General features: G+C 29.3%; 60 protein-coding genes, 1 tRNA gene and 3 pseudogenes (2 of these 64 cut by a window edge). 39 read left to right on the top strand and 25 right to left on the bottom strand.

Features of this window, described 5'->3' with window-relative positions; all coding sequences use genetic code 11:
• Together CAMP5060_RS03025 and putP are read left to right on the top strand one after the other, a co-directional pair.
• Positions 1-1,937: the 3' portion of a bifunctional proline dehydrogenase/L-glutamate gamma-semialdehyde dehydrogenase gene (locus tag CAMP5060_RS03025; RefSeq protein WP_337217883.1), read on the top strand. 1,561 nt of this gene lie to the left of the window's left edge; the window shows 1,937 of its 3,498 coding nt (coding positions 1,562-3,498); the start codon falls outside the window, past its left edge; it ends in the stop codon at positions 1,935-1,937.
• Positions 1,938-1,954: 17 nt separating this feature from the next.
• Positions 1,955-3,436, top strand: a complete 1,482-nt coding sequence (gene putP / locus CAMP5060_RS03030) for a sodium/proline symporter PutP (RefSeq protein WP_039617615.1) — start codon at positions 1,955-1,957, stop codon at positions 3,434-3,436.
• 17 nt (positions 3,437-3,453) lie between these two features.
• Here the strand turns inward: putP and yedF are convergent, their stop codons facing one another.
• Both yedF and yedE read right to left on the bottom strand, forming a co-directional pair.
• Complete coding sequence (gene yedF / locus CAMP5060_RS03035; protein WP_087700396.1) at positions 3,454-3,681, bottom strand: sulfurtransferase-like selenium metabolism protein YedF; 228 nt, start codon at positions 3,679-3,681, stop codon at positions 3,454-3,456.
• Positions 3,678-4,892: a selenium metabolism membrane protein YedE/FdhT gene (gene yedE / locus CAMP5060_RS03040; RefSeq protein ID WP_337217884.1), complete on the bottom strand. Its 1,215-nt coding sequence runs from the start codon at positions 4,890-4,892 to the stop codon at positions 3,678-3,680. Before yedE ends, yedF begins: the two co-directional genes overlap by 4 nt.
• Before the next feature lie 191 nt (positions 4,893-5,083).
• On the opposite strand from yedE, the gene CAMP5060_RS03045 reads away from it, so the two are divergent.
• The 29 genes and pseudogenes from CAMP5060_RS03045 (at position 5,084) to CAMP5060_RS03185 (ending at position 32,373) form a co-directional block, all read left to right on the top strand.
• Complete coding sequence (locus tag CAMP5060_RS03045) at positions 5,084-5,977, top strand: PhzF family phenazine biosynthesis isomerase (protein ID WP_337217885.1); 894 nt, start codon at positions 5,084-5,086, stop codon at positions 5,975-5,977.
• Positions 5,978-6,019: 42 nt separating this feature from the next.
• Positions 6,020-6,117, top strand: a tRNA-Sec gene (locus CAMP5060_RS03050).
• A 25-nt stretch (positions 6,118-6,142) separates the two neighbouring features.
• Positions 6,143-7,393, top strand: coding sequence for an adenylosuccinate synthase (locus tag CAMP5060_RS03055; RefSeq protein ID WP_337217886.1), 1,251 nt, complete (start codon positions 6,143-6,145; stop codon positions 7,391-7,393).
• Positions 7,390-7,812, top strand: coding sequence for a flagellar FliJ family protein (locus CAMP5060_RS03060; RefSeq protein ID WP_337217887.1), 423 nt, complete (start codon positions 7,390-7,392; stop codon positions 7,810-7,812). The genes CAMP5060_RS03055 and CAMP5060_RS03060 overlap by 4 nt, the downstream gene beginning before the upstream one ends.
• On the top strand, positions 7,806-8,327 hold the full coding sequence (locus tag CAMP5060_RS03065) for a MotE family protein (protein ID WP_337217904.1): 522 nt from the start codon (positions 7,806-7,808) through the stop codon (positions 8,325-8,327). The genes CAMP5060_RS03060 and CAMP5060_RS03065 overlap by 7 nt, the downstream gene beginning before the upstream one ends.
• A gap of 61 nt (positions 8,328-8,388) precedes the next feature.
• The gene (locus CAMP5060_RS03070; protein WP_087700408.1) at positions 8,389-8,940 is read left to right on the top strand and encodes a DUF507 family protein; all 552 of its coding nucleotides are present in this window, start codon (positions 8,389-8,391) and stop codon (positions 8,938-8,940) included.
• Positions 8,937-10,055, top strand: a complete 1,119-nt coding sequence (carA, locus tag CAMP5060_RS03075; RefSeq protein ID WP_087700410.1) for a glutamine-hydrolyzing carbamoyl-phosphate synthase small subunit — start codon at positions 8,937-8,939, stop codon at positions 10,053-10,055. The genes CAMP5060_RS03070 and carA overlap by 4 nt, the downstream gene beginning before the upstream one ends.
• Positions 10,052-10,714: a sulfite exporter TauE/SafE family protein gene (locus CAMP5060_RS03080; protein ID WP_214135702.1), complete on the top strand. Its 663-nt coding sequence runs from the start codon at positions 10,052-10,054 to the stop codon at positions 10,712-10,714. Before carA ends, CAMP5060_RS03080 begins: the two co-directional genes overlap by 4 nt.
• A 116-nt stretch (positions 10,715-10,830) precedes the next feature.
• Positions 10,831-12,297 carry a cytochrome-c oxidase, cbb3-type subunit I gene (ccoN, locus tag CAMP5060_RS03085; protein ID WP_087700414.1) on the top strand — a complete coding sequence of 489 codons (1,467 nt, stop codon included), beginning with the start codon at positions 10,831-10,833 and terminating at the stop codon, positions 12,295-12,297.
• Positions 12,298-12,308: 11 nt separating this feature from the next.
• A complete protein-coding gene (gene ccoO, locus CAMP5060_RS03090; protein ID WP_087700416.1) occupies positions 12,309-12,974 on the top strand; it encodes a cytochrome-c oxidase, cbb3-type subunit II in 666 nt (221 codons plus the stop codon).
• An 8-nt stretch (positions 12,975-12,982) separates the two neighbouring features.
• The gene (locus CAMP5060_RS03095) at positions 12,983-13,186 is read left to right on the top strand and encodes a cytochrome c oxidase, cbb3-type, CcoQ subunit (RefSeq protein ID WP_039617636.1); all 204 of its coding nucleotides are present in this window, start codon (positions 12,983-12,985) and stop codon (positions 13,184-13,186) included.
• Positions 13,186-14,064, top strand: a complete 879-nt coding sequence (ccoP, locus tag CAMP5060_RS03100; RefSeq protein ID WP_087700420.1) for a cytochrome-c oxidase, cbb3-type subunit III — start codon at positions 13,186-13,188, stop codon at positions 14,062-14,064. Before CAMP5060_RS03095 ends, ccoP begins: the two co-directional genes overlap by 1 nt.
• Positions 14,064-14,276: a DUF4006 family protein gene (locus CAMP5060_RS03105; RefSeq protein ID WP_087700422.1), complete on the top strand. Its 213-nt coding sequence runs from the start codon at positions 14,064-14,066 to the stop codon at positions 14,274-14,276. The genes ccoP and CAMP5060_RS03105 overlap by 1 nt, the downstream gene beginning before the upstream one ends.
• A gap of 2 nt (positions 14,277-14,278) precedes the next feature.
• Entirely contained in the window at positions 14,279-14,380 is a 102-nt protein-coding gene (locus CAMP5060_RS03110; RefSeq protein ID WP_087685197.1) for a hypothetical protein, read from the top strand.
• 71 nt (positions 14,381-14,451) lie between these two features.
• A complete protein-coding gene (locus CAMP5060_RS03115) occupies positions 14,452-14,952 on the top strand; it encodes a hypothetical protein (protein WP_337217888.1) in 501 nt (166 codons plus the stop codon).
• A complete protein-coding gene (locus tag CAMP5060_RS03120; RefSeq protein ID WP_337217889.1) occupies positions 14,953-15,465 on the top strand; it encodes a FixH family protein in 513 nt (170 codons plus the stop codon).
• Positions 15,465-17,852 carry a PD-(D/E)XK nuclease family protein gene (locus tag CAMP5060_RS03125; protein WP_337217890.1) on the top strand — a complete coding sequence of 796 codons (2,388 nt, stop codon included), beginning with the start codon at positions 15,465-15,467 and terminating at the stop codon, positions 17,850-17,852. Before CAMP5060_RS03120 ends, CAMP5060_RS03125 begins: the two co-directional genes overlap by 1 nt.
• A complete protein-coding gene (locus CAMP5060_RS03130; protein ID WP_337217891.1) occupies positions 17,849-20,593 on the top strand; it encodes a RecB-like helicase in 2,745 nt (914 codons plus the stop codon). Before CAMP5060_RS03125 ends, CAMP5060_RS03130 begins: the two co-directional genes overlap by 4 nt.
• Before the next feature lie 147 nt (positions 20,594-20,740).
• The gene (locus tag CAMP5060_RS03135) at positions 20,741-21,262 is read left to right on the top strand and encodes a hypothetical protein (protein ID WP_337217892.1); all 522 of its coding nucleotides are present in this window, start codon (positions 20,741-20,743) and stop codon (positions 21,260-21,262) included.
• Positions 21,263-21,340: 78 nt separating this feature from the next.
• On the top strand, positions 21,341-21,766 hold the full coding sequence (gene rplM / locus CAMP5060_RS03140; RefSeq protein ID WP_039617653.1) for a 50S ribosomal protein L13: 426 nt from the start codon (positions 21,341-21,343) through the stop codon (positions 21,764-21,766).
• 2 nt (positions 21,767-21,768) lie between these two features.
• A complete protein-coding gene (gene rpsI, locus CAMP5060_RS03145; RefSeq protein WP_039617655.1) occupies positions 21,769-22,158 on the top strand; it encodes a 30S ribosomal protein S9 in 390 nt (129 codons plus the stop codon).
• A 246-nt stretch (positions 22,159-22,404) separates the two neighbouring features.
• Positions 22,405-23,391 carry an OmpA family protein gene (locus CAMP5060_RS03150; RefSeq protein WP_337217893.1) on the top strand — a complete coding sequence of 329 codons (987 nt, stop codon included), beginning with the start codon at positions 22,405-22,407 and terminating at the stop codon, positions 23,389-23,391.
• 6 nt (positions 23,392-23,397) lie between these two features.
• Positions 23,398-24,039 (top strand): HAD family hydrolase, encoded by a 642-nt coding sequence (locus tag CAMP5060_RS03155; RefSeq protein ID WP_261544984.1) that lies wholly within the window; start codon positions 23,398-23,400, stop codon positions 24,037-24,039.
• Positions 24,040-24,155: 116 nt separating this feature from the next.
• Entirely contained in the window at positions 24,156-27,710 is a 3,555-nt protein-coding gene (gene nifJ, locus CAMP5060_RS03160; RefSeq protein ID WP_087700438.1) for a pyruvate:ferredoxin (flavodoxin) oxidoreductase, read from the top strand.
• A 21-nt stretch (positions 27,711-27,731) separates the two neighbouring features.
• Complete coding sequence (locus CAMP5060_RS03165) at positions 27,732-28,037, top strand: hypothetical protein (RefSeq protein WP_337217894.1); 306 nt, start codon at positions 27,732-27,734, stop codon at positions 28,035-28,037.
• Positions 28,009-29,399, top strand: a pseudogene (gene mshL, locus CAMP5060_RS03170) (pilus (MSHA type) biogenesis protein MshL). The gene CAMP5060_RS03165 and the pseudogene mshL overlap by 29 nt, the downstream one beginning before the upstream one ends.
• Complete coding sequence (locus CAMP5060_RS03175; protein WP_087700443.1) at positions 29,380-29,709, top strand: hypothetical protein; 330 nt, start codon at positions 29,380-29,382, stop codon at positions 29,707-29,709. Before mshL ends, CAMP5060_RS03175 begins: the two are co-directional and overlap by 20 nt.
• On the top strand, positions 29,702-31,216 hold the full coding sequence (locus CAMP5060_RS03180; RefSeq protein WP_214099929.1) for a GspE/PulE family protein: 1,515 nt from the start codon (positions 29,702-29,704) through the stop codon (positions 31,214-31,216). The genes CAMP5060_RS03175 and CAMP5060_RS03180 overlap by 8 nt, the downstream gene beginning before the upstream one ends.
• Positions 31,213-32,373, top strand: a complete 1,161-nt coding sequence (locus tag CAMP5060_RS03185; RefSeq protein ID WP_214099930.1) for a type II secretion system F family protein — start codon at positions 31,213-31,215, stop codon at positions 32,371-32,373. The genes CAMP5060_RS03180 and CAMP5060_RS03185 overlap by 4 nt, the downstream gene beginning before the upstream one ends.
• Here CAMP5060_RS03185 and CAMP5060_RS03190 read toward each other — a convergent pair.
• Genes CAMP5060_RS03190 through CAMP5060_RS03240 form a run of 11 tightly spaced genes read right to left on the bottom strand, consistent with a single transcriptional unit; the run spans position 32,370 to position 40,290 of the window.
• A complete protein-coding gene (locus tag CAMP5060_RS03190; protein ID WP_214125882.1) occupies positions 32,370-33,122 on the bottom strand; it encodes a TSUP family transporter in 753 nt (250 codons plus the stop codon). The two genes, CAMP5060_RS03185 and CAMP5060_RS03190, sit on opposite strands and share 4 nt — an antisense overlap.
• The gene (locus CAMP5060_RS03195; protein ID WP_337217895.1) at positions 33,107-33,856 is read right to left on the bottom strand and encodes a TIGR02757 family protein; all 750 of its coding nucleotides are present in this window, start codon (positions 33,854-33,856) and stop codon (positions 33,107-33,109) included. Before CAMP5060_RS03195 ends, CAMP5060_RS03190 begins: the two co-directional genes overlap by 16 nt.
• Positions 33,856-35,685 (bottom strand): flagellar hook-associated protein FlgK, encoded by a 1,830-nt coding sequence (flgK, locus tag CAMP5060_RS03200; protein ID WP_214099933.1) that lies wholly within the window; start codon positions 35,683-35,685, stop codon positions 33,856-33,858. The genes CAMP5060_RS03195 and flgK overlap by 1 nt, the downstream gene beginning before the upstream one ends.
• A gap of 10 nt (positions 35,686-35,695) precedes the next feature.
• Positions 35,696-36,130 (bottom strand): flagellar export chaperone FlgN, encoded by a 435-nt coding sequence (flgN, locus tag CAMP5060_RS03205; RefSeq protein ID WP_087700450.1) that lies wholly within the window; start codon positions 36,128-36,130, stop codon positions 35,696-35,698.
• A 42-nt stretch (positions 36,131-36,172) separates the two neighbouring features.
• Entirely contained in the window at positions 36,173-36,379 is a 207-nt protein-coding gene (locus CAMP5060_RS03210; protein ID WP_039625456.1) for a hypothetical protein, read from the bottom strand.
• Between the two features lie 60 nt (positions 36,380-36,439).
• Positions 36,440-36,805 carry a rod-binding protein gene (locus CAMP5060_RS03215; RefSeq protein WP_039617679.1) on the bottom strand — a complete coding sequence of 122 codons (366 nt, stop codon included), beginning with the start codon at positions 36,803-36,805 and terminating at the stop codon, positions 36,440-36,442.
• Positions 36,805-37,851, bottom strand: coding sequence for a flagellar basal body P-ring protein FlgI (locus CAMP5060_RS03220; protein WP_087700451.1), 1,047 nt, complete (start codon positions 37,849-37,851; stop codon positions 36,805-36,807). The genes CAMP5060_RS03215 and CAMP5060_RS03220 overlap by 1 nt, the downstream gene beginning before the upstream one ends.
• A 58-nt stretch (positions 37,852-37,909) precedes the next feature.
• Positions 37,910-38,566 carry an RsmD family RNA methyltransferase gene (locus tag CAMP5060_RS03225; RefSeq protein WP_214099934.1) on the bottom strand — a complete coding sequence of 219 codons (657 nt, stop codon included), beginning with the start codon at positions 38,564-38,566 and terminating at the stop codon, positions 37,910-37,912.
• Positions 38,559-38,954: a hypothetical protein gene (locus CAMP5060_RS03230; RefSeq protein ID WP_337217896.1), complete on the bottom strand. Its 396-nt coding sequence runs from the start codon at positions 38,952-38,954 to the stop codon at positions 38,559-38,561. Before CAMP5060_RS03230 ends, CAMP5060_RS03225 begins: the two co-directional genes overlap by 8 nt.
• Entirely contained in the window at positions 38,938-39,642 is a 705-nt protein-coding gene (locus CAMP5060_RS03235; RefSeq protein ID WP_087700454.1) for an HdrB C-terminal domain-containing protein, read from the bottom strand. Before CAMP5060_RS03235 ends, CAMP5060_RS03230 begins: the two co-directional genes overlap by 17 nt.
• Before the next feature lie 9 nt (positions 39,643-39,651).
• Positions 39,652-40,290: a DUF5644 domain-containing protein gene (locus CAMP5060_RS03240; protein WP_087700455.1), complete on the bottom strand. Its 639-nt coding sequence runs from the start codon at positions 40,288-40,290 to the stop codon at positions 39,652-39,654.
• A gap of 97 nt (positions 40,291-40,387) precedes the next feature.
• Between CAMP5060_RS03240 and CAMP5060_RS03245 the strand changes: the two genes are divergently transcribed.
• The 5 genes from CAMP5060_RS03245 (at position 40,388) to fldA (ending at position 43,899) form a co-directional block, all read left to right on the top strand.
• Complete coding sequence (locus tag CAMP5060_RS03245; protein ID WP_214099935.1) at positions 40,388-41,209, top strand: thiamine-phosphate kinase; 822 nt, start codon at positions 40,388-40,390, stop codon at positions 41,207-41,209.
• On the top strand, positions 41,178-42,311 hold the full coding sequence (gene truD / locus CAMP5060_RS03250) for a tRNA pseudouridine(13) synthase TruD (RefSeq protein ID WP_214135719.1): 1,134 nt from the start codon (positions 41,178-41,180) through the stop codon (positions 42,309-42,311). Before CAMP5060_RS03245 ends, truD begins: the two co-directional genes overlap by 32 nt.
• Before the next feature lie 84 nt (positions 42,312-42,395).
• A complete protein-coding gene (locus tag CAMP5060_RS03255; protein WP_087700457.1) occupies positions 42,396-42,713 on the top strand; it encodes a DUF2325 domain-containing protein in 318 nt (105 codons plus the stop codon).
• 1 nt (position 42,714) lies between these two features.
• Entirely contained in the window at positions 42,715-43,407 is a 693-nt protein-coding gene (locus CAMP5060_RS03260) for a hypothetical protein (RefSeq protein ID WP_087700458.1), read from the top strand.
• Entirely contained in the window at positions 43,408-43,899 is a 492-nt protein-coding gene (fldA, locus tag CAMP5060_RS03265; protein ID WP_087700459.1) for a flavodoxin FldA, read from the top strand.
• 33 nt (positions 43,900-43,932) lie between these two features.
• Here fldA and CAMP5060_RS08290 read toward each other — a convergent pair.
• The 10 genes and pseudogenes from CAMP5060_RS08290 to gap form a co-directional block, all read right to left on the bottom strand.
• Positions 43,933-44,325: pseudogene (locus tag CAMP5060_RS08290) on the bottom strand (methyl-accepting chemotaxis protein); the annotation flags it as partial.
• Positions 44,326-45,276: 951 nt separating this feature from the next.
• A pseudogene (locus CAMP5060_RS08295) lies at positions 45,277-45,930 on the bottom strand (cache domain-containing protein); the annotation flags it as partial.
• 130 nt (positions 45,931-46,060) lie between these two features.
• Entirely contained in the window at positions 46,061-46,468 is a 408-nt protein-coding gene (locus CAMP5060_RS03275) for a pyridoxamine 5'-phosphate oxidase family protein (protein ID WP_337217897.1), read from the bottom strand.
• Complete coding sequence (locus CAMP5060_RS03280) at positions 46,461-47,171, bottom strand: EI24 domain-containing protein (protein ID WP_214099939.1); 711 nt, start codon at positions 47,169-47,171, stop codon at positions 46,461-46,463. Before CAMP5060_RS03280 ends, CAMP5060_RS03275 begins: the two co-directional genes overlap by 8 nt.
• On the bottom strand, positions 47,168-47,860 hold the full coding sequence (gene dut / locus CAMP5060_RS03285) for a dUTPase (RefSeq protein WP_214099940.1): 693 nt from the start codon (positions 47,858-47,860) through the stop codon (positions 47,168-47,170). The genes CAMP5060_RS03280 and dut overlap by 4 nt, the downstream gene beginning before the upstream one ends.
• A gap of 12 nt (positions 47,861-47,872) precedes the next feature.
• Positions 47,873-48,418 (bottom strand): ATP-binding protein, encoded by a 546-nt coding sequence (locus tag CAMP5060_RS03290; protein WP_214125874.1) that lies wholly within the window; start codon positions 48,416-48,418, stop codon positions 47,873-47,875.
• A 125-nt stretch (positions 48,419-48,543) separates the two neighbouring features.
• Complete coding sequence (locus CAMP5060_RS03295) at positions 48,544-50,178, bottom strand: hydrogenase small subunit (protein ID WP_214125872.1); 1,635 nt, start codon at positions 50,176-50,178, stop codon at positions 48,544-48,546.
• 3 nt (positions 50,179-50,181) lie between these two features.
• The gene (locus tag CAMP5060_RS03300; RefSeq protein ID WP_214125870.1) at positions 50,182-50,862 is read right to left on the bottom strand and encodes a triose-phosphate isomerase; all 681 of its coding nucleotides are present in this window, start codon (positions 50,860-50,862) and stop codon (positions 50,182-50,184) included.
• Complete coding sequence (locus CAMP5060_RS03305) at positions 50,859-52,061, bottom strand: phosphoglycerate kinase (protein ID WP_087700278.1); 1,203 nt, start codon at positions 52,059-52,061, stop codon at positions 50,859-50,861. The genes CAMP5060_RS03300 and CAMP5060_RS03305 overlap by 4 nt, the downstream gene beginning before the upstream one ends.
• A gap of 1 nt (position 52,062) precedes the next feature.
• The gene (gene gap / locus CAMP5060_RS03310; RefSeq protein WP_039628046.1) at positions 52,063-53,058 is read right to left on the bottom strand and encodes a type I glyceraldehyde-3-phosphate dehydrogenase; all 996 of its coding nucleotides are present in this window, start codon (positions 53,056-53,058) and stop codon (positions 52,063-52,065) included.
• A 59-nt stretch (positions 53,059-53,117) separates the two neighbouring features.
• On the opposite strand from gap, the gene nadD reads away from it, so the two are divergent.
• From nadD to CAMP5060_RS03325, 3 genes are read left to right on the top strand one after another with little or no spacing between them, the layout of a single operon-like run.
• Positions 53,118-53,663, top strand: coding sequence for a nicotinate (nicotinamide) nucleotide adenylyltransferase (gene nadD / locus CAMP5060_RS03315; RefSeq protein WP_214099945.1), 546 nt, complete (start codon positions 53,118-53,120; stop codon positions 53,661-53,663).
• A 13-nt stretch (positions 53,664-53,676) separates the two neighbouring features.
• Positions 53,677-54,006, top strand: coding sequence for a ribosome silencing factor (gene rsfS / locus CAMP5060_RS03320; protein ID WP_012661160.1), 330 nt, complete (start codon positions 53,677-53,679; stop codon positions 54,004-54,006).
• 9 nt (positions 54,007-54,015) lie between these two features.
• Entirely contained in the window at positions 54,016-56,391 is a 2,376-nt protein-coding gene (locus CAMP5060_RS03325; RefSeq protein ID WP_337217898.1) for a tetratricopeptide repeat protein, read from the top strand.
• 1 nt (position 56,392) lies between these two features.
• Here the strand turns inward: CAMP5060_RS03325 and CAMP5060_RS03330 are convergent, their stop codons facing one another.
• Positions 56,393-56,767 carry a DUF1090 family protein gene (locus CAMP5060_RS03330; protein WP_214099947.1) on the bottom strand — a complete coding sequence of 125 codons (375 nt, stop codon included), beginning with the start codon at positions 56,765-56,767 and terminating at the stop codon, positions 56,393-56,395.
• A gap of 50 nt (positions 56,768-56,817) precedes the next feature.
• On the bottom strand, positions 56,818-57,671 hold the 3' portion of the coding sequence (locus CAMP5060_RS03335; protein WP_337217899.1) for a hypothetical protein. The gene runs 499 nt beyond the window's last position; only the last 854 of its 1,353 coding nucleotides appear in the window; the start codon falls outside the window, past its right edge; it ends in the stop codon at positions 56,818-56,820.

The following is a 57,671-nucleotide window of genomic DNA, read 5'->3' on the forward strand; positions in this document are numbered from 1 at the left end:
TTAAAGATAAAATCAAAAATCGCACTATAGGTAAAGCATATTTAGCAGGCCAAAAAGAGATTAAACACGCTTTAGATGTAGCTAAGAGCTCAAATTTTAGTGATTTAAGTCATGATGAAATTTATAAAATTTTAGCAAAAACTGCCCAACTTGTTAGAGATCGTAGAGGAGATTTAATAGGTATAGCAGCCTTAGAAGTAGGAAAAACTTTCTTAGAAATTGATCCTGAAGTAAGTGAGGCTATAGACTTTTTAGAATTTTATCCGCATTCTTTGGAAAAACTAAAAGAGCAAAACCCTAATACTACTTTTAAAGCAAAAGGTATAGGTGTGGTGATTGCGCCATGGAATTTCCCAGTGGGTATTTCAGTAGGAACCATAGCAGCACCTTTAGCTGCAGGCAATAGAGTGATATATAAGCCATCATCTTTATCAATGCTAACAGGTTATATGCTTTGTAAATGTTTTTGGGATGCAGGAATTCCTAAAGATGCTTTGATTTTTTTACCTGCTAAAGGTAGTGATATATCAAAATACTTGCTCGTTGATCAAAGTGTAAAATTTTCAGTATTAACCGGTGGGGAAGAAACTGCTTATGCAATGCTCAAAGCCAATCCAACTTTACTTTTAAGTGCTGAAACAGGTGGTAAAAACGCAACTATTGTTTCTAAATTTGCTGATCGTGATAGTGCGATTAAAAATATCATTCATTCAGCATTTTCAAATTCAGGTCAAAAATGCTCTGCTACTTCTTTACTTGTTTTAGAAGAGGAAGTTTATGAAGATGAAGAGTTCAAAAAGACTTTGGTAGATGCTGCTAGTTCTATGGCGGTTGGAAATCCTTTTGCATTTAAAAATAAACTTGGAGCTTTAGCAGATAAGCCAGATGCAAAATTACAAAAAGCTTTAGATGAGTTAGCTCCATATGAAAGTTGGGCTTTAAAACCTAAATTTATAGATGATAATCCTTATCTTTTAACTCCAGGGATTAAGTATGGTACTAAAAAAGGTGATTTTACACACATGAATGAGCTTTTTGCACCAATTTTAACTGTGATGAAAGCAAAAGATTTAAAAGAAGCTATTGATATAGTAAATTCAACAGGTTATGGACTTACAGCAGGATTTGAAAGTTTAGATGAGAGAGAATGGGAGTATTTTCATACTCACATAGAGGCAGGAAATATTTATATTAATAAACCAACAACAGGAGCTATAGTTCTTAGACAGCCTTTTGGTGGTATTAAAAAATCAGCCATTGGTTTTGGTAGAAAGGTTGGAATTTATAATTACATCACTCAATTTTTAGATATAGAGCAAAGTCAAGCTGATCAAAATGTTTTGGACAATGAATTAGTATCAAATTTAAATGCTTTAAGCTTAGATTTAAATGAAAAAGATAAAGCCGATTTTGAAGTCGTTAAAGCTATGGCAAGAAGTTATGCTTATCATGCAAAGCATGAATTTGCAAGTGCGAAAGATTATGTCAATATAAGAGGTGAGGATAATCTTTTCTCTTATACAAAGGTTAAAAATATCGCTTATAGAATACATAAAGATGATAGCTTAAAAGATATTTTGGGAGTTATTTTAGCAGCTAGTGTGCTAAATATTGATCTTATTTTAAGTTATGATGAGCATGAAAAAATAGATCTTGTACAAAAGATTAATCAAAAAATTAGCTCTAAAACTTTATTCCTTAAAGAAAGTAAAGAAAATTTCATTAACAAGATAGCTAATTATGAAAGAATCCGTTATTTTGCTCCATTGGATGTTAATGATGAAATTTTCATAAAAGCAGCAAGTTGTGCAAAAATCATCGCTAATGCTAAGCCTTTAATAAACGGACGTTTTGAGTTGCTTTTATATCATAATGAAAAAGCTTTAAGTATATCTTTCCATCGTTATGGAAATCTAGGCATTCGTGCTTTAAAATAATATAAAAAGGAGATAAAATGGAGGTTGTTCAAATTAATACTCAAATTGCGATAATGTTTGTCGCATATTCAGCATTAATGCTTTTTATCGGATTTTATTTTTATAAACAAAATAAAAATTCAGAGGACTATTTTTTAGGTGGGCGTTCTATGGGACCGGTGGTTTCTGCACTTAGTGCAGGAGCTTCTGATATGAGCGGTTGGCTTTTAATGGGTTTACCAGGAGCTTTATATGTAAGCGGTTTGGCTGAAAGTTATATTGCAATAGGTCTTAGTATAGGAGCATTTTTAAACTGGGCTTTTGTAGCAAAAAGACTTAGAATTTATACTAGTGTGATTGCAAATTCTATTACAATTCCTGATTATTTTGAAACAAGATTTGATGATGATAAGCATATATTAAGAGTGGTTTGTGCTATTGTTATTTTGATCTTCTTTACTTTTTATGTTTCTTCGGGGCTTGTAGGTGGGGCAAAACTTTTTGAAGCAACTTTTGGAATTCAATATGATTATGCACTTACTACAGGAACTGTGATTATAGTTGCTTATACATTTTTGGGTGGATATAAGGCAGTTTGTTGGACAGATTTAATTCAAGGTTTATTAATGATGAGCGCCTTGATTGTTGTGCCTATAGTGATGATTTATCATTTGGGTGGATTTAGTGAAGCTGTTAATATAGTTAAAGAAATCAAGCCAAATACTTTTTCCATGGGAGAAGGGTTGAGCTTTTTGGGTATAGTTTCAGCACTTTCATGGGGACTTGGATATTTTGGTCAACCGCATATTTTGGTACGCTTTATGTCTATAAGATCAACTAAAGATATCCCAACTGCTACTTTTGTAGGAATTTCTTGGATGGTTATATCTTTAATTGGTGCTTGTTTGATAGGTATTTTAGGTATAGCTTATGTGAGTAAATTTGAGCTTAGTTTGCAAGATCCTGAAAAGATTTTTATCGTAATGTCACAATTACTTTTTAATCCTTGGATAGCAGGCATTTTACTTAGCGCTATTTTAGCAGCTATCATGAGTACAGCAAGTTCACAATTGCTTGTTTCAAGTTCAACTATAGCAGAAGATTTTTATAAAAGAATTTTTAATAAAGAAGCATCTAATAAAACAGTGATGACTTTGGGTAGATTTGGTGTTTTAGCAGTAGCTGTGATAGCTTTTATCATTTCTACTGATAAAAACTCAAGTGTATTAAGTATAGTAGCTTATGCTTGGGCAGGATTTGGAGCAAGTTTTGGTTCTGTAATGCTCTTTTCGTTATTTTGGTCAAAAATGACAAGATATGCTGCTATTGCAGGTATGATTACTGGTGCAGTTGTAGTTGTAGCATATAAAAATTTCTTGGCCGAGTGGCTTAATTTTCCTATTTATGAAATCATTCCGGGATTTTTAGCTGCTTCTGTTGTGATTGTTTTAGTGAGTTTGGTAACTAAAGTGCGCCCAGGAACTAAAGCAGCTTATGAAACAATGTTAAAACATCTTTAATATATATTCAAAAGCCTTTAAGGCTTTTGAATTAAAAATCTAAGCGTTGGGCCATCTTGATTTATTTCTAGAATTTCAAAACCACGATTTTTAGCATCTTGAGGTATAGAATTGATACTTTGCGGACAGTCGCATAAAATTTCTAAGATTTCACCTGATTTTAGTTCTTTTAAGGCATCAATAGTAGCTATAGCAGGATATGGGCAAGCTTCACCTTCTAAATTTAAACTATAATGAATAATCATATTTTTCCTTTTTTATTTTGTTTGAAAAAGAATGATTTTTTAAACTTTAATATAAATAAAAATAAAATTGCAAATAAAGTTAAATTGATTACTAAGCCATTAAAATAACCAAATTCATTTAAAAGATGAATCTTTACTCCATCTGTTAAGAAATTTGGAAAATAATCGTAACTTAAAGCTAATATCATAGTACCAATAATATTTGCAATACCCACTATAATAAAATGACTTTGTCCTTCACAAGCTCGATACATCCAGCCACACTCGCATCCTCCGGCAAAAACTATCCCAAAGCCAAATAAAAAAGCACCCAAAGCAATATTTGGTGATATTTCTATTATTTTGCTAGTGTGTCCTTGTAAGATAAATGCAAAAGCTATTAAACAAGCTATAATCATACCTATTAAAGCACCTTTTATAGCATTATCTCTACTAAATAAAAATAAATCTCTAAAGCAAGAAGTGAAGCAAATTTGAGCTCTAGATATGATAAAACCAAAAACAAAGCCAAATATTAGCGCTAAGGGGAGAATACTTTCTTTGTTTTTAATATTTAAAGGTTGTTTTTGTATTATAAATCCAGCATAAGCAATAAAAATTATAAATAAAATAAGTCCTGTATAAAAATATATCTTTGCGGTTTTATTTTGTGTTTTTAATGGTTGGTTTTCTTTACAAACGCGTTGTAATTTGGCTTTTGGCTTAAAAAGTGCTAGGTTGCAAACTTTAACAGCTAAATAAATCCCTAAAATCATAAACAAAGTAAAAACCCAAGTATGTAAAGAAAAATAAGGCAAGCCTGTAAAAAAATTTGCTAGGTTGCAACCAAAGGCAAGTCTTGCACCAAATCCAGATAAAATTCCGCCTATAATAGCTTGAAAAATTCGAATTTTGCTAGCAGGTAAGCGCCATTTGAATTTATTTGCTAAAAACGCAGCACTTAAACACCCTATAAACATACCTATAAGCATAATACCATCAATTCTTGTTAAGGGAGTGCCACTTAAATTTTGCTTTTGATAATAAGAATAAGAGCTTAAGTCTATACCAAAAAATTCTAAAAACTCTCCACCCCAGCGTGTCATTTCGCCAGTGACTGCCCAAACACTACCAAAAATTCCAAAATAAATAGCACTTAAAATTCCAAGCATGATCATGCTTTTGGAATTATCCCAAAAATTTATAAAAAAAGATTGTTTGAAAGAATGCATTGTTGTATCCAAAAATTGTGATTGTCAAAACTTGACACTAAAATAAAGTGTTATTATAGCTAAGAAATTTGATAAGAAAATAAAACAAAGTCTCCCATAACTTTAGATATTTAATTTTTATTTTAATTAAAAATATTAAGATATAATAATTATTAATCTAGCGATGGTTGTTAAATAGTTGGAGATTGGTTATGAAAGAATATATTGTATACCAAATTGATGCTTTTACTAGAGAAAAATTTTATGCAAATCCTGCTGGAGTCGTAGTAAATGCAGATGGTTTAAGTGATGATTTAATGCAAAAAATCGCAAGAGAACTTAATAATTCAGAAACAGCTTTTGTTTTTAAAAATCCAAATAATAATTTTTCACACGAGGTAAGATTTTTCACTCCAAGTACTGAAGTTCCTGTATGTTCGCATGCTACTATTGCAACGCATTATGCTTTAGCTTTAGAAAAAAATATTAGTCAAAATACTATTTTTGAACAAAAATGCAAGGCAGGCGTTTTTGATGTTGAAGTAAAAATAGAAGATGATAATTATTTTATGACTATGACTTATGACGAGATTGAATTTTTAAATAAATTAAATCAAAAAGAGATAGAAATTCTAACCAAAGCACTAGGTTTAAAAGAAGAGGATTTGATTAAGGAATTACCAATACAAGTAGTTTCTACAGGACATTCTAAAGTTTTAATAGCTATAAAAGATTATCATGTTTTAAATGCTTTAAAGCCTAATATGCAAGAGTTAGCAAAGCTTAGTGAATGTATAGACTGTAATGGATATTTTGTTTTTACTTTTGATACTAAAGAAGAAAATATTTTAACACAAGGAAGGATGTTTGCGCCAGCTATTGGTATAAATGAAGATCCAGTTACTGGAAATGCACATGCACCTTTAGCTCCCTTTTTGCACAAATATAAATTTTCAAACATAAAAGATACTTTTTCATTTTATGCTAAACAAGGAAAAGCTATAGGACGAGAAGGAAAGATTTTAGTAGAATTTTTCCCTAAAGAAGATAAAGTTAAAATTACAGGTGAGGCAGTTGTTGTTTTTAAAACAAAGTTGTTTATTTAATTTTTATTTCAATTAAAAATATTAAGATATAATATCTTTTTTGGAAGGTTAGCTTATCTGGTGATGGCCACTGACTTCAAATCAGATGAAAGAGTAGTTGACTACTTTTTGGGGAGTTCGATTCTCTCACCTTCTCGCCAAATTTAAGTCAAAATGGAGTTTTTTATGAGTAAAGCAGATATTGTCGTTGGTATCCAATGGGGTGATGAGGGTAAAGGTAAGATAGTTGATAAGCTATGTGAAAATTATAATTATGTTTGCAGGAGTGCAGGTGGACATAATGCAGGTCACACCATATGGGTTGATGGTATAAGATATGCTTTACATTTAATGCCATCAGGTGTTTTAAATAAGCAATGTATTAATGTCATAGGTAATGGAGTTGTAGTTAATCCTGATGTGCTAATTAGCGAAATGGCTCAATTTGAAAATTTAGAAGGAAGATTATTTATAAGTGATAGGGCTCATTTAAATTTAAATCATCATGCTTTGATTGATCAAGCAAGAGAAAGACTTAAAGGCGATAAAGCTATAGGAACAACAGGCAAAGGTATAGGGCCAAGTTATGAAGATAAAATAAGTCGTAATGGACATAGAGTAGGGGAATTGCTAGAGCCTGAAAAACTTTGTGAAAATTTAATGAAAGATTTTGAACTTAAAAAAACTTATTTTGATATTTTAGGTATTGCAATGCCTAGTTATGATGAAATTTTAAAAGATTTAAAACGCTTTAAAGAAGTGCTAGCGCCATATATTACAGATACTACAAGAATGCTTTGGAAAGCTTTAGATGAAGATAAAAAAGTATTATTAGAAGGCGCGCAAGGATCAATGCTTGATATTGATCATGGAACTTATCCTTATGTTACTAGTTCAACGACTATTTCAGCTGGAGCTTTAAGTGGTTTGGGATTAAATCCAAAAGAAATTGGAAAAGTTATAGGTATAGTAAAAGCTTATACAACAAGAGTGGGAAATGGAGCTTTTCCAAGTGAAGATTTAGGTGAAGATGGTGAAAAAATAGGACTTATTGGTAAAGAAATCGGAGTAAGCACAGGTAGAAAAAGAAGATGTGGTTGGTTTGATGCGGTTGCGGTAAGATATACTGCAAGATTAAACGGCTTAGATACTTTATCATTAATGAAACTTGATGTGTTAGATGGTTTTGAAAGTGTTAAAATTTGTAAAGCTTATGAGTATAAGGGACAAGAAATAGACTATGTGCCTTGTGATTTAGAAAATGCTAAACCTATTTATGAAGTAATGGAAGGTTGGGACAAAGTTGCAGGGATTAGAGATTATGATTTATTGCCTGAAAATGCAAAAAAATACATTAAACGTTTGGAAGAATTAAGTGGTGTTAAAGTAGGCTATATCTCTACAAGTCCCGAAAGAGAAGATACTATCATTTTATGAAAAGCAAATATTCTTCTGTAATTAAGCTTAGAAAACAACAGCTTGATAAAGCAGAAGCAAATTTAACCAAAACAAGACAAAAGCTTTTGCTGTGTGAAGAAGAGCTTAAGGAAGCCTCAAAAACTTGCGAAAGCTTAACTTTAGCCGATAAGGGCTCGATAGCTTTGTTAAGATCGTCTTTAAAATTGCAAGAAATTGCAAGAGAAGGCAAGCAAAGGGTCAAACAAAAATTAGATTTAACCAAAAAAGAATTAGCACATCATCAGCATTTATATAAAAAAGCTCATTTGGAATTTGAAAAAATCAAAGTTTTAGAAAATGAAGAATTAAAAAAGATTCAAAAAGCTTTACAAAAAGAAGAAGAAAAGTTTATAGATGAACTTGCTATAACAAGGCATTTTAATAAGGACAAATCATGAAAAAAATAATATATTTCTTTATTTTTATAGTAAGTATTTTACATGCTCAGCAAAATTGTGAGCAGTATTTCGAAGCTAGAAAAGAACAAATGCAAGAACAAATTAGAGAATATGATGAAGCAAGACAAAGTTTAGAGGCATATAGAGCATCTTTTGAAGCTTTACAAAAAGAAAAAATGCAAGCTTTGGTGCAAAAAGAGGCTGATATTAATGCAAGTTTAGAACAAATCAAAACCTTAAAAGAACAAAATGAGCGTATATTGAAAGCAACTAAAGAAAATCTTCAAGCGATTAATGATAAAACTATGGGGCGTATTACAGAAATCTATGCAAAAATGAAAGATGTGGCTGTTGCAGGTATATTAAGTGAAATGGAACCTGATGAAGCTTCAAAAATTCTACTTTCGCTTGATCCTAGAAAAATTTCATCTATTATGGCAAAAATGGAACCTAAGAAAGCTTCAGACTTAACATTGCTTTTAAAAAATTTAGATCAAAATGCAAGTTTGCAGTAAGTTTTAAGCAGTTTTTACCTTTTTTTTAGTATTATTTCAATAAAAATAAAAAGGTGAATAAATGCGTATCAAACCAGCTCATATACCTTATATAGCAAATAAAATAATACTTGATTTAATGCACTCTTCTTTTGTAAAAATCAAAGATGATAGCCAAAAACTTTTAAAAATAGCAAAAGAAATTATAGAAATAGATGTTTTAAATGAGCGTAAACTTGATGAAAAAGCAAAAGAGCTTTTAGAAAGTCAAGAGGATGAAATAGAGTTTATGCAAATAGATAGAAAAAGTATGTTTTGGATGATTAAGAAAAAACTAGCAAGTGAATTTAAATTTATGCTTGATAGTGAAGATAGATATAATAACCTTTCTCATAAAATTTTAGAAAATTTAGTAGAAGAGGACTTGATAAATTATAATGTATCAGAAAATCGTGTGAAAAATTTGATTTTTTCAAGTATTATGTCTTATTTAAAAGAGTATGAAAATTTAGAAGATTTAGTCTATGAAAAAATTTCAAATTATAAAAGAAAACTTATCCCAGGTTCTGAAGAATATGAATTGGTATTTGAAAAGTTATATCAAGAAGAGCTTAGAAAAAAGGGACTTTTATGAAAGCATATATTTATATAGAAAATGATGTTTTTTTAAGCGCAAAAGCTTTTGGGGAAGGTGGAACTTTTTTTGGTGAGCTTGTTTTTAATACCTCTTTAACTGGTTATCAAGAGATTATTTCTGATCCTTCATATGCGGGTCAATTTGTAGTTTTTTCAATGCCAGAAATTGGTATAGTTGGTGTTAATGATGAAGACAATGAAAGTAAAGAAATTTTTGCTAGCGGTATGATTATAAGAGAATTAAATGAAGATTATTCTAATTTTAGAGCTAATAATTCTTTAAATGCTTATTTGAAAAACCATGGCAAAATAGGACTTTGTGAAATTGATACAAGATTTTTAGTTAAAATGATTAGAGATCAAGGCAATTTAAGAGCCGTTGTTTCTACTGAAATCAAAGACAAAGAAGAACTTAAGAAAATGCTTCTTTCTAGTGCTAAAATCGATGAGGTAAATTATGTAGCTCAAGTTAGCACTAAAAGCTCTTATAAGCATAGTAAAGGTGCTTGGGATCATAGCAAAAAAGCTTATGAGAACGTAAAAGCAAGTGGTAAAAAAGTAGCTGTGATTGATTATGGTGTAAAAGAAAATATTTTAAATGAACTTGTAAGTGTAGGACTTGAAGTAGAAGTTTTTCCTTATAATACAAAAGCAAAAGATTTGATTGATTTATATCAAAAAGGTGTAATTCATGGGGTATTTTTATCAAATGGACCAGGTGAGCCAAAAATTTTAAAAGATGAAATTGCAGAGATAAAAAAATTAGCAGAAGCAAAAATTCCTATGCTAGGTATTTGTTTAGGCCACCAACTTTTAAGTAATGCTTTTGGTTATGAAACTTATAAGATGAAATTTGGTCAACATGGTGCAAATCATCCAGTAATCAATCTTACAAATAATACAGTAGAAATTACAGCACAAAATCACAACTATAATGTTCCTGAAGAAATAGCAGAGGTTGCAACTATTACTCATAGAAATTTATTTGGTGATAATGTAGAGGGTGTAAGATATAAAAACTATCCTATTATATCAGTACAACACCATCCAGAAAGCTCATCAGGGCCACATGAGAGCAAGTATATCTTTAAAGAATTTTTAGAGCTTTTGTGAATTTAGATTTCATTGCTTTAGTGAGTATAGCTTTTCTTTCTAGCTTTGGACATTGTTATGGAATGTGCGGAGGTTTTGTTTTAGCTTATACTCAGCTTTCAAAGCAAATAAAACTTCCTTTTTCTCTTTTAATCTTTTCTTATCATTTATCTAGAATTTTTGCTTATGTTTGTTTAGGCGTGTTTTTTGGATTTTTTGGAAATTTATTTTATTTTAGTGAATTTGCAAAAGGTATAATGCTTTTTGCTATCGGGATTTTTATGGTAGTTTTAGCTTTTGCTTTAATTTTTAAAGGAAAATTTTTAGCTTTTTTTGAAAGCTCTTTAATTTTTGATTGTGTCATTAAAAAAAATATTTCAAGATTAATTCAAAACAAGTCTTTAAAAAGTACTCTTTTTTTGGGATTTTTAAATGGTTTTGTGCCTTGTGGATTGGTGTATTTTTATATAGCCTTTGGTATGAGTATGCAAAATGTCTATTTAGCGGCATTAATTATGCTTATTTTTGGACTTTCAACCTTACCTGCTTTGATATTTTTTGCTTATTTTTCTAAAACACTAAATGAAAAATTTCAAAAAATAGCTAGTTTGATTTCTTATATTTTAATCTTTTTTTACGGTATGTATTTTTCTTATACTGGTTTTATGCTCACGCGATAACATTATTATTTATTAATAAATAATAAATAATTAGACATAATTTAAGCTAAAAAAGATATTAAATATCATATAATATAAAGATTGCATATTTGCAGAAAAAAAATTAAGGAGAGGAAATGCACCCAGGAAATGCATTAAACTATGACTATACGGTTGCTAAATATTTTATGTTTGCTACCTTATTGTTTGGTGTTATTGGTATGGCTATTGGAACGCTTATTGCCTTTCAAATGGCTTATCCGGATTTAAACTATTTAGCCGGTGAGTATGGTACTTTTTCAAGACTTAGACCATTGCACACTTCAGGTGTAATTTTTGGTTTTATGCTCTCAGGAATTTGGGCTACTTGGTATTATATTGGTCAACGCGTGCTAAAAGTTAGTATGGCAGAATCAAGCTTTTTAATGTTTGTTGGTAAATTACATTTTTGGCTTTATATGATTACTATGATTATAGCTGTTATTACTTTGTTTGCAGGTGTTAGTACTTCAAAAGAATACGCAGAGCTTGAATGGCCACTTGATATATTGGTAGTTTTAGTTTGGGTTTTATGGGGTGTAAGCATTTTTGGACTTATTGGAATTCGCCGTGAAAAAACTTTATACGTTTCACTTTGGTATTATATAGCTACTTTTTTAGGTATAGCAATGCTTTATCTATTTAATAATATGGCTGTACCAACATACTTTGTAAGTGGAATGGGCGATTGGTGGCATAGTGTTTCTATGTATGCAGGAACAAATGATGCGTTAGTTCAATGGTGGTATGGACACAATGCTGTTGCATTTGTATTCACTGTTGGTATTATTGCTCAAATTTATTATTTCTTGCCAAAAGAAAGCGGTCAACCAATTTTCTCTTATAAATTGTCTTTATTTGCATTTTGGGGCTTAATGTTTGTTTATCTATGGGCAGGTGGACACCACTTGATTTATTCTACCGTACCTGATTGGATGCAAACTATGGGTTCAGTTTTTTCAATTGTGCTTATTTTACCTTCTTGGGGTTCAGCAATTAATATCTTACTTACTATGAAAGGTGAGTGGAGTCAATTAAGAGAAAGCCCATTAATCAAATTTATGATTTTAGCTTCAACTTTCTACATGTTCTCAACTTTGGAAGGTCCTATTCTTTCTATTAAATCAGTTAATGCATTAGCGCACTTTACAGATTGGATTCCAGGACATGTTCATGATGGTACTTTAGGTTGGGTTGGCTTTATGACCATGGCTGCACTTTATCACATGGTACCTAGAATGTTTAAAAGAGAGTTATATAGCAAATCATTAATGGAAGCTCAATTTTGGATTCAAACCACAGGTATAGTATTGTACTTTAGTTCTATGTGGATAGCAGGTATTACTCAAGGTATGATGTGGAGAGCTACAGATGAGTATGGTAACTTACTTTATACTTTCATCGATACTGTTGAAGCTATTATTCCTTACTATTGGATTAGAGCTGTGGGTGGCTTGTTATACTTAGTAGGATTTTTCATGTTTGTTTATAATATTTACAAATCAATCGCAGTGGGTAGAGTACTTGATAAAGAACCAAAAAGTGCTTCACCTATGGCAGCATAAGGAGGAAAAATATGTTTAGTTGGTTAGAAAAAAATCCATTCTTTTTTGCTGTAGCGGTATTTATTGTAATTGCGTATGCAGGTATTGTAGAGGTTTTACCTGATTTTGCTCAAAATGCAAGACCAATTGAAGGTAAAAAGCCTTATACGGTTTTACAACTTGCAGGACGCCATGCTTATATTAAAGAAAGTTGTAATGCGTGTCATTCACAACTTATTCGTCCTTTTAAATCAGAAACAGATCGTTATGGTATGTATTCAGTTAGTGGTGAATATGCTTATGATAGACCATTTTTATGGGGTTCAAAAAGAACCGGACCTGATTTATTGCGTATAGGTAATTTTAGAACTACAGATTGGCATGAAAATCATATGTGGGATCCAGTTTCAGTCGTTCCTGGTTCTATTATGCCAGCTTATAAACATATGTTTAGCAATAATGCAAACATAGAAACAGCTTATGCAGAAGCGCTAACTGTAAAAAAAGTTTTCAATGTGCCTTATGATGTTGAAAATGGTACAAAACTTGGTACTTGGGAAGAGGCTCAAGCAGAAGTTAAAGCAGAAGCTCAAGCTATAGTAGATCAAATGAAAAATCAAGATGTTAAAGATGCGTTTGCTAGAGGCGAAATTAGAGAGATTGTAGCTTTAATCGCGTATCTTAATAGCTTAAAATAGGAAAAACTATGGATTTAGAACTAATAAGAGAGCTACAAGCTTATGGTTTTTTTGCTCTTGTAGTGTTTTTAGTGGTAGTTTTGTATTCTTATTGGTTTCATTTATATAGATCTGAAAAAACAGGTAGAAGAAACTATGAAAAATATGCTGATTTAGCATTGCATGATGAAATCAGCGATCGTGTTTTAGAGCAAAATAAAAGGAGTGCTTAATGCAATGGTTGAACTTACAAGATAATGTTAATTTATTATCTTTTATTGGAGCAATTCTTATCATCTTGATTACACTTGTTGTGGTAGGAAAATTATTTAAAAGTATGAAAGAAGAAAAAAGCCAAGGTGAGCTAAGCGAGCATAGTTGGGATGGTATAGGTGAGTTTAAAAATCCTATACCACTTGGTTGGGCTGTTGTATTTTTCTTAGCTATAGTATGGTGTATATGGTATTTTCTTTGGGGATATCCTTTAAATAGCTATTCTCAAATTGGTGAGTATAATAAAGAAGTACAAGCACATAATGAAAAATTTGCGCAGAAATTTGCAAATTTAAGTGCACAAGATAAACAAGAAATGGGTAAAAATATTTTCTTGGTTCAATGTTCTTCTTGTCATGGAATTACTGGTGATGGTATCAATGGAAAAGCACAAAATCTTAATATTTGGGGCTCAGAAGAAGGACTTATAGAAGTAATTACTAAAGGTTCTAAAGGTATGAATTATCCTATGGGCGAGATGTTAAGCGCAGCGGATAATGGTATAGATGAAGCTGATATTCCTGCAATTGCAGCTTATGTTGCTTCTGAAATTTCAGTGATTAAAAAAACTGAAAATCCTCAGCTTGTAGCAAAAGGAAAAGAACTTTTTGTAACTTGTGCAGTATGTCATGGTGAAGATGGAAAAGGAACTATTGATGGTCAGTTAGTAGCTCCAGATTTAACAAAATATGGTAGTGCTGAATTTGTGGTAGAAGTTTTAAATCGTGGTAAAGCAGGTAGTATAGGTGTAATGCCTCATTTTAATAATGGTTTATTAAACGAGCTTCAAAAAGAAGCAGTTGGCGAATATACAATTTCTCTTTCAAGGGGTGAATAATGGAAAATTCAAATAGATGTGTATTTTCACTTTCAGGTGTTAGTGGAATGTTAATAGCAACTGTTTTATTGTTATCAATTTTAGCTGGACTTACTATTTGGGGTTTAAAAGCACAACAAGATGTAATGCAAAAACCTTATAAATTAGAAAATGCAGAGCAAATTAAAATGTTTGACTCTAAAAGAGAAGAACATATCATCATAAAGGAATGATCATGGCAAAAGTTCTTGAATACTTAATCATAGCTGGCTTAGTTGTAGCAGCAGGAATTACTGCTTGGTCAGTTTTAACTGTAAATCATCTTTTTATAGGATGAAAAATACATTTAAAGGCGGTTTTTTAACCGCCATTTTTATTTGTTTTGCTAATTTTTTATATGCTGAAATATTGTTAAATGATAACATCTTAAACACTGCAATAGAGCAAAATATCACTTCAAGTTCTAAACAAATTCGTGAGTTAACTGGAGTAAATATCGCTTTGGCATTAAGCGATAAAAAAGACTTTGAAAGCTTAAAAAGCTATGAAGCTAATTTGAGCAAGCCATATATTTTACTTGTATTTTCTAAAGCTTCGCATAAGGTAGATATACTTGCAAGTGATGATGCTATGAAGTATTTTGATAAAGAAGGTGTCTTAAGTCCTTATCCTGAAAAAGGAACGATTTTACCTATACTTGCAAATCCTAAACAAAAAGACATTTATAACGCTGCTATTTTAAATGGTTATGCAGATATTGCTGATCAAGTGGCAAATCATTTTAATATAAAGCCTTTTTATGGAAATTCAAATCGTGATACTTTAAATATCATGAGAATTTTAATTTATGGATTTTTGTGTGTTGCGATTTTAATGCTAGTTCAAAGAAAAATCAAAAGGAGAAGATAAATGCAAAATCAAAAAACATTTTGGCCTTATGGTATTTTGATTTCTTTAGGGCTTATTGTTATAGCTTGTATTGTTACGATTTTTGTTGCAAGCAAGGCGCCTGTGTACGAAGATAATTTTTATTTTGATTCTTATCAAAATGTAGAGTTAAATTATAATGAAATTCAAAACAGACAAAAGATTTTTGATGAAAATTTTAAACTAAGCATTAAAGACAAAGAAAGCTTTGTGCATAAGAAAAATCAAGTTTATTATATCAATGAAGGGCAAAATAAACTTAGGATTGCAATTGAAAATTTAAAAGATTATGACTTAAATAAACTTCAAATTCAAACTTTACTTTCGCGTCCACATACAAATGTAAATGATGAGAATTTGCAAGCCAGATTAGAAGGAAGTGATTTGGTGTTTGATTTTAATATCAAAGAAAAAGGTGTTTGGCAAATACTTTTAAAAATCACTCAAGATGAAAATAGTGTAGGATTTTTTAAATTCTTTTTACAAACTAAATAATGAAGCTTTTTGTATTTAGCTCACTAAGAGCTTTAAGAAAGTATTATGAGAAAAAACTACAGATTGATAGTTTAGTAGAACCGGCTATGAGTATAGCCGAATTTATGCAAAAATTAGTTTTTTCTCCATATTTTCAAGCAACTCATTATGAATGTTTGCTTTTGATGAAAAAGGCTTGCGAGCAAACTAAAAATTTAGAGCAAAGTTTAAAAATACCGAGTAATTTTTTTGCTTTCTTAAAGAATAATGCTTATTTATTTAGTTTCTTTAAAGAGCTTAGTTTAGAAAAAAAAGATATTAACTCATTAAAATTTCATGATGCTTATGCTCAGTATGATGAGCATTTGCAAATTTTAGAAGAGCTTTTTAAAAATTATCTTGCTTTATTAAAAGAACAAAATTTATATGATGATATTTCTTTGCCGCTAGATTATGAAATTAATAATGATTTTTTAAAAAATTATGATGAGATTATTTTTGATTTTCAAGGTTTTTTAAATGCTTTTGAAGTAGAGCTTTTGTTAAAAGTTAAGGAAATACTTCCTCTTAAAGTACAGTTTAATTGTACTAAATTTAATAAAGATTTTTTAAATACTCTTAGCTTTTTACAAGGACTTTCTCTTAAAGAAAATCATGCTTATTTGTTTGATGTAAATCAAAAAACAATTTTAAAAGAAGAGTACTTTTTTAAAGAAAGTAAGATTAGTTATAAAAGTTTTCACTTAAGATCTTTACAAGCTGCTTTTGTTTTTGAAAAAATTAATTCTTTTTTAAAATCCGGTATAAGTGCAAAAGATATTGTAGTGATTACTCCTGATGAGAATTTTGTAGATATTTTAAGACTTTATGATAAAAACAATGTTTTAAACTATGCAAGTGGAGAGAGTATTAAAAACACACTTTTTTATCATAGACTAAAGTCTTTGTATGAAAGTGCTAAAGATGATGAGTTTGAGTATGAAGAAAATGAAGATTTTTATGAAAGGTGTAATTTAAATAAACATTTGTGCAATTTACATTTTTTTTCTTCTAACGTTGATTTTGCAGAGTTTAAAAAGCTTTTTGATGAAAATATTTCTTATGATTTTTTTGAGAATTTTATTTTTAATTTGCTAGAAGATAGTGATGAAGAATTAAAAAATTATATACTTCAAGAGCTTATTTTTATCAAAGAGCTTATAAAAACACACAAGTTAAGCTTTATGCAAATTTTAGAATTATTTTTTATGCAAATTGATGGTATAAAATTAAGCAGTGTTGGTGGTGGTGAAGTTACTGTAATGGGACTTTTAGAAAGTAGGGGACTTAGATATGATGGGGTAATTATAGTTGATTTTAATGATGAGTTTATCCCAAAAAGAGTTTCAAGCGAGTTATTTTTAAATAATGAAATTCGTAAAAAAGCAGGACTTATCACTCATGCTCAAAGAGAAAATTTACAAAGACATTATTATTATACTTTAATAGCCAAGGCAAAATTAGTTGGAATTTCTTATGTGGAAAATGAAGAAAAAATCAAATCAAGATTTTTAAATGAACTTGAACTTCCACTTTATGAAGATAAGACTTATAGTAATAATGCTTATGTGAAATATTTTCAAACTTATCCATGTACTTTTAACCTTGAACCTATTGTAAGTATTAAAGCAAAACACGATTATTTTCAAAGTGATCTTTTTTTTTCAAGATTTCATCTTCTTGTGCATTATGGTTTGGATTATTATTATAAATATGTTTTAAGATTAAAAGAGCCAAAGACTTTAGATGATACACTTAGAGCAAATGAGTTGGGGAGTTTTATCCATAAGGCTTTAGAGCTTTATTATACACAAAAATCTAAAAATCATTTTGATTATGAAGTTTTTATGCAAGTGGTAAAAAGCATTAAACAATACCGAGTTGATGCGCTAAATTTAGCTTTAATACAAACTATATTTAAAGAATTTCAAACACTTGAAAATGAGCATTTTAAGCAAGGTTATGTGGTAGAAAAATGTGAATTTAATCCACCAAGAAAAGAATTTATCACAGAAAATGGAGTGAAAATTCACGCCATAGGCTTTTTAGATAGAGTAGATAATAATGGCAATGAAAGATTGATTATAGATTATAAAAGTGGCAAGGCAGATGAAAAGTCTTATCAACTTGCTTTTTATAAGTTTTTATTAGAAAGTCAAAATGCCTTATTAAATACAAAAGCTTGTTTTTATGATCTTAAAAATATCAAAATCATACATGAAAATGCTAAAAGTAAGAGCGTACAAGAACTGAAAGATTTACTTAATGAGCTTGCTAAAGAGCCTTTGGAAAAAGAATTTTTTAATCAAAAAAACGACAATACTTACAGCCCTTATACCATGCTTTATAAAAAGGAGTTTAAGCTTTGAGTTATCATTTTGAGCCTTTTTTAGCTTTGGAAGCTAGCGCAGGAAGTGGAAAAACTTTTGCATTAAGTGTGCGTTTTGTAGCTTTGGTTTTAATGGGAGCTAAGATTAATGAAATTTTAGCCCTTACTTTTACTAATAAAGCTACAAGCGAAATGAAAGAAAGAGTTTTTAAAACCTTTTTAGAATTTGATGTGCTTGAAAATGGAGAGAATAAAGCAGAGTGTAATGAGCTTATGAAAATGCTAGGTAAAAGTAAAAATGAGCTTATAGCTTTAAGAGAAAAATACAAAGATGAGTTTTTAAGATCTAAGCTTAATATCTACACTTTTGACAGCTTTTTTTCACAAATCATTCGTTCTTTTGCTTTAAATTTAGGTCTTATGAGTGATTTTGACATTATAGAAAGTCAAGATAGTTATAAAAATTTCATTTCTAAATTAGACGAAGAAGAATTAAGAGCTTTAGCTTATTACATTGTCCAAACAAAAAGTAAAAGTGATTTTTTGCAAAATCTTGAAAGCTTGTATGAAAGATCTTGTGAGATAAATTCTATACAAAATGCACATTTTCCAAATAAAACTTTTTTAGAAAAAAGCTTAAGTGAGTTTATAACTTATGCAAGAAATTTAAGCACAGATAAAAACTATCAAAAAAATTTCGAATTTGAAAACATAGAAGATTTCTTTACTAAACCTATTATTTGTGATTTAGATAAAAAATATTTTGTAAAAGTCATCGATAGTGAATTTTTACAAAAAAGAGCAGAGTTTTTACAAAGCGCAAAAGAGTATTTTACTCAAATGGAAAATTATCGCATTAGTATGCTTGCAAAGCTTTTGAAGCATTTTAAAGAAGCAAGAAATGAAAATAATGCCAAGCAAAATGCATTGACTTTTTCAGATATAGCTTTAAAAACTTATGAATTAATTAGTGATGAAACTAACAAAGATTTGATTTATTTTAGGCTTGATGGTTATATTTCTCATTTATTAATCGATGAATTTCAAGATACTAATGTTTTGCAGTATCAAATTTTAAAACCCATCATTGCTGAGCTTGTTTCAGGCGAGGGAGTGAAAAAAAATAGAAGCTTTTTTTACGTAGGTGATAAAAAGCAAAGCATATATGGTTTTAGAGGGGGTAAAAAAGAGCTTTTTGATAAGCTTTTAAAAGACTTTCCACAAATTAAATTAGAGCATTTAGATACTAATTATCGTAGTAAAAAGATCATTGTTGATTATGTAAATGAAGTCTTTAAAGATAAATTTTTTGATAGCTTTTTAAATCCTAGCTTTACTTTGCAAAAAAGCATTAAAGAAGGTGGATATGTGGAAGTTTTGCAAAATCATATCCCACCAAAAAGTTCTTTGCATGAAGCAAGTGGCAAAGAAGTTTTAAAAATCATTCAAAAGCTTTTGGAAAAAGGCGTAAAGCTTAGTGAAATTTGCATTTTGGTATGGATTAACAAAGACGCTACTTTAATGAAAGAATTTCTTGAAGAAAATGATATTAAAGCTTATACGCAAAGCAATGTAGCTTTGATAGATTGTATTAGTGTAAGAGTGCTTTTTGAGTATGCAAAGGCTTGTGTACTTAAAGATGAGTTTAGTTTGTACTTTGCAAGTAGTATTTTAGAAAAAAAACTTGAGTTTATAACGCTTGATTTAAACCGTAGTGTAAGTGAGATTTTAAAATACTTAGTACATGTTTTAAAGCTTGATTTAAGCGATGTTAATCTCATTGCATATTTAGAGTATGCAAGTGCTTTTGATAATTTTTTTGATTTTTTATTTGCTCCATGTGAACTAAAGTCTTTGCAAGCTCAAGATGATGGAGTAAGTATCATGACCGTGCATAAATCTAAGGGGCTTGAATTTGAAAATTTAATCGTACTTGATAGACTTAGTAAAAAAGCTCCGGATAATGAAACTTTAATGTTTGAGTATGATTTAGAGCAAGGTTGGGAAGTAAAATGCAGGCATAGTGCTAGAAAATATCTTGAAGATGAAAATTACAATACCTTTTTAGCTAAAAGAGAAAAACTTCAAGCAGAAGATGAGATAAATTGTCTATATGTAGCGCTTACTAGAGCTAAAAATTCTCTTTTTATCATAAAAAACGATGAGAGTTTTAAAACCTTTAAGAGTTATTTTCAAGACTACGAGGAAAAGCAAATAGGCATTATAGAAGAACAGCTTTTAAAAACAAAAGAGCCTTTAGAAAATTTAGAACAAATAGAAAACTTTGAAGAATTTCAAAAGGTAAATTTGCAAGAAGTTAAAGCAAAAAGTCATCTTTCAAGCACGCAAATACATTTTGGCTTGGCTTTGCATGAGTTTTTGCAATATTTTGATTTTAACACTAAAAGTAATTTTGAATTTTGCAAGCAAATGGTGTATAAAAAATATCGTTTTTACTTAGATGATGAAGCTTTTAATGAGCTTTTTAAAAGACTTACTATGCTTTTAAAAGATGAGAGCTTTAACGCGCTTTTAGTGGGTAAAAAGCTACTAAAAGAGCAAATCATCACTTATAAAGGTGAGCAAAAACAACTTGATATGCTTGCATTTGATGATAATGAAGCTATCATTATAGACTATAAAACAGGCTTAAATTTAAACGAACATAAAAAGCAAGTTTTACTTTACAAAGAAGCCATAGAAAAAATCTTAGCCAAGACTTCCACTAAGGCTTTTTTGGTGTATATTTTAAAGGATAAAGTGGAGGTAATGTATGTGTAGTATAGATAAAGAACAATTTTGTAATAATGTTTTATCTTTTCACAATAAAATAAAAAAATAAATAATCATCGATATTTATCTTGGGAGCATTGTTATGGGTATTTTTATATCAATAAGGGCGATGTAGATTATGATTATGCTTCTTTGATGTTATCTTTTTATTTAGCTAGTTGGGGTATGTATAGAGGCTCTTCTTTTTTGTTGCATTATGATTATCAAATATATAAAACAATGCTAAAAGAGCTGTTAGATATTAATTTATGGGATAAGCGTGATTGGAGTCAAATAATCAAAGCAAATGAAATTATAGAAGAAAAATTATTACTCTATAAAAATAATAAAGAAAATGAGAATAATGAAGAAGATAAAAATAATAAAAATAAAATTAGCAATACACTGATCACAAAAATTTTATTAGGAATTTTTGGCTGCACCCCTGCTTATGATAGATTTTTTGTAAATGGGTTAAAAAAGTATAATATAAACAACAATAAGATACCGATACAATATTGTGAAGATAGTTATATGGGAATTATGGACTTGATAGATAGATGTAAAAGTAGCTTTGAATTTCCAAAAATAAAATTAAAATTCAGTGAAAATATATATTATCCGGATATGAAAATTATGGATATGTATTTTTGGGTTTTAGGACAACAAAAGCTTTAAATATTCTTAAATTAAGTATTAATTAAGCTAAAATAATTATAATCTCATTTTTAAAAAATTTTTGGCAAAGGTAAGATGATGACAAAGATAACAAAGCCAAACGAAGTAAAACGCGAATGGATCGTTTTAGACGCTGAAGGAAAGCGTTTTGGTCGTCTTTTAACAGAAGTAGCGACTATTTTAAGAGGTAAAAATAAACCTTGCTATACTCCAAATGTTGATTGTGGAGATTATGTGATCATTATCAATGCTTCTAAAGCAGTTTTCACAGGTGCAAATAAAGCAGAAGATAAACTATACCACAGACATTCAGGGTATTTTGGAAGCGTAAAAAGTGAAAAATTTGGTGATTTATTAGAAAAAAATCCAGTTAAATTATATAAATTAGCAGTTCGTGGTATGCTACCTAAAACAAACCTAGGTAGAGCTATGCTTAAAAAATTAAAAATTTATGCAGGTAGCGAACACCCTCATACTGCTCAAATTGCTAATAAAGGAAAATAATCATGGCAACAACATACGCAACAGGTAAAAGAAAAACCGCTGTAGCTAAAGTTTGGGTAAAAGCTGGTAGTGGTAAAATCATCGTTAATGGTATGGATTTAAACACTTGGCTTGGCGGACATGAAGCTATAAAATTAAAAGTAGTTCAGCCTTTATTAGTAACTAAACAAGAAACTTCTATGGACATTAAAGCAACAACTTTAGGCGGTGGCTACAGCGCTCAAGCTGAAGCTTTAAGACATGGTATTTCAAGAGCTTTAGCTGCTATGGATGCAGATTTTAGAGCATTATTAAAACCAAAAGGACTTCTTACTAGAGATAGCAGAACTGTTGAGCGTAAAAAATACGGTCGCAGAAAAGCAAGAAGAAGCCCACAATTCTCTAAACGTTAATTTTTTGGATCCATTTTTTGGATCCATTCTCTCTTTCATTTTTAAAATCACATTTTTTTATATATTTTTATTTTGTTTAAAATCAAAGGATTTTTTGTTTAGAATAAACTTTTATAATTTCAAAGTCCGATCAGGGAAACCTCCTTTTTGTAGTAAATTTAAGCCCCTTACCCAAAGGGGCTTATTTTATTTTAATATTCTTTTTATATAATATATCCCATTTATTTTAATTTTTAAGGATAGTTTATGAAAAAAATTATAAGCTTAGTTAGTTTAGCTAGTGCTTTATTTGCTTTTGACACTAGTAAAATAGAAATCACTCCAACTTTTAATTATACAATACCAGAAGGAAATTTAGATCTTAAAAATTATGGCGGAGTGGGTTTAAGATTTGGTTATCATTATGATGATTTATGGATAGATCAAGCTGAGCTTGGTTTAGAATATTATGATAATGCAAAATACAATAATCCAAACGATAATACACACACAGATACTAGTGTTTCAAGGTTTTATATAAATGCTATTAAAGGAATTGATTTAGCTAATCATGTATATTTATATGGTTTGTTAGGAACAGGTTATGAGTATTTAAGCCATGGAGCTTATGAAAATAAAAGTGGTATGTTTGCTCAATATGGTGCGGGTTTTAAATTTGCACTTGGAGAAGATTTGGCTTTAAGACTTGAAGCAAGAGATCAAATTAAATTCAATAATGGTGAGCATAATCTGATTTCTAGTGTTGGTTTGAGTTTTTATTTTGGCAATAAAGCTCCAAAAATTTCTCAAACCACAACTAAACAAATCGAAGAAAAACCACAAATAATACAAATTGATAAATCATGTCCAGAACCAAGAAAAGGTGCTTTGCTTGATCATATAGGTTGTGAAAAAACAATAGCACTTGAAGGGCATTTTGGATTTGATCAGACTGATATAAATCCTGAGTTTGCGCAAAAAATTCAAGAAGTAGGTAAGGTTTTAGAGGAAAATCCTCAATATTATACTATTTTAGAAGGTCATACAGATAACATAGGCCCTAAAGCTTATAATCAAAAATTATCATTAGAGCGCGCTAAAGCGGTTGCAAAAGAACTTGAAAAAATAGGTGTCACTAAAGAAAAAATTGCAACTAAAGGCTATGGTTTTGATAAGCCAAAAGCAAGCAATGATACTAAAGAAGGCCGTGCGCAAAATAGACGTGTGGAAGCAAAATTTTTCATTAAAGAATAAGCTTTGTTGAAAAAGACGATTTTATTTGACTTAGATGGCACTTTGATAGACTCTACAAGTGCCATTTTAGATGGTTTCGATGCTGCTTTTAAAGCTTTTGGTGAGCCTTTAAGAGATCATGAAGCCATTAAAGCTTTAATAGGCTTTCCTTTAGATGTAGCTTTTGAAAAACTTGGAGTGCCAAAAGAAAAAACAAGTGAGTATATTAATGCTTATAGAAGTGTATATCAAAAAATCTATATAGAACAAACTTCTTTGCTTTCTTTGGCAAAAGAAAGTGTATGCGAGGCTAGTTTATTTGCTGATTTAGCTGTTGTAACAACTAAAAGCTCTAAATTTTCCAAACCTTTGCTTGATCATTTGGGTATAGGAAAATACTTTAAAGTTATCATAGGTAGAGATGATGTGACTTACCCAAAACCAAATGCTGAACCTATTTTATTAGCTTTAGAAAAATTATCTAAAAGCAAAGAAAATGCATTTATGATCGGAGATACTCATTTAGATATTCAAGCAGCTTGTAATGCAGGTATTAAACCCATAGCAGTAAGTAGTGGTTATGAAAGCAGAGAAAGCTTAGCTAAATTTAAAATTCCACTTTTTGAAAACACCTATGAGGCTATAAAACATATAAAAAATATCCGATAACTTCACATTCAAGCTTTATATATCTAAATATAAAAATTTTTTATCATTGTTTAAGATAATTAAAGATAAAGTAGCTATTGATTTTAAGTAATTATTTTAATTATAAGGATAATTAAATGAGTAAAATAATGAAAACGATGGATGGTAACGAAGCGGCAGCTTATGCTGCCTATGCATTCACAGAGGTTGCTGGAATTTATCCTATTACCCCAAGCTCTCCTATGGCAGATTATACTGACATATGGGCTTCTCAGGGTAAAAAAAATCTTTTTGGAGTACCGGTTAAAGTTGTAGAAATGCAAAGTGAAGCAGGAGCAGCAGGGACAGTTCATGGTTCTTTACAAGCAGGCGCTTTAACTACTACCTATACAGCATCTCAAGGGCTTTTATTAAAAATACCAAATATGTATAAAATCGCAGGTCAGCTTTTACCTGGGGTTATCCATGTGGCAGCTAGGGCTTTAGCTTCTCAAGCATTATCTATTTTTGGAGATCATCAAGATGTTTATGCTGCAAGACAAACAGGCTTTGCTATGCTTTGTTCACACTCTGTGCAAGAAAGTATGGATTTAGCAGGTGTTGCGCATCTAGCAGCTATTAAAGGTAGAGTGCCTTTTATGCATTTTTTTGATGGTTTTAGAACAAGCCATGAAATTCAAAAAATCGAAGTAATGGATTATGCGCATTTTGATCGTTTGCTTGACCGTGAGGCTTTGTTAGAATTCAGAAATTCCTGTCTAAATCCAGAAAATCCAAAAACAAGAGGCACGGCTCAAAATGATGATATTTATTTTCAAACAAGAGAGTTGGCAAATAAATACTATGAAGCTATTCCTGATATTGTTAATGAATATATGCAAGAAATTTCAAAAATCACAGGAAGGGAATACAAGCCTTTTGTGTATTATGGGGATAAAAATGCAACACGCATTGTAGTAGCAATGGGTTCAGTAACCGAAGCTTTAAAAGAAGTTGTAGATCATCTAAACAGTAAAGGCGAAAAAGTAGGGGTTTTAAAAGTTCATTTATATAGACCGTTTAGTTTAAAATATTTATTTGATGTAATGCCTCAAAGTGTTGAAAAAATAGCTGTTTTAGATAGAACTAAAGAGCCAGGAAGTTTAGGTGAGCCACTTTATTTGGATTTAAAAAGTGCATATTATGGAAAAGAAAAAGCACCTTTAATCGTTGGTGGTAGATACGGGCTTTCTTCAAAAGATGTTGATCCTGCTCAGTTAATAGCAGTTTTTGAAAATCTAAATCAAGCAAATCCAAAAGATGGTTTTACTATAGGAATTAATGATGATGTAACCTTTACTTCATTGCCTGTGGGAGAAAAAATTTCTTTAGGCGATGAAAGTACTATAGAGTGCTTATTCTATGGACTTGGTGCTGATGGTACTGTAGGAGCAAATAAAAACTCTATTAAAATTATAGGGGATAAAACAGACTTTTATGCACAAGCTTATTTTGCATATGATTCTAAAAAATCAGGTGGTTATACAAGAAGCCATTTAAGATTTTCTAAAAAACCTATCACTTCAACTTATTTAGTTTCTACACCGCATTTTGTAGCGTGTTCAGTGGCTGCATATTTAGAAATTTATGATGTTTTAGCAGGTATTAGAAAAGGTGGAACTTTCCTTTTAAATAGTATTTGGAGTGCGCAAGAGACTATTAAAAAAATTCCAAATGCAGTAAAAAGAGTTTTGGCGCAAAAAGAAATTAATTTTTATATCATTAATGCTACAAAACTTGCTAGGGAAATAGGACTAGGTAGTAGAACAAATACAATTATGCAATCAGCGTTTTTCAAGCTTGCTAATATCATTCCTTTTGAAGATGCACAAAAATATATGAAAGAATTAGCTTATAAATCATATAGCAAAAAAGGTGATGCTATAGTTGAGATGAATTATAAAGCTATTGATGTAGGTGCAGATGGACTTGTAAAAGTTGATATTGATCCTTCTTGGGTAAATTTAGCCGATGAAGCAAAAGAAGAAACTATAGCTTATAAAGGCACTGAGTTTGTTGAAAAAATCGCAAAACCTATGAATGCGGCTAAGGGTGATGATTTACCAGTTTCGGCATTTTTGGGCTATGAAGATGGTAGTTTTGAGCATGGTACTACTGAGTATGAAAAAAGAGGCGTTGGTGTTATGGTGCCAAGATGGATAGAAACTAATTGTATTCAGTGTAATCAATGTGCTTCAGTATGTCCACATGCAGTTATTAGACCATTTTTAATAGATGAAAAAGAATTAGAAAAAGCTCCAGTAGGTGTAAAAGAACATAGCTTAAATGCAAAAGGTGTAAAAGAGCAAAAATTAAATTTCAAAATTCAAGTTTCACCACTTGATTGTACAGGTTGTGAGCTTTGTGTGCATGAGTGTCCTACTAAAGAAAAATCTTTAGTAATGGTGCCACTAGGCGAAGAGCTTGATCATGGTGAGCAAGAAAATGCAGATTATTTATTCAAAAAAGTAAGCTATAAAGATAATATCTTAAATAGAGAAAATGCAAAAGGTATTCAATTTGCACAACCTTTATTTGAATTCCATGGTGCATGTCCAGGGTGCGGGGAAACTCCTTATATCACTTTAATTACTAGATTATTTGGTGAAAGAATGATTATTGCTAATGCAACGGGTTGTAGTTCTATTTATGGTGGTTCAGCTCCTTCAACTCCATATAGAAAAAGTAATAAAAATGGTCATGGGCCTGCTTGGGGTAATTCTTTATTTGAAGATAATGCTGAATTTGGTCTTGGTATGAAAATAGCAACTGAAACAACAAGACATAAAATAGAGCAAATCATGAGTGAAAGTATGCAAGAAGTTCCTAATGCACTTTCTGCATTATATAAAGAATGGATTGCAAATAAAGAAGATTCTAAAGCTTCTTTAGAACTAAGAGATAAATTAGTTCCATTATTAGAAGAAAATAAACAGATTAAAACTGTAAATGATATTTTGGAGCTTAAAAGCTATTTGAGTAAAAAATCACATTGGATTTTTGGTGGTGATGGTTGGGCTTATGATATAGGTTATGGTGGGCTTGATCATGTTTTAGCAAGTGGTGAAAATGTTAACATTTTAGTGCTTGATACTGAAGTTTATTCAAATACAGGTGGTCAAAGTTCAAAATCTTCAAGAACAGGTTCAGTAGCGCAGTTTGCTGCAGCAGGTAAGCCAGTACAGAAAAAAGATCTAGGTCAAATTGCTATGACTTATGGTTATATTTTTGTAGCTCAAGTAAATTCTAATGCAAATTATGCGCAATTGTTAAAAGCAATAATAGCAGCAGAAGCTTATGATGGGCCTTCTTTGATTATCGCTTATTCTCCTTGTATAGCTCATGGTATTAAAGGTGGACTTGGAAATTCAGGAAATCAAGCAGAACTTGCTACAAAATGTGGATATTGGCCAACTTATATTTATGATCCGCGTTTAGAAGCTGAAGGTAAAAATCCTTTAACAATTTCTTCTAAAGAGCCTGATTGGGATTTATATGAAAGCTTTTTAATGAATGAAGTACGTTATAGTTCACTTAAAAAATCAAATCCTGAGCAAGCAAAAGAATTGTTTGAAAAAAATAAAGCAGAAGCACAACGCCGTTATAGACAACTTAAACGCTTAGCAAGTGCTGACTTTAGTAATGAAAACTAAAATTTGCTTCGATTTTTACTTGTGAGTTTATGGGTACTTAGTGCTTTTGGCGCTAAGTACCCATTTTTGAATCAAAGCTGTAATGATATTGATTTTTCTTTGGTTCAAGATCCTTTTTTTCAAAAAACTACAAATATAAAATCTGATTTTTCTTTGCAAGCTATTGTTTCTAATAAAGTTAAGATTAATGATAAATGGTATGCTTTAAATGATGATATTGAAGGTTTTAAAATTGTTGAGATAAAAAATTCTCAAGTTATATTGATAAAGGAAGAAAAAATCATGGTTTTAAAATTGTATGAAAAAAATAATATTTTTATTTATTAGTATTTTAACTTTTACAAATGTTTTTGCTTCACAGTGTCATCAACGCTTTTTTGATATAAGCGTAGAAAATAAAACTTCTTTGATTGAAATTTTAAATGAACTTGGTAGAGAATGTGGTTTTAGCATTATAATAAAAGATTTATTAGCTAGAGAAAAGTTAAATCATACTCAAAATTATTTACACATAAGAAAAATGTCTTTAAGAGAAATTTTTAAACTTTTATTAAAGGAAAATAATCTTGCTTATGAGTATGAAAAAAATATTTTAAAAATTTATGGAAGACAAGTTAAAACTTTTAAAGTGCATTATATAAGCTCTATTAGAGAAGGACAAAGTATTACTAAAGCTTCAGTGGATTCAAGACCTAAACAAGGTGATTATGATAGTACCAAAGAAGCAGATAATCTAGTTATTAGCACAGATAAATTTGATTTTTGGGAAAAAATTTCAGAAGAAATACAAGCTTTATTAGATAAAATACAACTAAGCCTATTGTTAATACTAATGCAGGGATTATTACTTTAAATGCTACTTTGTATGAGCTTGCAAGAGTTGAAAAATATTTAAAAGATTTAAATAAAAGACTTAAAAAGCAAGTTTTAATTGATGTAAGTATAGTTGCAGTGCATTTAAATAAAAGCCATTCAAGCGGGATTAACTGGCAAGAGCTCGCTTTTAAACTTAATGGTGATGATAATGATTTTATAATCAATAAAGGTGGTGTTAGAAATATCAATCTTAAAGCCAATGTTGAAACTAAGGCTATTTTAAATTTATTACAAGAAAATGGCAAAACCACTGTGCTTTCAAATCCCAAGCTCATGGCACTTAATAATCAACAAGCTATTATATCCATAGGCGATACGATTAATTATCAAGTAAAAGAAAGTTCTAAGGGTACTGAAAATGGTACGACCATTAGTGAAACTTATAATAATTATTCTATTTTTGTAGGAATTTTACTAAATATTTTGCCTGAAATTTCAGATGATCACAAAATTATGCTTAGAATTAATCCTAGTTTGAGTGATTTTAAATATAGTGTTGATAATTATAGGCAAAATAAACCAAGAAATATAGCACCAGATACCATACAAAAAAAGCTTTCTACTGTAGTTGAAGTTGATGATGGACAAACTTTAATTTTAGGTGGATTGATTAGTAAAAATACGATTAGTAATCATAATGAAGTAAGTGCTTTATCTAAAATACCGCTTTTTGGAGTATTATTTCAAGGAAAGCAAAATTTAGAAGATATTAGCGAAATAGTTTTTATTATCAAGCCAAGTCTAATAAGAGCTGATAAAAAAGTATTAAGTTTAAAAGAATTAGGTTTTGAACATGAAGATGATATGTTTTAATTTTTTAATTTGTTTGTCTTTTTTAAATGCAATAAATATTCAAAATGAAAGTTTTGAGCAAAATGTATTCTATGAAAAATTTATTAATCACCCAAGTTATGAAAATGCTTTAAATTTAGCTAAGTATTTCTATCAAATCAAAGATTATCAAAAGGCTATCTTTTGGGCTGTTGAGGCAAATGAATTTGAGTTGTTAGAAAAAGAAGCATGGCTGGTTTTTATTAATGCTAAATTAAAACTTGGAAAACATGAAGATGCTTTAAGAGCTAAAGAAGAGTATGAAAAACTTTTAGGAAGTTATTTTGAATGACACAAAAGCAATAAAAACTTTAGATAAATTTACTTTACAAGAATTGGCTTTAGAGTATAAATTAGAAATTTTAGATTTAGATCAATCTCTTAAAATAGAAAAGTATCTTCATGTTTTACCTTTTTCTTTAATAGAGCAATATAACATTTTTTGTTTTTATGAAGATGATGAAAATATTCATATAGCTTCTTCTAAACCTTTAGATGAGAATATTTTAGAAAAAATACAAAATTTATACCGCCTAAAGATGATTAAAATTTTTCTTTGTGACTTTACACAATTTAAATTCTTGTTAGAAAGAATTAAATTTTTAATTTGTTTTCAAAACTATCTTGATAAATTAGAGCTTAATTTGACAAGTGATGAAAATAAAGATGAGTTTTTATTAGAGCAGTTTTTGAATTTAATTTTAACTTATGCTTGTTTTTTAAGAGCAAGTGATATTCATTTGGAGCCTTTGGAAAATGAAGTTTTGATAAGATTTAGAATAGATGGAGAATTAAAATATATCCATAGTCTTGATGCAGGTTCTTATCAGGCTTTATTAATGCATATAAAAATCATTGCCTTGCTTAATGTAGCTGAGCAAAGACAAGCTCAAGATGGGAGTTTTTCTAAGATTATTTTAGAGCAAAAATATGATTTTAGAGTTTCAATCATGCCTTTGTTGTTTGGACAAAGTGCAGTGCTTAGGATTTTGAAACAAGATGAGCATGTTTTAAAACTTGATAGACTTTTTATTAAAGAAGAAAATTTAAATTCGTTAAAAACATATATGAATGCACCCTATGGTTTGATTTTATTTTGTGGACCAACAGGAAGTGGTAAAAGCACTTTTATGCATGCTATTTTAAGCGAGATTGATCAAAATAAAAAAATTATTACTCTGGAAGATCCTATAGAATACAAACTTAAACATGCTCAGCAAATTTTGTTAAATTCTAAAACCGGCTTTGATTTTCATAAAGCTTTAAGAGCGGTTTTAAGGCAAGATCCTGATGTGATTATGGTAGGTGAAATTAGAGATGATGAGAGTTTGGATATAGTTTTAAAAGCTTCTTTAAGTGGACATTTAGTTTTGAGTACCTTGCATACTAATGGTGCTATAGAAGCTATTTTTAGAATGAAGCACATGGGTGCAAAAGAATATTTAATAGCTTATGCGTTTAATTTGATCATAGCCCAACGCTTGGTAAGAAAGCTATGCGAATGTAAAGAAGCTAGTGATGAAAAATTTCATTTTCAAAATCAAGTTTTTGAAGGAAAACTTTATAAAGCAAAAGGTTGCTCTAAGTGTATGTATAGTGGATATAAAGGGCGTTTAATGGTGGCTGAGTTTTTATTTTTAGATCGCAATTTAAAAAGTATGATAGAAAATAATGCAAATTATGAAAATATTTTAACTTATGCTTTAAAAAAAGGTTTTTTAACTTTAGGCATGGATGCTTTGGAAAAAGTTAAGCTTGGTTTAACAAGTATAGATGAGTTAAGAAAGATTAGTTTTTGAAAAAATTTATAATTTTTTACATTTTAAATCAAGAACAAAAACAATGTATAATTAAAGCTAAAAATTTATATGAAGCTAGAAATCTTGCGCAAAAATCATTTGAAAATATTATTAGTGTTGAAGAGTATTTTGGAGTAATAAAACATAAAATTAAAGAAGAAGAGCTTATTTTTATCCTTAAAGATTTATATATGGTTTTAAAAGCGGGATTAAGCTTGCAAGAGGCTATTTTAGAGTTTGCAAGATCAAATTATGATATGCGTATAACCAAGATATTTAGTGTAATTTATAATAAACTCAAAAATGGAAGTTCTTATAATGAAGTTTTTAGAGATATTTTAAATTCTAGAGAATGCGCTATTTTAAAAATTTGCGATGGTAAGGAGGATTTATATAAGGCTTTTGAGATTATCATTGAATTAAAAGAAAAAAACCTTCATAGTTTTAAGCAGTTTAAAAAGGCTATAACTTATCCGCTTTTCGTTTTTATATGTATTATTTTAGCTTTTTTTGTGCTGATGATTTTGGTTTTGCCTGAATTTAAAACTTTATTTTTGCAGCTTGAATTAGATTTGCCAAAAATTACTCAAATTCTTTTTATTGTAGGAGATTTTTTTAAACATTTTTATGTATTTATTTTATTGAGCGCAGGAATTTTTATAATACTTTTATATTCTTTTAGAAAATCTTTGTTTTTTCATAAAATTCTTTTTCATTTTCCTGTTTTTGGAAAAATAATATTTTATCAAGATAAATTTTGTTTTTTCTTGATTTTTTCGTATTTATTAAAAGCAGGGGTGGATATAAAAAGAGCTTTTGAGCTTGCTTGTGAAGGTATAGAAAATCAATTCTTTAAAAATAAAATGCTTATTGTAAAGACTTCATTTGAATCAGGACTTGATTTAGCTCAAGCTTTTTTCGAAATAAAGCTTTTTGATCCTTTTGTGATAAGAATGTTAAATTTAGCTTTAAAAAGCTCTAGGTTAGATGAAAGTACTTATGAGCTTGCTTTATTTTATGAATATAAAAAAGAAAATTACACCCAAAGACTTTTGGTTATTTTAGAACCTTTAATGACAATTTTTATGGCGAGTTTGATTTTAGTTTTAGCCTTGGGTGTGTTTTTACCTATGTGGCAAATTAGTCAAGGAATTTAAGCAAGATAATCATAAGCAACCTTGGCTATAGTTAAAGCAACCATAGTTAAAAAGAGTTTTTTGATAAAAGTTCCTTGTGTTTTTAAGACTAGTTTTGAGCCTATAAAAGCCCCTAAAATTTGGCCTATACCCATTAAAATACCAACTTTCCAAAGTACCTCATAAGAGTATAAAAATACTCCTAAGGCTACTATATTGCTAGTGAAATTTAATATTTTGGTATTAATGCTTGCATTTTTCATACTAAAACCAAGAAATATCACGCAAGCAAAAATCCAAAAAGACCCTGTTCCAGGTCCTAAAAAGCCATCGTAAAAGCCAAGTAATAAACCAAAAGTGATTTGAAAACTTGTGGTGCTCATTTTAGCTTTATTATGTACATGGCCTAAATCAGGTTTGAAAATAGTATATAAAAAGATCAAAATAAGACAAATTAATACAATGATTTTGACAGCATTTTGATCTATTAATAAAACCGCATAAGTTCCAATGGCTGCACCAATAGCAGTAAATAAAATTCCTAAAGCTATCTTCTCTATATGCATAGATTTTCTATAAGCTAAAACTGCAGTGAGTGAGCCAAAAGTGCTTTGGAGTTTATTAGTAGCTAGGGCTAAATGAGGAGGAATTCCACAAGCAAATAAAGCAGGTATGGTAATAAGTCCACCACCACCTACAATCGCATCAACACAACCTGCAAAAGCTGCAACAAAAAATAAAATCACATAATAAGTTAATTCAAGCTCCATAAGCTTTCCTTGTTTTGTCCAATTCTATAAAGAGCAAAATCATATTTTATAGGATCTTGTGGATCAAATTTTTTAAGATTTTGCGTAAGTTCTAAAACACTTTTAAAATCATAAATCTTACGCTTTAAAAGCTTAAGTTTTAATGAAACTTTATGAGTGTGGGTATCTAGGGGTATGAGTAAGTCTTTTTTGTCTATATTTTTAAACAAACCTAAATCTAACTCATCTTTTCTCACCATCCACCTAAGATACATATTGTATCTTTTTAAAGGACTTTTTGGAATGCGAAATTCTTTCGAAAAGAAAAACTCATAACCATAACTTTTATAAGGATTAAGTTTATAAATTGTTTCTATGAAAGTTTTTATTGCATGCGTGATATCTTGATCTTTTTGATAAGCCTTGGTAAAAATATTTTCTATGCTATCTTCATTTTTTAAGCGTTTGAGTGTGATGAAAATTTGAGCTATATCTTGAGAGTTTTGAAAGCGGTATTTTAGATTTTTACATTCTTTTTTAATAACTTCATCATTTCTTTCAAGCAAGGAAAAATCAAGTTTATTTAAAAAACTTACAATATTTTTAGCATTTCCATAAGCAAATAAAGCACAAAGCAAGGCTATATTTTCATCTTTATAAACACTTGCAATTTGCAAAGGATCAGGATGAGAAAAAAGCTCTTTTTGAGTGTTTTTGTTTAAAATTACTTCATCTAAAAGAGCTTTAATTTGCATTAAGATTTTAAACCAAGCAAGGTTTCAAGCATTTGATCAACGGTGGTTACGATTTTAGCTGCAGCGCCATAACTTGCTTGATATTGTATGAGTGCTGCTAATTCTTCATTAGTATTTACACCACTTTTTGATTGATATTCTGCATAAGCTGTATTAAATACTGTCATATTAGTTGCATGTGCAAAGCTATTACTTTCAGCATCTGAAGCAATTTGACCTGTAAATTTTCTATAATATCCATCTAAAGTCATAGTATCTACTGTACCATCTTTATTATAAAAATTTACTTTTTGATTTTGAAGTTGTAACATAGCATTTGCTACATCATTATTCCCGTCAACTCCATTTGAGCTTGCTTTTAGGCTATTTGGGTCATTTCTAATGCTTGAATTTACATTGATATTGCTTGCATCTTGACCATTAAAAAATGAAGATACATTTAAAGCACCTGGGAAATTTGTGCCATTGTCTTTAAAAGCTATTTTATAACCTTTTTTTAAGCCATTGATTTGGAAATTTCCACTATCACTTTGTCCATCATAATGATAAAAAGCTTGAAAATAATCATTTAAATCATTACCACCAACACCATCTTTGTTATCATCTATATCTGCATTGATTTGTTTGACGACATCTTCTATAGTAGTATTAACATCAATTTTTATAGTTCTTGTGGCTACTGCATTACCTTTTTCATCATAAATTGTAATGTCAAAGCTTCCTGCTTGAATATTTTTGTCATAACTCATTAAAGAAGTATCAGGTTTTAAACCTTTTAAATCATCTGAATTGACTCTATCTGTAGCTGCTTGAGCATAGACATTATTAGTTTGAGTTATAAGTGTTTTTGTAAAGGTATTGAGCATATCTTTATACTCTTGTAATTTTCCATCGCTATAAGTATCATGATTACCATCGTAATTTCTACCTCTAAGATCAAGTTGAGCTCCAAGCTGTCCGCCTGAAATTTTGCTTGTTAAATCATAGCGGTTTTCATCATTTACTTCATAATAAATTTGATAAAAACCATTAGGGTTGTTATTGTCTAGTTTTAAAGGGTGAAAGCTAGAGCCATTGACTATACTAAAGCCTTGAATGCTTAAATCATAGTATCTTCCAGAATCAGTCATGGTAGATTCTAAAGTGCTATCTTGAGAGCTTGTTCCTTTCCAAGCTACTGCATTGACTAATTTTGAAAGTCTAAGTTCAAGCTCATCTCTTTTATCTCTTAATTGATTTGCATTATCGGTAGGTAAAACTTCTTCATTTTCAAGTTGTTTGTTAATATTTGCAATTTCTTGACCAATGTTGTTAATTTCATCTACAGTTTGTTTGATTTGCTCATTGACAGTTTGTTGCATTTTATTAAGATCTTGTAAGGTTTTTTGTATGTTTTGAGTTAATGTATTTGCGCTATTAACAAGATCTATTTTACTTGCTCCATCACTTGGATTAGAAGCAAAGTTATTCCACGCATCATAGTAGTTTTTATAATCTTGTAAAATACCAGTTCCTTGCATATCAGGAAATCTTTGGCTTGCTTCTTGTAAAATTTGTCCTAAGTAATTTGTATAGTTTTGCTGGGTGGTAGCGTTTTTTAACTCATAATAAGAATGCTCATCATGTAATCTTTTAATAGTATCAATTTGCGTACCTGTTCCTAGGTGTAAGCCACCTCTATCAAGAGACATGCCCGAACTTTGCACAGCTCTTTGTCTAGTATAAAACACCGCATTTGCATTAGAGATATTATTACCTGTTGTGTTAATTTGAAGTTCAGCAGCTCTAATACCGCTAACTCCTGTATATAAGCTATCAAAAATTCCCATGACTTAACCTTTAAACATTGATCTTAAATAATGAATCTGGAATTGTTTTTTGATCTCCATAAGCATTATTTGTTCCATTTTGTTCAAACATTGTATTTAAAAGATTGTCGTAAAAATTTTTAATAATAAGAGCTAATTTAGCGTATTCTTTATTTTTTTGATGTAAGGTGTTTAAATTTTGCTTTAAAAGTGCAAGTTTTTCTTTATCTTCATCGTCTAAAAGCTCATCTAAGCCTTTATTATTTCCTTGATTGCTAAGTTCTATTAAAGCCTTATCAAGATTTTTTTTAGCAATTTGAAAGTCATTTACAAGTTTAGTTTTTTCCTCTACGCTTTTGCTTACATGTTGGTGATTAGCAGCTTGAATTTGGGTTATATCTTCTAAAGTAAGATTGATGAGTTTTTCTAAAATAGAATTTGTTTCGTCTAAGTGTTGTTTAACCATTTTTTATCCTTTCTTAGGCACTAACCCAAAAAAGGATAAAAATTATAATAAAGAATCTGCTATTGCTTTAGAAGTGGCTTGTAAGTCTATTTTATACGCGCCATTTTTTATTTGTGAAGCAATCAAAGATGCTTTACTTTCCTCTGTTTTTTGAGTTTCTTTTGCCTTGTTGTTTTCTTTGTTTTCTGTTTTATTTAAATCATTAGTAGCAACTTGAGCTACATAACTTTGATGTATAGGGTTTATCATTTTAAGCCTCCAGTTCTATTGAAAAACTCTAAGAACTATATCGACACTTAAAAAAATAACTTAACCCCTTTCTTTTAAATAATCAAATAATAATTTTGAAAAACCTAACCCCCCGCTTAATGCTTTACTCATAGTATCATTATACATAGATGAATAAATTTCATCACTTGCGTCTTTTCCAAATAAAGAATTTTCTTGTTTTAAAGAAATATCCAAAACGCTTTTGATTAAAAAAGCTTCAAAAGCATCGGTTTGTTCTTTTAAAGCTTTATCTTCATCGTTTAATGCTTGTATATGAGTTAAATCGTTTTTAAAAGCACTATCTGCATAGTTTTTAGCAGCCTTGTAGCTATTGTTGTGTTTAGTAATGCTTTCATAAAGCTCACTGCTATAATTTTTGCTCGCTAAATAATTATCAACTCTCATCATATCACCTCTAATTCAGCACTAATTGCACCGGCTCTTTTTAGATTTTGCATAATAGCTATGATATCATTTGGTGCTGCTCCAAGTTTATTTAGCATTCTAGCTATGTTTGCCACTGTTGTTTTATTGTTTGTGATTTTTAAAGTATTAGATACGGGATCTAAAATACCACCATCTTTCATATCGATTTCATTTTGTCCTAAAGCTACGGTATTGTTTGGATCAATTTTTATAGTAATATCTTTATGAGTGATTAATATAGGTTCAACTTCTATATTTACACCTGCTACTATAGTTCCTGTTCTTTCATCGATGATTACTTTACTTTCTGGAGTATAAGCTATATCTTGTTCTAATACTCTTGCCATAAATTCAACATGAGAAAATTCTTCAGGTTTTGTTAATTTTATAGTTCTAGAATCTAAAGCCTTTGCTATATCTGTATCAAAAATAGTATTTAAAACTCTTTCTATATTGTTAGCTGTTTTAAAGTCCGCTTCTTTTAAGCTTAAAACTAAATCTTCACTTTGGCTAAAATTTTGTGGAATTTCTCTTTCTACTACCGCACCATTGATAACATTTGCTGAGGTTGAGTGTGTTCCTGCTGCACCAGGTCTTGGACTAAGTCCGCCTATTGCCAAAGAACCTTGGGCTACTGCATAAATTTCTCCATCAACACCTTTTAGAGCTGTCATAAGTAAGGTTCCACCTTGTAAAGATTTTGCATCGCCTAAAGAAGCTACACTTACATCAAGCTTATCCCCACTTCTTGCAAAAGCAGGAAGTTTTGCTGTTACCATTACTGCTGCTGTGTTTTTTGATTTTATATCGCCCGGGCTAATTTTTACATTCATACCTTGAAGCATATTTGAAATAGATTGTAGAGTAAATTCGCTACTTGTACCATCTCCGCTTCCATTTAAGCCAACAACCAAACCATATCCTATAAGTTGGTTATCTCTAACACCTACCACATTAGTAAGTTCTTTGATAGTAGCTGCAAAAACACTTAGACTTAGCGTTAAGCTTAAAAATAATATTCTCATCGATTCTTCCTTTAATCTATGCTATTTTACATAAATTAAAGCAAAAAAAGTTCCAAATTTATATAAAGGAGTAAAAGCTTAGAGTAGTTGAGCCAAATTTTTTTTCTTTAGTTTTTTCATAATTTTGTATTTTAATTGGAGTTTTAAAAGTGCTGTGATGTTCTATAATAATGATTTTTACATTTGAATTTTGTATATTTTCTATCAATTTTAAAGTTTTTTCATAAATATCAAAAAAACCTTCTCTAATATCAAAAGGCGGATCAAGATATAAAATAATATCTTCTTTGGAATTTTGAATAATTTGAGGAGTTTTTTTAAAAGTATCATCATTAAAACAAAGAGTATTTTGATCAACACTAGAAGCGTTTTTTAAAGCTATTTCATAAGCCTTTTTATCTTTTTCTATGGCATAACTTTTTAAACAACCATTACTTCTTGCTTCTAATGCCATCAAAGCGCTTCCTCCAAAGGCCTCTATAAAAACCTTATCTTGTAAAGAAAAACGCAAAACATTAAAAACACATGATTTTACTATGCTTTTAGTGCTTCTTGTGGTATCTAGGCTAGGAAGTAAAATTTTTTTACCCTTATAAATTCCACTTTCTATGGTGGTGTAAATTTTTTGAGTTTGTTTTTTTGAGTTTGTTTTTTTACCTTCTTTGTAATTTTTCAAAAAATCTTTTACGCTTTGATATTCTTGTGTTTTATACATTATTATTTTCTTCTTTGATGAGGTTTTTTAACTCTGTTTTGTAAAGATTAAATATTGCATCGATTTTTTCATGACTTTCTTGACGCAATTGCTCTAAAATGGCTTCACATTTTTGATTCATGATTTTTTTCTCACGCATAGCTATTTTATAGGCAATATTTTGTAAACTTGTATTAAAATCATTTAAAGCATTAATTAATTCCTCTATATTAAAAGGATGAGATAAAAAGTTTGATTTTTTATTAATGATAAATTGTGGTTTTTGCGTGTTGATTTTTTCATCGCACACCAAAAAATCACAATCTTTTTTTAAAACCAAAAAATCTTTTAAAGCAATTTCCAAAGTTTTTTCTAAAACTAAATCTTTACATTCAAGAGCGATTTTCATTGATTAAACTCACTTTTAATTTATGTTTTTTCAAAGTATATGGTACTATACCTAGAGCTAAATTTGCAAGTTCTGCAAAACTTAAAATATAAAAATCTTCAAAATTCCTATTTGAAATAGTTTGTAGTTCTTTGGAGCATTTATCAAACATATAAAAAGAGTAAAAATCTTCAACTACTAAAAAATCACAACCGCTATCATAAGCATCTAACATAATAGCGGCTGCATTTTTATAAGCTAACTCAGCGTTTAAATTTAAAAAACTATAACCGCAACTTTTGTATTTTCTTTCAAAATCTATTATATTTGCTTTAAGTATTTTAGCAAGCTCTAAAGAACAACTTGCATTCGAAAATCCTTGGTATATGCCTATATTAAATTGATTAAAAAAATACTTAATATGCTCTTGTTTAAGGTAATCTAAAAAAACTTTTGGAGCATATTGAATTTTTTCAATTTTACTCATAATCTCATAAGAGCTGTATTCGCAAGCTAAGATATTATCCTCACCCATCATTCTTGAATATTCATCTAAAATGTCTTTAGGATCATAATCAATAATAAAATAATTTTTTCCTAAAGGTTTTTCATAAAGAGCATTTTCAACATTAATTTTATCTAAAATATTTTTGATAATATCAAAATGGCAGAATAAATCATTGTTGCTGTTAGTATAAATTTTATACATTTTTATTCCTTAAAATATATTTCTTGCAAGACCTGATTTTACAAGCATAACTTTTAATTCTTTAATATAAGATTCATAATCAAGTTCATTGGATGAAATAAAATTTTTAAATTTAGTGTGATAATAAATCCCTTTTTCTTCGTCTGCGACTAATTTTAAAAATTGCGGTGCTTTTTCTGGATATTTAAGTAACATCTTATAAGCAAATATAAAAAAGCTATCACCTAGATATTCAGGTAAAAATTCTCTAGCTTCACTTGTATAATATAAAAAATCATATTGTTTGTAAAGTTCTACATCGTGTATATCAATAAGTCCTTTAAAAAGTTCTAATTTTTCTAAAAAATCGCCTTTATCCATGATTAAATCTTTAATAGCTCTTTTAGTATCGAGTGGTTCTATGATGAGTTCTTTTCCAAATTTTTCAATGATATTATTTAAATCTCTTCTTTGTCTAATAGCAACTTGGTTGATTTTAATGCAACTTTCTGGATTTTCTTCAAAGTCAAAATATATATCATCTTTTTTCACTTGCACTAAAATATCATAAACACTTTTAAAATTTTTACTATCATAAACATAAGGTTTATAATAAGCTAAATAATCACTATCTTTATCAAAACGAAAAATTCTTAAAGTTATTTGCATATTTTATCCTTGGTATTATTTTTCATTATATACATTTTAAACTTATAAAAATTTGATTATTATATAAAATTAAAAGCTTTTTGTATAAAATACTCACATGGATAAAGAAAAATTTATTATCAATGCCTTTGCTAATCCTATCAATGGAGATGATGGGGCAATCATCGATGGATATTGTTATTCTAAAGATTTATTTTGTGAAGATGTGCATTTTAAACGTTCTTGGATGAGTTTAGAGCAAATTGGTGCAAAGGCTATGCTTGTTAATATTTCTGATACAATTGCTATGAATGCTACACCAAAATACGCTCTTTTGGGGCTTTCTTTACCAAAATGTTTAGATATGAAACAAGTTAAAGCTTTGCAAAAAGGTTTGCTAGATAGTGCAAAAGAATTTGGGGTGCAAATTATAGGCGGAGATACCATAGCAGATAAGAAAATCAATATTAGTGTAACTATTATTTCTAAAGTAAATAAAAGGGCTATTTTTAGAAAAGGTTTAAAAAAAGGAGATTTGTTTGCTTTTAGTGGGAAATTAGGTGAGAGTTTAAAAGGTTTAAATATACTATTTCGCGGTGGAAAATTACATTCTAAACATCGTTTTATAAAACCAAATTTAAGGCAGAAATTTTTTTACGATATAGCAAAAAAAGTTAGAGTGAGTATGGATATTTCAGATGGTTTGAATAAAGACTTATCAAGAATGTTATTTCAAAACCAACTTAGTATAAAATTCCTTAAAAAATTAGATAAATTTAGCTTAAATAGTGCAGAAGAATATGAAATTTTATTTGCTTTTGATAAAAAACATAAAGCATTTATACAAAATATAGCTAAAAAGCATAGAGTTAAACTAAATATTTTTGCAAAAACAACAACAGGAAGGTATAAATTTTATGGAAGAGAACATCATTTTTAAACCCCTATATGCTTTAAAACATAGCCCGATAAATGTGTATTTTTCGAAAAATAGCAATGATTTTGTAGTAAGAGAAAAGCCTTTGTATGAATTTAGTGGTAAAGGTGAACATTTAATTTTGCATATACAAAAAAAGGATCTTAGCACTAGTGAAGCTTTGAGAATTTTAAGTGAGCAAAGTGGTGTTAAAATGAAAGATTTTGGTTATAGTGGTTTAAAAGATAAACAAGGTTTAACTTTTCAATATATTTCTATGCCTAAAAAATTTGAAGAAGGTTTAAAAAATTTTAAACATGATAAGATGAAAATTTTAGAAAGTTTTTATCATGATAATAAACTTAGAATAGGGCATTTGAAAGGAAATTCATTTTTTATAAGATTAAAAAAAGTTTCAAAAGTAGATGCTTTAAAAATAGAACAAGCTTTCAAAAATATCCAAGAACAAGGTTTTGCTAATTATTTTGGATATCAGCGTTTTGGTAAATTTCAAGATAATTTTTCACAAGGACTAGAAATTTTAAAAGGTAAAAAAATCAAAAATAAAAAAATGCAAGAATTTTTAATTTCTGCTTTTCAAAGTGAGCTTTTTAATAGATATTTGAGCAAAAGAGTAGAATTATCACATTTTATCAATGATTTTAGTGAAAAAGAAATAAAACAAATTTATGATTTAGAAAAAGATGAAATCAAAAGTTTAAAAAATCAAAAGCAGTTTTTTAAACTTTTAAAAGGTGAAGTTTTAGGACATTACCCTTTTGGTAAATGTTTTATATGTGAAGATTTATCAAGTGAAGTAGAAAGATTTAATCAAAAAGATATTAGCGCAATGGGTCTTTTAATAGGTTCTAAAGCTTATGAAGCAAACGAAGGTTTAGCTAAAAAATTAGAAGATGAGATTTTTTCTTTTGCATATGAGTTTAAAAATAAAATGCAAGGCTCAAGACGCTTTATGTGGTCTTATTTGCAAGATTGCAAAAGTCATTATGATGAAGAAAAAGCTCATTTTACTTTGGAATTTTTCTTACAAAAAGGCTCGTATGCTACGGTAGTCTTAGAAGAAATTTTACATACAGATATCTTTGAACAAACCCATAATATATAATTAAAAATGATATTGAGTATCAGTTAAAATTTATCTTTTATAAATTATAATAACAATTATCATTTTTATAAAAAGGAAAGCTTAATGTCAGTTTTGGTTATCGGAGCAGATGAAATAACTCCAATTAAGGCAGTTTTAACAAACCTAGGAGCAAAAAATATAGAGCATTGGGATGCTAGAAATGAAAACAGGGTAAATAGAAAACCCATTCCTCAAAATACTGAATGTATAGTTATGCTTACTAGTTTTTTAAACCATAATACTATGAAAAAAATCAAAACAGAGGCAAAAAAACGCAATATACCTTTAGTTTGTGCTAAACGCAGTGTGAGTTGTGTGTATTGTGAATACTGTAAGGTTTTTGGTCTTGATCAAACATATGAGTGTTCAAAAAAGGATTAATATGTTTGGATTTAATGAAAAAGAGGATTTTATACCTAAAATATTTAGAGATTTAGAGCGAAAAAGTATTCATTATATTTTTTTAAATTTATATAATTCTTTGGTTGAAAACGAATTAAAAATACCTTATATCTATGCAAAACAAGCTAGTTGTTTAAGAAATATTTTTGAGTTAAAAATTCAAAATATGAGTACAGAAAGAACTTTGAGATTTGGTAGAGTAAAACAATTTTGTCCATGTTCTCATAAAATCATCAAAGCATATAAAGAAGGAAATTTAAATAAAATACAGCTTGAATCAAATATACCAAAATATACTTTAGCTAAATTAATACAAAATGTGTTTTTATCATCTAGTTTTACTTTGCCTTTGCAAGTGGCTTTTGAAGCTTTTGTGTATGATAAAATTTGTAAAAGCAATACTAAATCCAAAGTAAAGATTTGTAAAAATATTATTATCATCAATGAAAAAATAGCGGTTATGCCTTTATTTTATAAAGATAATGATAAAGATATAGAGCTTGCCTTGCAATTTATAAAAGATAATTCTTTTGAAAGGTTTTATATTGTGTATCCAAGAAATAAAAATTTCACTCAACACAAAGAAATAAGACATAATTTATGTGAAAATAATAAAACTTCGCTAAAATTAGTCCCCTATACTATTAATAATCAAATTTTAAGGAGATGTTAAATGTCAATAGCAGTAATTTATGGTAGCTCTATGGGTAATACTGAAAGTGCAGCAAATATGATTGCTCAAAAATTAGGAATTTCTGATGTATTAAATATTGCAGATATTAATGCAGAAAAAATAAATTCTTATGATAAATTAATTTGTGGTACTTCTACTTGGGGAAGTGGAGATTTTCAAGATGATTGGGATGGTTTTGATTTTTCTGCTTTAAATCTTAGTGGCAAAACTGTTGCAGTTTTTGGTATGGGAGATAGTGAAAGTTATTCAGATACTTATTGTAGTGCTATGGGTAAACTTGCTCAAGCTTTAAAAACAGCAGGCGCAAATTTAGTTGGTGCTGTTTCTACAGGTGGTTATACTTTTGAAGCAAGTGATGCTGTAGAAGGTGATAAATTTGTAGGATTAGCATTGGACAATGACAATCATGAAGATTTAACAGAAAGTAGAATTGATGCTTGGCTAGAGCAAATTAGACCTTCATTTTCTTAATAAAAAAGATGCCTAAAAGGCATCTTTTGTGTTTTAGAACTTTCTTTTTTTAGTTTCGCTTAATATATCTTGTGCTAAGGAATCTACTTCATTGGCAATAGCATTAGTTCGTATAGCTGTTTGAGAATTTTGCTGTGTAAGTTTTTCTATAGTTGCAACCGATTCGTTGATTTGACTAATATCATTTGCTTCCTCTTTGATAGAATCTCCCATATCGCTAATGGATTGAGCTAAGATATTAGTATTAGCTTCAATCTCGCCTAAAGACTTTTGAGTTCTTTCTGCTAGGTTTCTAACTTCCTCCGCAACAACAGCAAAGCCTCTACCGTGCTCACCTGCACGTGCAGCTTCAATAGCAGCATTTAATGCAAGGAGATTAATTTGCTCAGCTATATCTGAAATTACTGTGGTTACGCTTTTGATGTCATTGCTTTGTTTTACCACATCTTGTGCTTTAATGGAAATTTCACTCATTGCTGAGTTCATTTGCTCTAAAGCCCTTGCACTTTCTTGTAATGATGATGTTTGATGGGTAGCATCATTGGTAAGCTCTTGCATGCTTTGTTTGAGTGCTTCAGCTTTTTGATTTAGTAATTCACCTTGATTAAGTGATTGTGAGAGCATATTCTTAATTTCATTTCCTAGTGCATTGATTGCTTTTTCTACATCGCCTTTTGGTGTGTTGATAGCTGCTGTAAAATCTAAATGTTTATAACTATCAAACACGGCTTGAATTTCGTTTAAATCACGACCTATTTTTGCTTGTAAGGTGGTAAGCATTTTGTTTAAAACTTCTATGAGTTCTTGAATTTGAGGGTTGTTGGCGTGAGAGCTAATGTGCAAATCAAGCTCACCTGTTTCTATTTTTCTAGCAACACTTACAGATTCTTCAATAGCTTTTGCATCTTTGCTTAACGCCTCTTTAATAATTTCAATATTTTCATTGATTTCATCAGCCATTTTTCCAAATTCATCTTGTGTTTTAAGTTTGATAGGATGAGAATGGACATCTTTATGATTTAGATAGTTAAAGAAATTATGTAATCCTGATGAAATAATTGCAATAGGTTTAAGATTATAAGAAATAATCATTCTAATAAATACTAAAGTTATGAAAATAGCAATTAATGAAATAATAATTTGTTCTATTAGTGTTTGTTTAGCTGTGTCACTATAAAAGTCATAATCAGCTATACTACAAATAGTATATTTTGGATTAATACTACCATTACAAATTAAAGCTTTAATTCCTTCTTCTTTAGTTTGAACTTTGAAAATGTCTTTAGAAAGAGTTTTATTTAAACCTTCAGGTGTTTTAAAATAACTTGAAATAATATCTTTGCTAATTTCAGTCGATGTTAAAATTCTAGATGAATCAGTGTGAAAAAGATAAGTTCCATCATGAGCCAAAACCGCTGCATGTGAATAAGGTGTTTTACCTATGGCTAAAACTTCCTCTGAGAATTTTTTCAAATCATAATCAGCAGCCACTACTCCTATAACTTTTCCATTTTCTATAATAGGACTAGCATAAGAAATTGTAGGTTTTTTCATACTAGATGATATATAAGGTTCTGTAACAATTAACTCTTTTTTTTCTTTAGCCTCTTTGTACCAACCTCTAGCTCTAGGATCATATCCACTTTCTGGAGTTTGGTTGTTTCCATTGGATCTGTATATTTTACCATCTTCAAAGCCTACATAAGTTAAGTCAAAACCTAAAGAATCTCCTATGGATTTTAGTAAACTAGTGTATTGTTCTGGTGTTAGATTGTTTTTATTTTCTTTAATGTATTTTGTTAAGGAATTAATCACATTGCGTCTGTCGCTTGCATATAAATCAAATCTTTTACTCACATCAAAGGCAACTTTTTGTTGAAACTGAACTAGTAGTGTATGGCTATTGGATTTAGACTTAACATAGTTAAAAATACCTAAAACGCATAGTAAAACTACAACAAAGATACAAACCAAAAAGGCTATTTTATTAGAAAAATTACCTAGTAGATATTTTTTTGCTGAAGAGAGCATATTTTCTCCTTGGAAAGCTAATTTTTAGCTTTGTGATTATAATAATTTATAAGATTTTATTCAAAAAACATTTAAATAATTATAAAAAATATTTATTTTAATTAAAAAATATTATATTTTTAATATTATTTTAAATAAAAAATTCTAATTTTTTGGAGAGTAGAATTTTGTTATCAGTGTATTTTGCCCATTGTATATTTAGAGCAAAAACACAAGCTTTTGCAAGTTTTGCAAAGGGAAATTTTTCATAATATATTTTTTCTTGTTCTTTGGTAGCTTTTTGAAAAAGAGCTTTAATTTGCACTCCTTTAATGAGATTAATAATATCTGTATCTGATGCTATATTAACTGCTACTTTGGGTGCTTTGTGAGCAAGCTGAACGTGTTTAGTGCGTTCTTCACTAGCAAAGATTAAAGCTAAATTTTGACTATCAAAGGCATAATAACAGCTTGCACAATATACTCCACCATCCTCATCAAGCATACTTAAATTTAAAAGTTTTTGAGAAAGGATGAAATTTTTAATTCTTTCATCCATTATTACTAGCTTTAAGTTTTAAAATTTTTTGATAACTTAAGTGAGTTAGAAAAATCACATAAAATACTTGCAAAAATAAACCAAGCAAAGGAATACTTGATAAAGCAAAAAAGATTAGAGTGATGATTTTAAAGTATAAAGGTGATGAGTCTTTATAAAAATCATCAAAGTTGTTTTTATCTAAAACATTGCTTAATACGTCTAATAATAAAAGTTTGTGAAATAAATAATAAAATACTCCATAATAAATCACAATACTAATAAAAGGTATAATTAACAAGAAAGTAGCTATCACAAATAACACACATGAAATGAGTATAATTTTGAATGTTTTAAGTAAAACTTCTAAAGAATTTACTGCTTTTTGTATGGGATAGTTGTAATATTTTTGATTAATCTTTTTAACAATATAAGGAGTTAAAAAAGAAATTATCAGCATGGTAAAAAACACTGAGGCAAATACCACTATGAAAAATCCACCTATGGCGCTTAAAAATGCAAGAGAAAATTGCACTATGGAAAAACTAAAAAACCAAGCCATAAAAGATCCGCTAACTACATCTTCTATATAAGAAAAAAATATATCATAACTATAATATACAAGAAAAGCAAAAATAATTATACTGATTAAGAAAGGCAAAAGAGAAAATTTTAAAAATGGCTTGCTAAGAAAATCTTGCAAGCTTAGATATAATATACTCATTTAATTTGATTGTAATTTTCTTGAAGTTTTCGATAAATTTCTTTATAATCTAGTGTTTCTTTTAAAATTCGATTTAAAACTTCGTTATCTTCTGTGCCATTCCATGTTTTTTTATAAGTACCTTCTTTGTAGCCATTTTCTTGTCTGAATTGATTTAAAATATTTTTTCCAATATAGATTTTATAAAGTTCATAGAAATTTAAACCACATTTTCTAGCTAAAACAAAATACACACTCAAAAGCTCACCTAAATCATAATCAAAACCACTGCACTTATGGATAATAAGTTCAATATCATTTAAAATTCCATAAATATCTGCTTCATTTGGATTGGAAGTTTCTTTACAAAAATCATCAAAAAAAGTTACAGAAGAAACTTCTTCTGCGATAAAATTTTTATCATTGATTTGTTTTTCTTTATATTCTTCTAAAATCAAACTTAAAATAAAATGCCATATATCCACTATTTCAATGCGTACATTGTCCCAGTTTGCAGGAGTGTATATGCTTTTCCAGTGTTTCCAAGCAAAAGAATCAATAAGCTCAGCACACTCCATATAAATGCATCTTCTAAAACTAATTAATTTACCCTCTTTAGTATAACCATTTTCCCAACCTATGCCATTGGTATCATCGTTTAATTTTTGCTGGAGTTCTAGCATGCTTTTTAAAATATCTTTTACTTCCATTGCATTTCCTTTTTAAGCATAAAATCCAAATTCTTTGTTATCTTCTTTTTTTTCTTCTTTTTGCTTGTTGTATTGTTCCCAAATTTCTTCTAATAATTTAGCACTATCTTGGAAAATTTGCTTTTTAATATCTTCAAGGTCTGTTTTATTTATTTCTTTGTTTAAACTCTTATCCATGGTGTTAAATAATTCATGTAAAGTAGCTTTTTTATGTTCTTCATTTTTTGGTTCAGGTAAGGCATTGCCGATTTTCATTGCAGTGGTGATAAGCTCTTTTGGTTTTAAGGTTCCTACTCTTGAGTTTTTCATAAATTCATCTATTTGTGGTTGTACTTTAGCTACTGCTTCTTTTATTTCTTCAATTTCTTCTTGTGAAAGTTTGGTTCCATTATATGAGAATGAAAAACCAAATTGATTTCTAAGACTTAAAGAAGCCGAGTTACCATCTTTGTCTAATTTTGCTTCTTTTTTGTCATACATGGAAAAAGAAAGATGATTGCCATTTTTTGTTTTAATATCCATAGAAAAATTTTGAGAATTATAACTAGAAATTTGCATAACATTCCTTTCAAGTCAAGATAAAGTTATATCGTCAAAATAACTCAATCTTAAACAAATTTGCAAAGTTTTTATACTTTGCAAATTTCAAATATTAGGGAGATAAATATTTTAACATTAAGTCTTTAAATGCTCGTTAAATCCCAAAATAATTTTAATAATTTTTCATTTTTTGCACATATTAAAATTTGCTTTTTATTGTGTATTTTTTTGCATGCTTTTAAAGCTTGTTTTAAATGTTCTTTTAAAGAAAAAATCAATCCAAAAGCAATAGCTTCTTTATCTAAGCCACCTAAAATGTAAATCAAAGGCATACGCATAGATTTAGAAACATCAAGCTTTGCTTGTTCATTAATTGTGATTTTAAAATCAAATTTGCTAGGATGTTTAAACTTATAAGCTAAAGCAAGATCTAAAAACTCATCTAAATGGCTTAATTTTTTTCCGCTAATAATTGGATAGATAAAATAAAATAAATCTAAGATATTATTGCTAATTTTGCTTTCATCATCATAATTTTCTTGTATAAAATCATAATATGTTTTAAATTGCTCTTGGTAATTTTGCACTAAAGTCATAGCCATTTTGGTTTTTGCGAAATTATTTAAAAAAACTTTAGGATTAGCTTCAAAACTAAAATCTAAAAAATTAATCTTTGTATCATTTTGATAAAAAATCCCACTAATTTCGCTTTCTAAATCTAGTAAAATATTATCTGAATTAAGCTCGTTGATAGAACTATTATGAATTATTTTATCATCTAATATAATAGAAAAATCATTATAAGCAAATTCATTACTCATAGGTTTTTCATAAAAACCAAAATCATCCCAAAAATTTTCTTCACTACAGGCAATACAGCCATGTCCTGCAGCTACTGGCCAAGAGGTTTTGGAGTTAAATTTAACCTTAGGGCAGTTATTGTAAGCATAAGGTCCTTTGCAACCTACTTTAAAAAGACAATAGCCTTGTTTTATATTCTCATCATCAAAACTTTGAGCAAAATTTCCTGCTTCAAATTTAGCTTTTCTTTCACATAAATCATGCAAGCATTTTCCATAAAAGGCTAAAGGTCTATTTTGCTCATCTAAAGCCATGTCTTGTTCAAATAATATATAAAAGCAAAGCGCTGCGATGATATTTACATCACTTGGAGGACAACCTGGTATATTGATTACTTTTTCTTCTAAGACTTTAGAAATTCCTATGCTTTTGGTGGGATTTGGATGTGCAGCTTGAATTCCTCCATAGCTTGAGCAAGTTCCCATAGCAAAGATTGTTTTAGCATTTTTAGCACATTTTTGTAAAATTTCATATCCATTTTCACCATGTGCTCCTATAGTTAGATAAAAAGGATCTATAGCACAAACCCCACCTTCAACAGCTAAAAGAAAATCTTTTTTTTCTAAAACTTCCTCTAAATGCGATTCTGCTTGATGCCCACTTGCACTCATGAAGGTTTCATGGTATTCTAAAGAAATAAAATCAAAAATCAGATCTAAAAAGTCAGGCAATGAAGTTCTAAGCAAACTTTCACTACACCCTGTACATTCGCTTAAATGAAGCCATATAAGGCTAGGTGGGGTGTGAAGTTGGAAATATCTATGTGCCAAAGGGTTAAAATCACTTGGCAAACCTAAAATTTTAATGATAGAATTTACAGCCTCTAATGAGATATTTTTTTCTTCTTTGTGTGAGTTTTCTAATAGAGCGATTTTATGCTCTAATATGCTTTTTAACTCTTCATTGCTTAAAGACATTTTTTAACCTTTAGCTATTTGTATCATATTTAAAAAATCATTTGCATTTAATGCAGCTGAACCTATCAATACTCCATCACAATTTTTTAAAGCACAAATTTCTTTAATATTGCTTTGATTAACACTTCCACCATATAAAAGCTTAGCGTTAGTAAATTCTCTTAAAAAATTAAGTATGGTATTAATATCATCAAGATTAGCACTAATTCCTGTGCCTATAGAATAAATAGGCTCATAAGCTATAATAAGTTTTTTATAAGATAAGTCAATATTTTCAATTTGTTTTTTTAAAAAATCCAAACTTTTGTTGGCATTCTTAGTTTCTAAACTTTCACCTATGCAATAAATGATGTTAAAATCAAGATTTTTTGCAAAATCAAATTTAGCCTTTAAAAAGCTTTCATCTTCACTTAAAGCTCTTCTCTCAGAATGACCGATTAAAACACTCTTGATGTTAAATTCTTCTAAGTGAATTTTACCTATTTCTCCGGTATAGGCTCCATTTTCACAAGGGTAGAAATTCTGCGCGCCTTGTTGAAAGGAAAAATTTTCTTTTAAAAAAGCTATACTAGGAGGGAAGATGAAAATTTCATCTTCTTTGTTTAAATTTTGATTTAATTCTTGAGCATAAAGTTCAAAGCTTGATCTTGTATGATTGCACTTTAAATTTGCTGCAAAAATCATTCATTATCCTTTATGGTTAAAGGTTTTACACCAGGAAGCTCTTTGCCTTCTATAAGTTCTAATGATGCTCCACCGCCAGTTGAAATGAAAGTCATCTCATCAGCATCACCTGCTCTTGCCACAACATCAGCAGTATCACCACCACCTATTACAGTTGTTGCATGAGATTCGCTAATATAATGGCTCATTTTAATGCTACCTTTTGAGAATTTATCAATTTCAAAAACCCCCATAGGTCCATTCCACCATATAGTTTGAGCATCAGAAAGTGCTTCTTTAAATAATCTTACACTAGCAGGACCTATATCAAGTCCCATCCAACCGGCAGGAATTTCTTGTACAGGGGTGTATTTCATCACTGCTTCTTGAGAGCAAGTTTGTGCTGCTGTAACATCTACAGGAAGATAAATTTTTACCCCTAGATTTTTACCTTTGAGTAAGATTTTATTTGCTTCTTCAATTAAATCTTCTTCTAAAAGAGAATTTCCTATATCATAACCTTGAGCTTTTAAGAAAGTAAAGGCCATACCTCCACCTATGATGAGCTTATCTACTTTTGGAAGTAAGTTAGTTAAAGCTTGTAATTTCCCACTTACTTTAGAACCACCCACTACCGCTACAAAAGGTCGTGCAGGATGTTTGATGAGATTGCTTGCAAACTCGATTTCTTTTTGGAGTAAAAATCCCGCACCTTTGTTTGTATTGTCAAAGTATTTAGTGATAGCTTCAACACTAGCATGGGCTCTATGACAAACCCCAAAAGCATCATTAATATAAACATCAGCCATAGAAGCAAGTTCTTTAGCTAAGTTTTCATCATTTTTAGTTTCACCCTTTTCAAAGCGTAAATTTTCTAAAAGTAAGATTTCGCTCGGCTTTAATTCACTAGCTTTTTTCTTTGCATCTTCACCTATAACATCTTTAGCCATGATGACTTCTTTAGCCATTAAACGCGCAAGTCTTTTTGCAACCGGTTCTAAAGAGTATTTTGAAGCTATTTCTTTTGGACGCCCTAAATGTGAAGCCAAAATAACTGCACAACCATTATCTAAACAATATCTTATAGTAGGGATAGCTGAGCGAATACGACGATCATCGGTAATATTTAAAAACTCATCTTGAGGAACATTAAAATCACATCTAATAAATACTTTTTTCTTTGCAAGATCAATATCTTTAATCGATAAAATACTACTCATCTTAAGCCTTTGCTACGAATACTGCCATATCTACTAAACGAGAAGAATATCCCCATTCATTGTCATACCAAGCAACCACTTTAACAAAATCATCACAAATTACTTGAGTTAAATCACTTGCTACAATTGCACCATAAGAGCAAGTTATAAAATCACTTGAAACTCTTTCTTCATCATCAACCAATAATATACCTTTTAAATTACTAGCAGCTGCTTTTCTAAAGGCTTCGTTGATTTCTTCTTTACTTACTTTTTTCTTTAAAGTTGCAGTTAAATCCACAGTTGACACATCAGCTACAGGTACACGCATGCTTTGACCATGTAATTTTCCATCAAGTTCAGGCATAACAAGTTTCATAGCTTTTGCTGCACCTGTTGAAGTAGGGATGATATTTTGAGCAGCAGCACGTGATCTTCTTTTATCTCTTGCTTTTGCATCAATAATGCTTTGTCCGTTTGTGTAGGCATGAATAGTTGTCATTAAACCTTTTTCTATGCCAAAATTATCTTGCAAAACTCTACAAATTGGACCTAGACAGTTAGTAGTACAACTTGCGTTTGAGATGATGTTTTCGCCTTTGTATTCGTGAGCATTTACCCCTAAAACATAAGTTGGAGTTTTATCTTTTGCAGGTGCGCTCATGATAACTTTTTGTACCCCATGATCTAAAAATCCTTGACATTTTTCCATAGTTAAGTGTGCGCCAGTACATTCTAAAACAATCTGTGCGCCATATTTTGCAAAGTCTAAATCAGCTACATTTCTACTTTTTAAAACTTTTATTTTTTTATTATCAATTATTAAATCATCACCATCATTTTCAACACTACCATCATATACCCCATGAACGGTGTCATATTTAAAAAGATATTTAGTAAGCTCTATATCAGTAGTATCATTAATCGCTACAAGCTCAATATCATCGCGCTTCATAATAATTCTTGCAACACATCTTCCAATGCGTCCAAAACCATTTATTGCAACTTTTACAGCCATTTTCATTTCCTTTTTATGATTAAGTAGATAAAATTCTACTAAAAAAAGGTTAAATTTTAATGAAAATCGCACTTTTTGGTGGCAGTTTTGATCCACCTCATTTAGGGCATAATGCTATAGTCTTTAATGCACTAGCAAATTTAGAGCTTGATAAGCTCATTATTATGCCTACTTTTATTAGTCCTTTTAAGCAAGAATTTACCGCAAATGAGCAAAGACGCTTAAAATGGTGTGATATGATTTGGGGAGGTTTGGAAAAAGTTGAAATTTGTGATTTTGAAATAAAAAAACAAAGACCTGTGCCTAGTATAGAAAGTGTTGATTTTTTGTATAAACAATATACAATTTCTAAATTTTATCTTATTTTGGGGGCTGATCATTTACAAAGTCTTGAAAAATGGCATGAATTTGAAAGATTGCAAAATTTGGTAGAATTTGTTGTAGCTAAAAGAGATGATATTTTTATACCAAAACATTTTAAAACCTTAGATACTAAAGTAAATATCTCTTCTTCTTTTATAAGACAAACCTTGCAAACATCACAAGTTTGTGAGCAAATCAAAGAAGAAGTTAAGCTTTATTATTCTAAATTTAAAAATATTTAGCAAAAGGAAAACAATGCAAGAAAGAATTAACAATATAGTGCAAATTTTAGATGATAAAAAAGCAGACTTAATAGAAACTTTTGATATGCAAGATAAGGATTATTTTGTCAAATTTGTAGTGATTGCTACCACTATGGGAGAAAGACATGCACTTTCTTTGATTGATGATTTAAAAACTAATCTTAAAAGTAAAGGTGAAGAGTTTTTAAATATAGAAAGTAGTGAAGAATGGACTGTACTTGATTTGGGAGATATTTTGATTCACTTAATGAGTGAAACTTATAGGGCAAAATATAATATAGAAGAATTTTTAAAAAGTTTAAACAAAGAAAATCAGAACTAGGAAATAAAATTGGATAATTTAATTACTGAGTTATCAGATTTAGCTAAAGAATATTTTGAAAATTCAGAATTTGAAAAATGTGATGAAGTCTTAAGTGAGCTTATAGCTTTTTGCAAGGGTGAAGTTACGCTTGCTCAAGATGGTAAAATGATTTTTATAGATGATGAAGATAAACACCGTTTGCTTTTAGAGGCTTACCATAATAGAGCGTTTTGTAGATTTAATTGCTTGAAATTTCAAGAAGCGCTTGAAGATGCAACTATAGCTGTAGAATTTGATCCTAGTAATGTATTTTTGTTTAATCTTTTGGGCTTGTGTAATTTTAAGTTAGATTTATTACAAGAAGCACTTTTGGCTTTTAATAAAACTATAGCACTGGATAATACATATTATTTAGCATATTTTAACAGAGCTAGGGTTTATATACTTTTAGATGAGCAAACAAAAGCTTTAAAAGATTTACAAACTTGTATCGATTTAGCTCCAGAATATTATATAGCTTATTATACTAGAGCCATTGCCCTGCTTAGTGTTGATCCAAAACAAGCTTTGCTTGATTTTAAGAAGTCTCAAGATTTGGGTTTTGAATCTTCGCAGATTTTTTATTATCAAGGGGTAGCTTATGAGAATTTAGAAGATTATCAAAAAGCTATAGAATTTTTTACTAAGATGATTGAGCAAGATGAGAGTTTTTCTGATGCGTATTATAAAAGGGCTAATAATAAACGTAAAGTCGATGATTTAGAGGGGGCTTTGCAAGATTGCTTAAAATCCATTGAATTAGATAATGAAAATGCAATGGCATATTTGATTTTGGGACATATTTATAAAGACTTAGAAAAGATAGAATTATCAATAGATGCTTTTAAAAAATCAATCGAATTAGATGAAAATTTACAATATCCATGTTTTGCATTGGCTAGAGTTTTGTATGATTTAGAAGATTATGAGCAAGCTTTGAAATATTATGATAAAACAATTGAGCTTTATGAAGAATATGCTCAAGCATATATTAATAGAGGCAATACTAAAATTAATCTAAAAATGATTGAAGAAGCTATAGAGGATTTTGACTTAGCAGCTAAATATTATCAAGAAAGAGCAAGAAAGCATGATTTTACTCCATCAGAATTAGCAGAACTTGAACACGCAGTTCCTTATGGTTTTTATCATTTAGGTAATAGCTTATATAAGATAGACAAATATGATGAAGCTTTGATAAGTTATGAAAAAGCTTTGAAATATCAAAAAGAATATCCTGATGTGTTTTTTAATAGGGCTTATTTAAAATCTGATCTTGAAAAATACGAGGAAGCTTTAAAAGATAGCGAACTAGCTGTTAAATATTATAAAAAACAAAATAATACCCAAGATTATGCTAACTCCCTTTCTCAAAGAGCTTGGATTAAAAGCAAGCTTGAAAGATTTCAAGAAGCTATAGATGAATATAATGAGCTTATAAAAACATATAAAGATTATATTGATTTAAAAGATGTATTATTTGAAAGAGCATATTGCGCAAAAGAGCTTGAGTCTTATGAAGAATTAATAGCTTATTGTAATGCAGCACATAAAGTGGATAAAAATAATTTTAAGCTTTATTTTTGGCGTGGAATTGCTAAATATAATTTAAGCTTAGAAGAAGAAGCTATAGAAGATTTAAATAAGGCTTTAAAAATTGATAAAAATCATAATGGCGTAAAGTATTATAAGGGGCTTTGTTATGAAGATCTTTATATGTTTGAAGAAGCGATAAAATGTTATGATAGTGTGATTTTAAGCAACGAAGAAGATGATGAATCGTATTTTCATAGAGCAAAATGTAAAAGAAATCTTGAAAAATACAATGAAGCTTTAAAAGATATCAATGAATGCTTAAAAATAATTGATGATGTTGCGGAATATTGGATAGAAAAAGCACAAATTTTAAGCTTTTTAGGAAAATATGATGAAAGCTTTGAAGCAGCAAAAAAAGCAAGTGAGCTTGAACCAAAATCATATGAGTGTTATCATTTTATGGGTGCGGTTAAAGTGTATTCACAAGATTTTAAAGAAGCTATAAAATATCTTAATATGGCTTTAAATTTAGATGAAAGTCAAAATTGGACACATTATTATAAGGCAGAGTGTTTGAGAAATTTAGGTGATTTTCATGATGCATTGCAATGTTATGAAGATTGTTTAAAGATAGTAAATGAAAATACTGATGCTTTAGTGGGAAAAATTCAGTGTTTAGAAGAGCTAAAAGAATATGAGCAAGCTTTAGAGTGCACTAAAGAATTGTTAAAGCTTGATGAAGAAAATGAGTTTGCATTAAAAAATCAAAATATTTTAATGCAAAAATTAAAACAACAAAATAAAAAATGGTGGCAAATTTGGAATTAAATTAGAGTTTGTTGATATATTCTTCAATCTCTTTTTTAATTTTGTCTTTTTTGTCTTTTAAAGCTTGTTTTTTATTTTTATACTCTGTTTTACTCATATAATCTTTTTGTTTTTTTAATTCTTTTAACTCTTGTTCGATTTTTTCTATCTCTTGCTCTTTAAGTTTTTTAGCCTCTAATTTTTTATCATAAAAAAGAGGATCTTTTGCACAATTTGCCTGAACTTCTTTTAAGGCTAATTCTAAACTTAAAGCTTTTTCTTGATGATTGTAATTTTTAGCATAAGCTATTTCTTTTTGAATTTGCTTTATTTTAACCTCACATTGCGTGGAAAATGCAAGTGAGCAAAGTGTAAGTAAAAATAACAATTGCTTCATAGTTTAAACCTTTCTTTTTTTTGATATTTTAGTTTGTTATATTAAATAATTTATTTGCTGTTTTTAATAAAAACATGAGTTTTAAAAAAAGTTATTTGACCTTTTATATTGATATTAAATTCTAAAGGGATAAAAATCAAAGATGAGCCATTGTTAAGTTTGTAGCTTAACTGTGAATTTTTTTGGTAGTTTTTTAAGATTTTGTCAAAATTTTCAAGTTTTAAAAGTTCTTTTTCTTGAAGCAAAAAATGCAAGGTATTATCATCAATTTTCATAAAATATTTAAAGTCACTTGAATTAGCAATAAAATCAAATAATACTTCATCATAATTTTCTTTTAATTTGAAGTATTTTGGATGAAATTTTTTGGACATATTGTGAAATTCTATCTTTTGTGGCTTTAAGTGAGTTAGATTATAAGTTTTTAAAAAATCATCAAAACTATAATTGTTGTTATAATTTTTATCAAGATCATGTAAGGTGTTTTTGATGCCTTTGATTTGATTGTAGTATTGTTTACTTTGAATATAGTCAAGATCTAAAGAGTGTATAGAGTTTTCTAATTTTTGTAATTGGTATTTTTGCGAAGAAAAACTTATGTAATTTGCAAAAAATCCTAAAAATAGTGCCGTAAACGCAAGTAGGTAAAAAGAAAATTTTAATGCTATTTTTTGCTTAAATACGCTTAGATAATTTGCAATTAAAAGCCATAAATTTAAAGTCAATACTGCTAAGCGTTCTGGCGTAAAACCATATTGTGCAATTCTAATTATAATAGCATAAAATACGAAAATATTTAATGATAGTACCACAATAAAAAAGGTATAGAGTAGTGCTTTTTTGATTTTATAAAAAGATAAATTTATCCAAAGATTAATTAATAAAAAATTACCAAACCAAAGAC

It is taken from the genome of Campylobacter sp. 1569 (assembly GCF_024723675.1).
Taxonomy (GTDB): Bacteria; Campylobacterota; Campylobacteria; order Campylobacterales; family Campylobacteraceae; genus Campylobacter_D; species Campylobacter_D jejuni_C.

What these genes read in the sequence shown, in the direction of transcription:
- CAMP5060_RS03070 (WP_087700408.1), top strand. Translation starts at nt 8,389, where the DNA reads ATGCGTATCAAACCAGCTCATATACCTTATATAGCAAATAAAATAATA.
- CAMP5060_RS03240 (WP_087700455.1), bottom strand. Translation starts at nt 40,290, where the DNA reads ATGCAAATAACTTTAAGAATTTTTCGTTTTGATAAAGATAGTGATTAT.
- CAMP5060_RS03095 (WP_039617636.1), top strand. Translation starts at nt 12,983, where the DNA reads ATGGATTTAGAACTAATAAGAGAGCTACAAGCTTATGGTTTTTTTGCT.
- ccoO (WP_087700416.1), top strand. Translation starts at nt 12,309, where the DNA reads ATGTTTAGTTGGTTAGAAAAAAATCCATTCTTTTTTGCTGTAGCGGTA.
- CAMP5060_RS03305 (WP_087700278.1), bottom strand. Translation starts at nt 52,061, where the DNA reads ATGAGTAGTATTTTATCGATTAAAGATATTGATCTTGCAAAGAAAAAA.
- CAMP5060_RS03225 (WP_214099934.1), bottom strand. Translation starts at nt 38,566, where the DNA reads ATGTATAAAACACAAGAATATCAAAGCGTAAAAGATTTTTTGAAAAAT.
- flgK (WP_214099933.1), bottom strand. Translation starts at nt 35,685, where the DNA reads ATGGGAATTTTTGATAGCTTATATACAGGAGTTAGCGGTATTAGAGCT.
- nifJ (WP_087700438.1), top strand. Translation starts at nt 24,156, where the DNA reads ATGAGTAAAATAATGAAAACGATGGATGGTAACGAAGCGGCAGCTTAT.
- yedE (WP_337217884.1), bottom strand. Translation starts at nt 4,892, where the DNA reads ATGCATTCTTTCAAACAATCTTTTTTTATAAATTTTTGGGATAATTCC.
- CAMP5060_RS03060 (WP_337217887.1), top strand. Translation starts at nt 7,390, where the DNA reads ATGAAAAGCAAATATTCTTCTGTAATTAAGCTTAGAAAACAACAGCTT.
- CAMP5060_RS03120 (WP_337217889.1), top strand. Translation starts at nt 14,953, where the DNA reads ATGCAAAATCAAAAAACATTTTGGCCTTATGGTATTTTGATTTCTTTA.
- CAMP5060_RS03220 (WP_087700451.1), bottom strand. Translation starts at nt 37,851, where the DNA reads ATGAGAATATTATTTTTAAGCTTAACGCTAAGTCTAAGTGTTTTTGCA.
- CAMP5060_RS03110 (WP_087685197.1), top strand. Translation starts at nt 14,279, where the DNA reads ATGGCAAAAGTTCTTGAATACTTAATCATAGCTGGCTTAGTTGTAGCA.
- dut (WP_214099940.1), bottom strand. Translation starts at nt 47,860, where the DNA reads ATGGAAGTAAAAGATATTTTAAAAAGCATGCTAGAACTCCAGCAAAAA.
- CAMP5060_RS03190 (WP_214125882.1), bottom strand. Translation starts at nt 33,122, where the DNA reads ATGGAGCTTGAATTAACTTATTATGTGATTTTATTTTTTGTTGCAGCT.
- CAMP5060_RS03275 (WP_337217897.1), bottom strand. Translation starts at nt 46,468, where the DNA reads ATGGATGAAAGAATTAAAAATTTCATCCTTTCTCAAAAACTTTTAAAT.
- carA (WP_087700410.1), top strand. Translation starts at nt 8,937, where the DNA reads ATGAAAGCATATATTTATATAGAAAATGATGTTTTTTTAAGCGCAAAA.
- CAMP5060_RS03195 (WP_337217895.1), bottom strand. Translation starts at nt 33,856, where the DNA reads ATGCAAATTAAAGCTCTTTTAGATGAAGTAATTTTAAACAAAAACACT.
- CAMP5060_RS03105 (WP_087700422.1), top strand. Translation starts at nt 14,064, where the DNA reads ATGGAAAATTCAAATAGATGTGTATTTTCACTTTCAGGTGTTAGTGGA.
- CAMP5060_RS03330 (WP_214099947.1), bottom strand. Translation starts at nt 56,767, where the DNA reads ATGAAGCAATTGTTATTTTTACTTACACTTTGCTCACTTGCATTTTCC.
- CAMP5060_RS03150 (WP_337217893.1), top strand. Translation starts at nt 22,405, where the DNA reads ATGAAAAAAATTATAAGCTTAGTTAGTTTAGCTAGTGCTTTATTTGCT.
- CAMP5060_RS03290 (WP_214125874.1), bottom strand. Translation starts at nt 48,418, where the DNA reads ATGCAAATTTCTAGTTATAATTCTCAAAATTTTTCTATGGATATTAAA.
- CAMP5060_RS03255 (WP_087700457.1), top strand. Translation starts at nt 42,396, where the DNA reads ATGTCAGTTTTGGTTATCGGAGCAGATGAAATAACTCCAATTAAGGCA.
- CAMP5060_RS03055 (WP_337217886.1), top strand. Translation starts at nt 6,143, where the DNA reads ATGAGTAAAGCAGATATTGTCGTTGGTATCCAATGGGGTGATGAGGGT.
- CAMP5060_RS03300 (WP_214125870.1), bottom strand. Translation starts at nt 50,862, where the DNA reads ATGATTTTTGCAGCAAATTTAAAGTGCAATCATACAAGATCAAGCTTT.
- CAMP5060_RS03295 (WP_214125872.1), bottom strand. Translation starts at nt 50,178, where the DNA reads ATGTCTTTAAGCAATGAAGAGTTAAAAAGCATATTAGAGCATAAAATC.
- ccoN (WP_087700414.1), top strand. Translation starts at nt 10,831, where the DNA reads ATGCACCCAGGAAATGCATTAAACTATGACTATACGGTTGCTAAATAT.
- CAMP5060_RS03045 (WP_337217885.1), top strand. Translation starts at nt 5,084, where the DNA reads ATGAAAGAATATATTGTATACCAAATTGATGCTTTTACTAGAGAAAAA.
- rsfS (WP_012661160.1), top strand. Translation starts at nt 53,677, where the DNA reads ATGCAAGAAAGAATTAACAATATAGTGCAAATTTTAGATGATAAAAAA.
- CAMP5060_RS03260 (WP_087700458.1), top strand. Translation starts at nt 42,715, where the DNA reads ATGTTTGGATTTAATGAAAAAGAGGATTTTATACCTAAAATATTTAGA.
- CAMP5060_RS03235 (WP_087700454.1), bottom strand. Translation starts at nt 39,642, where the DNA reads ATGTATAAAATTTATACTAACAGCAACAATGATTTATTCTGCCATTTT.
- CAMP5060_RS03135 (WP_337217892.1), top strand. Translation starts at nt 20,741, where the DNA reads ATGTTATCTTTTTATTTAGCTAGTTGGGGTATGTATAGAGGCTCTTCT.
- CAMP5060_RS03215 (WP_039617679.1), bottom strand. Translation starts at nt 36,805, where the DNA reads ATGAGAGTTGATAATTATTTAGCGAGCAAAAATTATAGCAGTGAGCTT.
- CAMP5060_RS03175 (WP_087700443.1), top strand. Translation starts at nt 29,380, where the DNA reads ATGAAGATGATATGTTTTAATTTTTTAATTTGTTTGTCTTTTTTAAAT.
- putP (WP_039617615.1), top strand. Translation starts at nt 1,955, where the DNA reads ATGGAGGTTGTTCAAATTAATACTCAAATTGCGATAATGTTTGTCGCA.
- CAMP5060_RS03280 (WP_214099939.1), bottom strand. Translation starts at nt 47,171, where the DNA reads ATGAGTATATTATATCTAAGCTTGCAAGATTTTCTTAGCAAGCCATTT.
- CAMP5060_RS03245 (WP_214099935.1), top strand. Translation starts at nt 40,388, where the DNA reads ATGGATAAAGAAAAATTTATTATCAATGCCTTTGCTAATCCTATCAAT.
- yedF (WP_087700396.1), bottom strand. Translation starts at nt 3,681, where the DNA reads ATGATTATTCATTATAGTTTAAATTTAGAAGGTGAAGCTTGCCCATAT.
- CAMP5060_RS03125 (WP_337217890.1), top strand. Translation starts at nt 15,465, where the DNA reads ATGAAGCTTTTTGTATTTAGCTCACTAAGAGCTTTAAGAAAGTATTAT.
- flgN (WP_087700450.1), bottom strand. Translation starts at nt 36,130, where the DNA reads ATGGTTAAACAACACTTAGACGAAACAAATTCTATTTTAGAAAAACTC.
- CAMP5060_RS03210 (WP_039625456.1), bottom strand. Translation starts at nt 36,379, where the DNA reads ATGATAAACCCTATACATCAAAGTTATGTAGCTCAAGTTGCTACTAAT.
- fldA (WP_087700459.1), top strand. Translation starts at nt 43,408, where the DNA reads ATGTCAATAGCAGTAATTTATGGTAGCTCTATGGGTAATACTGAAAGT.
- rpsI (WP_039617655.1), top strand. Translation starts at nt 21,769, where the DNA reads ATGGCAACAACATACGCAACAGGTAAAAGAAAAACCGCTGTAGCTAAA.
- nadD (WP_214099945.1), top strand. Translation starts at nt 53,118, where the DNA reads ATGAAAATCGCACTTTTTGGTGGCAGTTTTGATCCACCTCATTTAGGG.
- rplM (WP_039617653.1), top strand. Translation starts at nt 21,341, where the DNA reads ATGACAAAGATAACAAAGCCAAACGAAGTAAAACGCGAATGGATCGTT.
- CAMP5060_RS03230 (WP_337217896.1), bottom strand. Translation starts at nt 38,954, where the DNA reads ATGAAAATCGCTCTTGAATGTAAAGATTTAGTTTTAGAAAAAACTTTG.
- ccoP (WP_087700420.1), top strand. Translation starts at nt 13,186, where the DNA reads ATGCAATGGTTGAACTTACAAGATAATGTTAATTTATTATCTTTTATT.
- gap (WP_039628046.1), bottom strand. Translation starts at nt 53,058, where the DNA reads ATGGCTGTAAAAGTTGCAATAAATGGTTTTGGACGCATTGGAAGATGT.